Source organism: Streptomyces sp. BK340 (assembly GCF_007827595.1).
Classification (GTDB): Bacteria; Actinomycetota; Actinomycetes; order Streptomycetales; family Streptomycetaceae; genus Streptomyces.
The window spans coordinates 115,344-169,798 of record NZ_VISR01000007.1 but is presented as its reverse complement, the minus strand read 5'-3'; the positions used below and the strand labels follow the sequence as shown (position 1 = coordinate 169,798).

Genomic DNA, 54,455 nt, shown 5'->3' with positions numbered 1-54,455 from the left:
CACGGCCTGGACGACGTCGTAGGTCCGCCGTGCCGCGCCCTCGGGGGGCTCTCCGGTGGCCAGGGCGCCGGCCAGCGCGGCGGCGCCGGTCAGCAGGGTGGTTGCGGCGAGTACGGCGACGACCAGCGGTGTCCGGTCGGTGAGGGCGGCCATGGCGCGGGCCTGGGCGATGGCGCGGGTGCGGGACGGGTCCTCGGGCTCGCCGGGGTGCTCGTCGCTCACGCGGTCGCGTTCGGCGCGGGCGAGCCGTGCGGTGCGCAGGGCCAGGTGGGCGGCGACGGCCAGCAGCACCGCGAGGATCGGCGGGATCGCGGACGCCTGCCAGGTCAGCAGCACCGGGGGCCCGTCGAGCAGGACCCGGGTGCCGTCCAGCCAGTCGGCGACCCGCTGCGCGACGCCGCCCGACATCACACCGCCCAGCGCGCAGGCGAGCAGCACGACCGCCGGGCCGCCGAGGCCGCGCATCCCGGCGCGCGGGTCGGGGCGGCGGCGGTACAGGTCATGGGCGACGACCGCGAGGACGACGACGAGCAGGCCCTGGGCCGGCATGAGGGCGCCGAAGGCCGGGTCTCCGGGCAGCCGCCCGGCCGATCGCCAGCCGGGGCGGGACCAGCCGGTGTACAGCACGGTGAGCAGCAGCAGGCCGAGGGCGCCGAGCGGCAGGCGGCGTACGAGGTGACGGTCGAGCTGCTGGTCGAGGCGGTTCTCGCTGCGGCCCCGGCGGCAGACCACGCCCACCACGGCGGCCGCGCAGCCGAGCAGGGCCGCGGCGAGGATCCAGCCGAGGGCGTCCAGGGCCGCGGGGCCGCCGGAGTGGTGGTCGAAGCGGGCCGCGGGTGTGAGGAGGGCGGCGGCCACGGTGAGCAGGCCGGCCGCGGTGTGGGCCGCACGCAGCCGGGCCACCAGGCGCCGGGCGTACCAGAAGCCGGGCCGGGCCAGGGCGCTGCCGTCGGTCTCCGGCTCGGGGTCGCGGGACATCGGGCGGTGCGACTCGTAGGCGCTCCAGGTGCGGTGCGAGAGGTACCAGAGCAGGGCCGTGAGCGCGGCCGGGACCGATGCGGCCAGGGCGATCCGGCGGCCGGGCAGACTCCACCAGCCGTCGTCGGAGACGGCGGGCGAGAGGAGACCCAGCCAGGAGTGGCGCCGGGCGCAGGCGGCGACGCCCGCGCACTGCCAGGCCACCAGGTCGAGGGCGACCTCGCAGGCGGCGGCCACCAGCAGCACCGTGAGGGTGAGGGCGGCCAGGCGCACCAGGAGGCCGTAGAACCGTACGGTGCGTCCGCGGCCGGAGGCGGCGGGGCGCATCCAGTGGGCGAGGTTGACCACCATGAACGGCAGTAACAGGAGCCATAACGCGCGGCTGCCGTCGCCGGAGGTCAGATTGCACCAGACGTACGCCTCCTGCACCGGCTCACGGTCCGGCCCATGCCCGGCCGGGGCGTCCGCGGTGTGATCGGCGCGCCGGAAGACCGCGGCTGTGTCGTCGCCGGTGATCCGGACGGTGCGCGGGTCGCCGAGCATCTTCTCCGGGGTGGTGCCGCCGACTCCGTGCACCAGGAGTTCCAGCTCGGGCTCCGACTCCGTGACTCGCGCGGTGGGACGGTCCGTCTCCCGCGCGGCCATGCGTTCTTTCGCACGTTCCACTGTTCTCGCACTTCCCCCGTGACGCGCCTGACGGCATGTGTCCGTGCGCGCATCAGGATCTCCGTTTCGGGGGCGCCGTACACCTCTCGTCACGAAATCTCCCCGATCCGTGTGACCACGGGCGGGAGACGTGAGGCCCGGTTGGACCCGAATGGCATGAGCGCGTCGTAACAGGTAGTGGCGCAACCGGTGGCGTCCCGTGAAAAGATGGGACCGCCGCGCACCGAAGACGGATGGAACATCCAGGTGGGAGCAGGTGCGGCGGGCGTGTCGGACGGATTGCGGCGAAAGGACCGGAGCGTACGTGAGTGAGAATCAGAACCTCCTCGCGGAGCAGCGCCGCGCCCTGATCGTGGACGAGGTCCGGCGCCGGGGCGGTGTGCGGGTCAACGAACTGACCCGCAAGCTCGGCGTGTCGGACATGACCGTGCGCCGCGATCTCGACGCGCTGGCCCGCCAGGGCGTGTTGGAGAAGGTGCACGGCGGCGCGGTCCCGGTGGTCGAGGCGAGCACGCACGAGCCGGGCTTCGAGGCCAAGTCGGGCCTGGAGCTGTCGGCCAAGGAGGACATCGCGCAGGCCGCGGCCCGGATGGTCACTCCGGGTACGGCGATCGCCCTGTCCGGCGGTACGACGACCTACGCGCTGGCGCAGCACCTGCTGGAGGTGCCCGATCTGACCGTGGTCACGAACTCGGTTCGGGTCGCGGACGTCTTCCACGCGGCGCAGCGCACCTCGGGACAGCGGCAGGGCGCGGCCACGGTGGTACTGACCGGCGGGGTGCGCACCCCGTCCGACTCGCTGGTGGGCCCGGTGGCCGACCAGGCGATCGCCGCCCTCCACTTCGACCTGCTCTTCCTCGGGGTGCACGGGATATCGGTCGAGGCGGGCCTGTCCACGCCCAACCTCGCCGAGGCCGAGACCAACCGGCGGCTGGTGCAGTCGGCGCGCCGGGTCGTGGTGGTGGCCGACCACACCAAGTGGGGCACGGTGGGCCTGAGTTCGTTCGCCGCACTGGAGCAGGTGGACACGCTGGTCACGGACGCGGGCCTGCCCACCGACGCGCGGGCGGAGATCTCCGAGCACCTGAGGCGGCTGGTGGTGGCGGGCGAACCCGAAGAGGACGAGGACATCTGACAGGGCGTCAGCTAGGCTGACCGGTGCAACACCCCGCTTTCCCGAGGGACTTCACGAGGGGTTTCGTCACCATGGCTCACCGTCTGCGCCCGGTGGAGTTCGACTTCGTCGAGACCGCCCCGGTGCGGTTCGTGTTCACCCGGGACGTCGCGGCCGCTCCAGAAGCGGTATTCCAGGCGCTGGCCGAGGACGTGACCGGCTGGCCGGAGTGGTTCTCGGCGGTGTCCTCGGCCCGGCCGACCGAGGGCGGGCGCCGGGTGCGGCTCCGGGGCGGCATCCGTTTCGAGGAATCGGTGCTGGTGGCGAAGGCGCCCGAGGTCTACACCTACCGCGTCGACATGACCAACACCCCGGGGGCCCGCGCCTGGATCGAGGAGTGGCGGCTCGCCCCGGCCGGCACCGGGACCCGGGTCCGGATGACCTTCGCGCTGGACGGTACGGCCGCGTTCCGCCTCGTGTGCCGCCTCGCCCGCCCGGGGGTGGGCCACGCGTTCCGGGACGCCGTCACGGCACTGGACCGGCGGCTGGACCGACCGGGCGGGTGACCCGCATCCCCTGACCTCCCCCACCTCCCGTGATCGGCACGCAGGGTGAGCGGTTCGCCGCGCCCCGGTCCGGCAGTCCACGGATGCGACCGCCGCGTGCCGCACCCATGCTGGAAAGGGCCGAGCAATCCGGACAAACGTGAGGGATTCCGTCATGACTGCCCAGCCCGCCATCGGCGACGTCGTTCTGGAGCCCGCCTCCCGGGAACTGGCCGAAGCCACCTCCCAGCCGCCGTTCCTGTACGAGATCGGCGTGGAGAAGGCCCGTAAGGTCCTGGACGACATCCAGGCGCAACCCATCGAGAAGCTCCCCGTCGACGAGGAGTGGGTCACCGTGCCCTTCGACGTCGACGGTGTACGGGCGCGCATCGTACGGCCGCCGGGCGTGGCGGAGCCGCTGCCGGTGGTGCTGTACATGCACGGGGGCGGGTGGATCCTCGGCAACGCGGACACCCACGACCGGCTGGTGCGCGAACTCGCGGTCGGCGCCCGGGCGGCCGTCGTCTTCGTCGAGTACACGCGTTCGCCCGAGGCGCAGTACCCGGTGGCCCTGGAGCAGGGATACGCGACCGCCCAGTGGATCGTCCACCACGGCGCCCCGCGCGGGCTCGACGCCTCCCGGCTGGCGGTGGCGGGCGACTCGGTCGGCGGGAACCTGACCGCGGCTCTGGCCCTGCTGGCCAAGGAGCGCCGCGACTTCTCCTTCGTCCACCAGTCGCTTTACTACCCCGTCACCGACGCCGGGATGGACACGCCCTCCTACCGGCAGTTCGCCCAGGGCTACTTCCTCACCGCCAAGGCGATGGAGTGGTTCTGGGACGCCTACCTGCCGGAGCCGTCCCAGCGTTCGGCGATCACGGTCTCACCGCTGCGGGCGAGCCTGGAGCAGCTGGCCGGACTGCCGCCCGCGTACGTGGTCGTCGACGAGGCCGACGTACTGCGCGACGAGGGCGAGGCCTACGCGGCCAGGCTCCGGGCCGCGGGCGTGCCCGTCACAACGGTCCGCTACGCCGGGATCACGCACGACTTCATGATGCTGAACCCGCTCAGCGGCACGCACGCCACCCGCGCGGCCGTGGCCCAGGCGATCGCGGTGCTGCGCACTGCCCTCGGCACGAACGAGCCGTAGCGCGCCTGCCCCGAAGACCTGCTCAGTCCGGCCAGACACCCGTCGCCAGCAGGGACTCGATCGCCTCCGTGTACGGGGCGATGTCCAGGCCCTGCTCCTCGAGCCAGGTGTCCGAGTAGTACTTGTCGAGGTAGCGGTCCCCCGGATCGCACAGCAGGGTGACCACACTGCCCGTGCGGCCCTCGGCCACCATCTCGGAGACGATCTTCAGGGCGCTCCACAGGCCCGTGCCCGTCGAACCGCCCGCCTTGCGGCCGATGGCCCGTTCCAGGGCGCGGACGGCGGCCACGCTGGCCGCGTCCGGGACCTTCATCATCCGGTCGATGGCGCCGGGCACGAAGCTCGGCTCCATGCGCGGCCGGCCGATGCCCTCGATCCGGGAGCCGCAGTCGCAGGTGACGTCCGGGTCACCGGTGGTCCAGCCCTCGAAGAAGCAGGAGTTGTCCGGGTCTGCGACGCAGATACGGGTGTCGTACTGCATGTAGTGGACGTAGCGCGCGAGGGTCGCCGAGGTGCCGCCGGTGCCGGCCGTGGCCACGATCCAGGCCGGCTCCGGGAACCGCTCCAACTCCAGCTGGCGGAAGATGGATTCGGCGATGTTGTTGTTGCCGCGCCAGTCGGTGGCCCGCTCGGCGTAGGTGAACTGGTCCATGTAGTGGCCGCCGGTCTCCACCGCGAGGCGGGCGGACTCCTCGTACATCTTCCGGGAGTCGTCGACGAAGTGGCACTGTCCGCCGTGGAACTCGATCAGACGGCACTTCTCGGCACTCGTCGTGCGCGGCATGACCGCGATGAAGGGCACGCCGATCAGCTTGGCGAAGTAGGCCTCCGAGACGGCCGTCGAGCCGCTGGACGCCTCGATCACCGGGCGGCCCGGGCGGATCCAGCCATTGCACAGACCGTAGAGGAACAGCGAGCGGGCCAGCCGGTGCTTGAGGCTGCCGGTGGGGTGCGTCGACTCGTCCTTGAGGTACAGGTCGATGCCCCACTGTTCGGGGAGCGGGAACTTGAGGAGATGCGTGTCGGCCGAGCGCTGGTTGTCGGCCTGGACCTTGCGGACGGCTTCTTTGAGCCAGTCGCGGTAGGCGGCGTCGCTGCGGTCGACGTCGAGGGTGGCGCCGGTCCGGGTCTGTGGGGTGGTGCTCACGGCGGGGCTCCTTAGGCTGGGCACCGACAGCGCTGCGCGCGGCCGGCACCTCGATCATAGGCACCTTCCACACCGCTTCCCACCTGCATAAACGCATCTTTGAGCCACCCAAAGCCCGGCTGGGGCACACCTGTGCGCGCCACTCGGGGGCGCATTGGCGCGAGTGCTCCGACACCCGTCGCACACGCCACCTGCGTACTGGTGCTCCAGGCCGCATCGGGGCAGACTGCACCGGACGGGACGATCGTCCCGAACAGGGGCGGACACCGGATCGGCAGACCCGGTACGGCCCCGGGCGGTACGACCGGACACGGGCCGGATCCGGACCAACGGGCCGAGGTCCGGCGAGCGACGGGCAAGGGGGCGGCGGAGGATGGCGGAGCCGGAGTTCACGGCCACGGGCGTGCGGATAGGCAAGCGGATGCGTTCGCTCACCCGGGCCGGAAAGGTCCGGATCAGCGACGGCAGGGTGGAGTTGCTCAACAGCTACGGCAGCGAGATCGACAGCGCACCCGTGCAGGCGGTGCGCGCCTCCAAGCCGTGGTTCGCGCCGGAGGACCGGGCGCTGGCGGACCTCAACGGCAACCGGTACCTGCTGACGCTGGGCGAGCAGGACCCCGCACCGGGCGAACCGGGGCCACCGGCGGCCCGGCGGTTCATCGAGGCGGTGCGCCGGGCGGCCGGACGCGGCACCTGAGCCCGGTCGGATCTGCCTCTGACCTGCGCCCGGTCGCTGCGAGTTGCGGGAGAGCACTCGCTGCGTCACGCTGGTCTCACGTCACTCTGGGTTTACCGGCGATAACGCTGCGAACCAGCCCGCCGGCCACGACAGCAGGCGGACGTTTGGACGCAAGCACCCTGCTGGATCCGTTGTTCTCCGTGTTCCTCCGGTTCCTCCGGACCTCACATCGGGGAGTCGCAGCCGTGATCAGTCATCCGAGCAGGCACTGCACGGTGGAGCTCCAAGCCCTGCCGTCGCGGATCGGCCAGGTCCGCAGAATCGTATCTGCACAGTTGCGCTACTGGCATTTGGACCCGTTGATAGACCGAGCCGCGCTCGGTGTGACCGAGTTGCTCAGCAATGTCCACCGGCATGCCCGGCCCGACAAGTCGTGCATCGTCGAGCTGGAACTTCTGGTCGACCGGCTCACGGTCTCGGTGCGCGATCACGATCCGCGCCTCCCGGTGGTGGCCGACGCGACCGACGTCGCTCCCCTGGCCACCTGTGGGCGGGGCCTTGCGATGGTGGCCGCGATGAGCGAGAGCTGGGGGGCACGCCCGGACGGCGACGACGGCAAGGTCGTGTGGTTCACACTGCCCGCGCCGTCCACGGCCCGGCGGCAGCCGGCCCGCTCGCCCCGCCCCGTGGCCGAGCCGCAGCCGGTACCGCGGCTCACCGAGGTGCAGCCGGCACCGGCCCCGGTCGCCGCCGCTCCGACCCCCGTGGTGGCCCACGCCTCGGCCGCGGCACCCGCTCCCGCCCGGACGGCCGTTCCCGGCTGACCGGGCGGCGAGTCGGCCACCTGCCGCGGTGGCTTGCGCCGCACCTCCGCGGGGAGGCGCCGCACGGCGTCCCACTCGGTGGCGATCGCCCGCAGCACGTCCAGGCGGGCGGCTCGGCGGGCCGGACGCAGGCCCGCGAGAGCGCCTGCCGCCAGGCCGACCAGGACGACCACGGCGAGCCTGGCGGGTGGCAGGGCGAAGGCGAACGCGGTGTCGCTCGCGCCGTCGGAGACCTTGACCAGGACCCAGCCGAGGAAGCCGCCGAGGGCGAGTCCGCCGGCCGTGCCGAAGGCGGCGACCAGGACCGACTCCCAGCGGACCATGGCCCGCAGCTGGGCCCGGGTCTGGCCGACGGCCCTCAGCAGGCCCAGTTCCCGGGTGCGCTCGTGGAGCGCGAGGGTCAGTGTGTCGGCGATGCCCAGCAGCGCGATGACCACCGCGAGGGCGAGCAGGGCGTAGACGAGCGTGAGCATCATGCCGATGCCGCGGGCGGATGACTGCGCGTACTCGTCCCGGGTCTGCACCTCGGGGTTGCCGTACCGGGCGGCCACCCTCTCCGCCGGACCCGCACAGTGCGTCAGGGTACTTGCCGGAGCCCGAAGGGCCCATGATCGCGGTGAAGCGGCCGGCGGGGAAGTCGGCGTCCACGCCGTCCAGGGCGGGTACGGCGGTGTCGCCGCCGCCGTACACCTTCACCGCGCCCACCACGCGGGCCGCCGTACGCAGAGCGGTGGCGGTCATGCCGCATCGCCCTTGCCGATGCGGCCGAACTGCTCCTCCAGGACGGAGAGCCTGCGCCAGTACTCGTCCTCGTCGATCTCGCCGGAGGCGAAGCGGCGGCCGAGGACCGCGAGCGGTGAGTCGCCCGCCGGGCGTGCGCCGTCCATGGGCCGCCAGGGACCGCCGCGGCCGCGCCGGACGGTGCGGCGCAGCAGGGTGACGGCGCCGATCACGACGACCGCCCAGATCAGCGGGAAGAACAGGATCCATGGGCCGGGTCCGCCGTCCCAGTTCGCCAGGGTCTGCATGTCGGTTCGACTCCCTTGTCGGCAGGGTCTCGGGTGATGCCACGAGACTCCCTCCGGCAGGGGGTCCGGGTCGTCGTGCGGCCGGCGGCAGTGCGCATACCTCCGCGGGAGTACGGCGGTGGGACGTGACACCTCCGTGAGAACTCGCGAATTGTAACTACTAGTATGTACAGTGCTCCCATGAGCACCTCGGAACGACTGATCGAGTCCACCCGCGAGCTGCTGTGGGAGCGCGGCTACGTGGGCACGAGCCCCAAGGCGATCCTGGAGCGCGCCGGCGCCGGCCAGGGCAGCATGTACCACCACTTCAAGGGCAAGCCCGACCTGGCACTGGCGGCGATCCGGCGGACCGCCGAGGAACTGCGGGCCACCGCCGAGGGCGTACTCGACGGGCCGGGCACCCCCTACGAGCGCATCGAGGCGTACCTGCTGCGCGAGCGTGACGTGCTGCGCGGCTGTCCGATCGGCCGGCTGACCATGGATCCGGACGTGATCGCGAGCGACGAGCTGCGTGCACCGGTGGACGAGACGATCGCGTGGATCCGCGGGCGGATCGCCGGGATCGTCGAAGAGGGCAAGCGGCAGGGGCAGTTCGCGCCCTCCCTGGACGGTGAGGAGATCGGCGCGGCCGTCCTCGCGACCGTGCAGGGCGGCTATGTGCTCGCCCGCGCCTCCGGCTCCCCCGCCGCGTTCGACGCCGGTGTCCGCGGCCTGCTCTCCCTGCTCGCACCCCGAACCCCCTGACTGGAGACGCGATTTCCGTGCACATCACCAGACGCCGTCCGGAGAGCCTGCGGGGTCCGGCGGAGAACTTCACCGGCTCGGTGTGGCTGGACGAGGTGGCCGCCCCCGCCGCCCCCGCACGGCTGCGCATGTTCAACGTCCACTTCGCGCCCGGTGCGCACACCGCCTGGCACCGGCATCCGCACGGCCAGGTGCTGCACGTCCTGGAGGGCGAGGGACTGGTGCAGCGCAGGGGCGGTGCGGTGGAGGAGATCCGGGCGGGCGACACGGTGTGGATCGAGCCGGGCGAGTGGCACTGGCACGGTGCCGCGCCGCGCACCTTCATGAGCCACCTCGCGGTCGTGGAGGCCGCGGTGGACGGCACCACGACCGAGTGGCACGAGCACGTGAGCGAGTACCCCGCCTGAGAGAGGCGACCGACTACCCCGCCCGAGAAGGGAACCACGACATGCACGCCATGCAGTACGAGTTCACCCTGCCCGCGGACTACGACATGGGCATCGTCCGCTCCCGCGTGGCCCGTGTCGCGCATCGGCTGGACGACTGGGACGGCCTCGGCATCAAGACGTACCTGCTGCGCGAGCGCGGGGTGCACGGATCGCCGGTGAACCAGTACGGGCCTTTCTACCTCTGGAACACGATGGAGGGCATGAACCGCTTCCTCTGGGGCGGCGCGTTCCAGGGACCGGTCGACGACTTCGGGCGGCCGAAGACACGGCAGTGGACGGGCCTGGCCTTCGAGGAGGGCGCGGCCGCCGGCTCCCCCGCCGCGTTCGCCGTGCGGCGGCGCGGGCCGGTGCCGGACGGTGTGGAGCTGGCCGCGTTCATGGCGGACGCGGCCGGCGAGACCGGGCGGCTGGCCGCGGCGGACGGCGCGGTGCTGGCGGCTGCCGCCGTGGACACACGCGCATGGGAGGTGGTCCATTTCTCGCTCTGGGAGCATGACGCGCCCAAGGCCGAGGGCGAGGTGTTCGAGGTGCTGCACCTGTCGGCGCCCGGGCGGGGCGCCCTGCCGCGCGGGCGGCAGTGGTGAGTGTGACGAGTACGGTCCGTACGGTCCTCGGTGACATCCGCCCCGGGGAGCTGGGCGTGTGCGACGCGCACGACCATCTCTTCCTGCGCAGCCCGCAGTTGCCGGGCCAGGAGCTGGACGATCTCTCCTCCGCGCGGGCCGAGCTGACGGCGTTCCGGGCGGCGGGCGGAGACGCGGTCGTGCAGTGGACGCCGTACGGCATGGGCCGGCGGACCGCGGACCTGCCGGGGCTGTCCCGGGCCACGGGTGTGCATCTGGTCTGCGCGACGGGACTGCACCAGGCCGCGCACTACGCCCCGGAATCGCTCGACAGGCTGAACGGCTCACTGGCCGAGCTGTTCGTCACCGAGCTGACGGAGGGCATCGGCGGCTCGGGGGTCCGGGCCGGGCTGATCAAGGTGGCGGGCGGCTTCCACGGCCTCGACGCGCACGCCCGCCGGACGATGACCGCGGCGGCCGAGGCCCACCACGCCACCGGTGCGCCGATCGCCGTCCACCTGGAGCTGGGCACCGGCGCGCTGGACGTGCTCGACCTGCTGTGCGGCGAGTCGGGCGTGCCCGGGCACCGGGTGATCCTCGGGCACCTGAACCGCTCCCCCGACCCGGTGGTGCAACGGCAGGCCGCCGAGTCGGGCTGCTGGCTGGCCTTCGACGGGCCCTCCCGTGCCCATCACGCCACCGACTGGCGGATGCCCGAGGCGGTCCTTGCCCTCGCCGAGGCCGGGTACGGGGACCGGCTGCTGCTCGGCGGTGACACGGTGATCGCCGGGGCACGGTCGGTGGACGGCGGGCCCGGCATGTCGTACCTGCTGCGCCGGGTGCGGCCGCGGCTGGCGGAGGCACTGGGCGCGGAGCTGGTGCACCGCATCCTCGGCGAGCACCCGGGGCAGGCGTTCGCGGTCGACTGGACGTGACCGGGCGTGGCCCGATCATGTCGATTCCTGTCCCTCGGGAGGGTTCCGGCGCCGACGCCCGTCCGGAGGATGGGAGTCGGCACACCGCCGCCCCGCCGCCCGAGGAGACGAGACCGCCATGGCCCTGGAGATGCGCGACCGCTGCGAGCGCTGCGAGATGACCGAGCTGCCCGCGGACGGCCCTGCCCGCATCTGCTCCTACGAGTGCACGTTCTGCGTGGCGTGCGGCGAGGCGATGGGGCAGGTCTGTCCCAACTGCGACGGGGAACTGGTGGCGAGGCCCCGGCGGGTGGCCGTCGCCCCGCGGCTCTGAGCCACGCCTCTCACACCAGTTCGGGTTGCGGTTCCGGTCGAGGCGCCGCTGCGGCTTCCGGTTCCCACAGTCTCGTGGTGCGTACGTAGCCGTAGACCACGGAGAGCATCGCCAGAACGAGAAGCGGTCCGCACACCCACGGAAGGCCGGCCATTTCCGTCGGCAGACAGCGGTACGACACCAGGAGCGCGACGAAGACCGTCGCGCCGTGCGCGACCAGCCGGATTCCCGACCGCTCCCAGCCACGGTCGTGCGCGCGCAGAGCTGCCTCGATCGTGAGCGTGAACACCACGCCGGCGATGAGATCCGCGCCGTAGTGGTAGCCGAAGCCCAGCGTCGCACCGAGCGTGGCGATCAGCCAGAACGCTCCCGCGAAGCGCAGAATGCGCGGGCCCTTGCGGGAATGGATGAAGATCGCGGTGGCCCACGCCGTGTGCAGGCTGGGCATGCAGTTGCGGGGGGTGAGCTGGTCGAACGACATCGGGTGCGGCGCGTTGACCGGCGGCGTGTTGGGCCACAGGTCGGCCACCGCCCAGTGCAGGCCGCCCGTGCCGAAGGCGCCGGGACCGTAGGCGAAGACCGGCCCGACCACCGGGAAGATCATGTAGATGGCCGGCCCGACGAGGCCGATCGCCAGAAAGGTGCGCACCAGATGGTGGCGCGGGAAGCGGCGCTCGGCCGCCACATGACGCAGCTGGTACAGCGTGACGACGACCGCGGCCACCGCGAGCTGGATGTAGACGAAGTCGAGGACATGGGCGCCGATCGGGCCGGTGGCCCTGACGATCCGGCCCGCGATCCACGACGGGTCGCCCAGCGCGTGGTCGGCCGTCGCCACGTACTGGTCGAGCACCGTCGGGCGGGTCTTCGATGTGATGAGCAGCCAGGTGTCGCCGGTCTTGCGGCCGGCCACCAGCAGCAGGGCCAGCCCGACGCCCTTGAGCAGCAGGGCGCGCTCGTGGCCGGTGCGGCGCGTGACGGCGATGACCGCACAGCCCAGAATCACCCACAACGCGCCGTTGCCGAACGGGTGGCCGTCGGTCGCCCTGTCGCCGATCACCCACCGCACCAGAAAGAAGCCGACGTCGATGCCGATCGCGGCACCGGCAGCGATGACCCTCTCCCGCCGGGTGAGCACCACCATCATCAACGCCATGCTGGCGTACAGCAGCGGCCCCGACTTGGGGCGGAACACCACCTCTTGCACCTGGCTGGTGATCGGCCCGGGCAGGCCGTAGTGGCGGGCCGCGATCTCCAGGGTGATGAGGAATCCGAGCACTGCCACACCCGCCGCGGCCCACAGCATCGCCCGTGGTCGACGCCACGCGGCGGACTCAATTCTGGAGTTTTGTCTAGATATCAATTACTTGGCCGTTTTGTGAGATTTTGGTTAAGCAGGCGACAGGGGCGATCACCATAAGTTCGAACATGTTATCGGCGCGGGCGAGTTTCACCGGTCCCGGGTCACGGCACATCCCGTACGATGCGCTGTCGTGGCAATACAGAATCCCTGGGGAGCACCGTACGGCAGCCCGCAGCCGGCGCCGAACATCCCGGCAAAGGACTTGCGCCCGCGGCGCATCTGGTACCTGGTGGCTGCACTGCTCGGGGTGGTCCTGGCCGGTGTCGGCGTCGCCTTCATCGTGGTGACGGTGAAGAACACGGTGGACTCGGTCAACGCCGCCCGGAGCTTCTCCAGCGGAGACTCCCGGAGCTTCGACTTCGTCCACGGGAAGACCGAGGCGATCTACGTGTCCCAGTCCGGGCAGGGTCAGGTCGACTGCCGGATCCCGGGCATGGAGTCCGGGGCCATGACCCAGCCGGACAGCACCTTCCACGTCACCATCGGGTCCCGCACCTGGGAGCTCGCCTTCGAGGTGAATCCCACGAGCAGCGGCAAGTACACGGTCACGTGCACCTCGGACCAGCCGGCCGAGTTCGCGCTGGGAGACAAGCCCCGGGTGGGCGCCACCATCGGCGGCATCGCCGCGGGGGTCGTCTGCTTCCTCGCCGCGTTCGCCTCCTCCGTGACCATCGTCGTCGTCACCGCCGTCCGGCGCAGCCGCCACCGTCGACGACTCACCACGATGTGGGCCCCGCCGCCGCAGTGGGGCGCACCGCCCTACGGCCCCAACCCGGGGCCACCGCCCACTGTTTGAGCCGGCCGAGGGAGCGCTCGACGGCGTTGCACTGCTCGCCGGTGTCGCGGGTGACGACGAGGGCCGGCGCCGTCCCGGCCCTCGCGTCCAGAGCGTGTTCTCCACTGCCCGCCGGGCCCACCAGCATGCCGCCGGGGCCAAAAAAGGGGGCGCCGGACCGGGCCGAACCCGACGACCACGCGCTCGGACGCTCCCGCGGCGGCCTGAGCACGAAGGTCCACTCGGCCGGCGACAGTCACGCTCGCCCTCTGACGCTCCGCGTCACCGCAGGCCGGGCTGGCGACGCACCATCGTTCGAAGCAGTTGATGGCAGGCATCCGTGTTCCGCGAAACGGGATGGAAGGGCCCGGTGTGGCGCTGACCGGGCGGGAGGTCCATCAGCTGTCGTAGAAGAACAGCTCAAGATCCTCCATGGACCCTGGCCCGGTCAGGAAGCCCTCCGCCTGGGCGATCTCCTTCTCCGGTGGTCCCTGACGCTCTCGAAGAAACCGTGCCGCCCACTTCTCGCCCTGCTCGCCGATCGCGTAGATGCCGGACAGCAGTTCGGCCATACCCGCAGGGTGCTTCGGACTGCGTCCGACGACAGGCTGGAGCTCCCACCCCCCGGCTCGGGCGGCAAGCCGGAGTACCCCGGCCCAGTTGGCGATCCGCCCGATACGTACGTGCCACGAGTCCTCGGTGAACGGAGCCGGCCGGCCGCCGTGCAGGGGGTTGGTCGCGGCCACGATGTCCGCCACCACCTGCCGCTCCACGGGATCACGAACCCAGCGTCCCTCCTGTGCCTCCTCGATGGCGGCCGACCACCACTCCCATGCGCCGTCCAGCCGGGCCGTGAATGTATCCATCCCGACAGAATCCCACGCGTGCGGCCGTCAACCGCCAGGTGGAGGCCGATGCCCCAAGAACCGACGGATCGAAGAGGCACGCTCTAGGCGCCCCCGACCAGTGCCCCCAGCGGATCGTCCAGCACCGGCTGCCAGGCCAACTCCGCCGCGCCGACCAGGCTGTTGTGGTCCAGGGTGCAGGGCAGGATGGGGACGCCGCCGCTCTGGCCCCACAGGCTGCGGTCGGCGACGACCGCGCGCAGCCGTTCGGGGTCGGCGTCGAGCAGGGTGCGGTGCAGGCCGCCGAGGATGATGCGGTCGGGGTTGAGGATGTTGACCAGACCGGCCAGACCCAGGCCCAGGCGGTCGATCAGGGCCTCGGCCGCGACGCGGACGGTCGGGTCGGCGTACTGGGTGCGGAGCAGGTCGTTGGCCTGCTGGAGCAGGGAGACCTCGGGACCCGGATCGCGGCCCGCCTCCAGCAGGAAGGCCAGCGGGTCCGCCTCGACGTCCAGGCAGCCCCGGCCTCCGCAGTGGCAGGGGCGGCCCTCCGGGTTGACCGTGAGGTGACCGACCTCCAGGGCCAGGCCCGAACTGCCCGTGTGGAGGCGGCCGTCGAGGACCAGTGCACCGCCGACGCCCCGGTGCCCGGTGGCCACGCACAGCAGGTCCCGTGCGCCCCGGCCCGCGCCGTGCCGGTGTTCGGCGAGCGCGGCGAGGTTGACGTCGTTGCCCGCGAAGGCGGGGCCGGTGATGCCCGCGGCGCGGACGCACTCGTCGAAGATCCGGCGGACCGGTGCGCCCACCGGCCAGGCCAGGTGGAGGGGGTTGAGGGCCAGGCCGTCGGGTTCGGCGACAGCGGAGGGGACCGCGAGTCCGGCGCCGACGCAGCGGCGGCCCGTCGTACGGAGGAGTTCCGCGCCGGCCTCCACCACGGAGCCCAGCACCTTCGCCGGGTCGGCGTCGACGGTCTCGCAGCCCGGCGCGGTCGCCACGATCCGTCCGCCGATGCCGACCAGCGCGGCCCGGAACCCGTCGGCGTGGACCTGCGCGGCCAGTGCGACCGGGCCGTCCTCGGCGACCTCCAGCCGGTGCGAGGGGCGGCCCTGGCCACCGGCAGCCGCGCCCGGCCGGGCGTCGACCCGGATCAGCCCGAGCGCCTCCAGCTCCGCGGCCACGGCTCCGGCCGTCGCCCGGGTGACCCCGAGTTCGGCGGTGAGCACGGCCCGGGTCGGTGCCCGCCCTGTGTGCACGAGCTCCAGCGCGGGTCCGAGCGCTCCGCGCCCCCGGTCCAGCCGCACCCTCGAGGTGGTCCCTTCCCCCGCCGTCCGGGGGTCCGCCTTGCCGCTCATGAGGTGAGTCTCCCATGATCCGCAGCTGTCGGGGCCGGTGCGGCGATCTACAGCCCGCTCACCCGCAGGGTGATGTTCAGCCGCCCGGCGAGACCCAGTTCCGGCGGCGCCGAACCGGGATGCACGCGGGGCACGCCGTGGTGGGCGAGCCGGGCGGGCCCGCCGAAGACGAACAGGTCGCCGCTGCGCAGCTCCACGTCGGTGTACGGCTTCGTACGGGTCTGCGTGTTGCCGAAGCGGAAGACGCAGGTGTCGCCGAGGCTCAGCGACACCACCGGCGCACCGGACCTCTCGTCGGCGTCACGGTGCATGCCCATGCGGGCGGTGCCGTCGTAGAAGTTGATCAGCGCGATGTCGTACGGCTCGGCCGGGACCGCCTGCGGGCCGAGCGCGTCGGCCACCGCGTGGCGGCCCAGCTCGTCCAGCCAGGCCGGGAACGGCTTCACGGGGGCGCCGTCGCCGTCGACGACCGTGCGGGCGTAGGCGTACGGGTACCAGTGCCAGCCCAGGCAGACCTGCCGGGCGGTCATCGTGCCGCCCCCGGGCGTACGGACCGTGCGCAGCCCGGCCGGGGGGCGCGCCCAGTCACGGCAGGCGGTCAGCAGCGCGCGCTGCCGCTCGGCGTCGAGCCAGTGCGGGACGTGCACGGCGCCCGGTGCGACCTCGGCCCGCTCCCGCGGAAACAGTTCCACGTCCATGCGCTCCATCCTGCCTGAGCCCCGCCCGACCGGCCCTGAGCTGCGGCTCGGCTAGCCTGGGGAGCGATGAACGACCGTATGACGACTCCGTGGGGCGAGTTCGAGCTGTCCCGCTTCCCCGAGGACCCCCGCGACCGGCTGCGAGCCTGGGACGCCTCCGACGCGTACCTCCTGCGGCACCTGGCCGAGGAGGGAGTGCCGATCACGGGCACGGTCGTGGTGGTCGGCGACCGCTGGGGCGCACTCGTGACGGCGCTCGCGCGGCACCGGCCGACGCAGATCACTGACTCCTTCCTGAGCCAGGAGGCGACCCGGGCGAACCTGGCCCGGGCCGGGGTCGAGCCCGGTGCCGTGGGCCTGCTCACCACGCAGGACCCGCCGCCGGAGCGGGTGGACGTGCTGCTGGTGCGCGTGCCGAAGAGCCTGGCGCTGCTGGAGGACCAGCTGCTGCGGCTCGCTCCCGCGGTGCACGCGGGTACGGTGGTCGTCGGCACCGGGATGGTGAAGGAGATCCACACCTCCACGCTGCAGCTGTTCGAGCGGATCCTGGGGCCGACCCGGACCTCTCTCGCGCGGCAGAAGGCCCGGCTGATCTTCTGCACCCCGGACCCGGCCCTGGAGCGGCCCGCGAACCGGTGGCCGTACAGTTACGCGCTCCCGGAGGGTGTCGGCGCGGTCTCCGGGCGGACGGTCGTCAACCACGCGGGCGTCTTCTGTGCCGACCGGCTCGACATCGGCACGCGGTTCTTCCTGGAGCATCTGCCGGCCGGGACGCGCGGTGCGCGCGTGGTGGACCTCGGCTGTGGCAACGGTGTGGTCGGTACGGCGGTGGCGGTGGCCGATCCGCAGGCAGAAGTGCTGTTCGTGGACGAGTCGTTCCAGGCCGTTGCCTCGGCGGAGGCGACGTACAAGGCCAACGGGGTGCCCGGGCACGCCGAGTTCCGGGTCGGGGACGGGCTGGCCGGGGTGGCGCCCGGCAGTGTGGACCTCGTGCTGAACAACCCGCCGTTCCACTCGCACCAGGCGACGACCGACGCGACGGCGTGGCGGATGTTCGCCGGGGCGAAGCGGGCGCTGCGCCCCGGCGGTGAACTGTGGGTGATCGGCAACCGGCACCTGGGCTACCACGTCACGCTGAAGCGGCTGTTCGGGAACAGCCGGCTGGTGGCGAGCGACCCCAAGTTCGTGGTGCTGAAGGCCGTCAAGCGGGGCTAGGTCCTGTCGTCAAATTCCCGTCGTCGCCCGAAGGGCGGCCTCGCGGCGTCTGGTGCGTGCTCTCGGCGTGCCGGGCGGAAGTCCTCGTACTGGACGTACTTGGGCTTTCGCCCGGTGCGGCGAGAGTGCGTGCCAGGCGTCGTGGGGCAGACGGGAATTTGACGACAGGGCCTAGGGGGTTTCGTTCGGGTCAGGTCGGATCAGGCCGCGGCGTCCGGTGCGGTGCACGCAAGGCGGAGGACCACCCGCGTACTGGGCGTACCCGGGTGGTCCGACAACGCGGCGAGGTGCCGTGCCGGGCGTCGCGGACCCGGGCTGAACCGAACGAAACTCCCTAGCGCCGGGCCCGGCCGAGGACGCCGATGATGCGGGCGACCTCCCGGGCCATCGCCTCCCTGCCCACGCTGAGGTACTTGCGTGAGTCGACGGCCTCCGGGTGGGCGGCGAGGAAGGACCGGATGGCGCCGGTCATGGCCGCGTTGAGGGCGGTGCCGACGTTGACCTTGGCGATGCCGCCCGCGACGGCGGCGACCAGGCCCTCGTCGGGCACGCCCGAGGACCCGTGCAGGACCAGCGGGACGGTCAGCGCGGCGGAGAGCCGCTGCAGGAGGCCGTGGTCGAGGGCTGCGGTGCGGGTGGTCATGGCGTGCACACTGCCGACGGCCACGGCGAGGGCGTCGACCTCGGTGCCGTTGACGAAGTCGCCCGCCTGGTCGGGATCGGTACGGGCGCCGGGCGCGTGGGCGTCCAGCGGAGGGCGGCCGTCCTTGCCGCCGACCTGCCCCAGCTCGGCCTCGATCCACAGCCCTTGGGCGTGCGCCCAGTCGGCGGCGGCCCGGGTCGCGGCGAGGTTCCCGGCGTAGGGCAGGCGGGCGGCGTCGTACATCACCGAGCTGAACCCGGCGTCGGGCGCCTGGCGCAGCAGGTCGTCGCTCTGCACATGGTCGAGGTGCAACGCGACGGGAATGTCGGCGCGTTCGGCGGCGGCGACGGCGGCGCGGGCGAGCGGCAGGAGCCGTCCGTAACGGAACTTGACGGCGTTCTCGCTGACTTGGAGGACCACGGGTGCGCCGGCTGACTCGGCGCCCGCGATGACGGCCTCGACGTGTTCCAGAGTGATGATGTTGAAGGCGGCGACGGCGGAGCGGGCTTCGGCGGCACGGCCGACCAGCTCGCCGGTGGTCGCGAGGGGCACGGCTTGACTCCCTTCCGGGCGCGGGTCAGTCGGCGAGGATCACCGAGCGGGTGAGGTGGCGCGGCCGGTCGGGGTCGAGGCCGCGGTGGGCGGCGACGGCCACCGCGAGGCGCTGGACGCGGACGAGTTCGGCGAGCGGGTCGAGCACTGCCTCGACCCAGAGGGCTCCCGTGCCGCGCACCTGCGCGGCGAGTCCGGCGGGAGCTTCGTCGAGCATCCAGGTCGCGGTGCCCTCGGTGGTGACGCTGATCGGGCCGTGCCGGTACTCCATCGCCGGGTAGGCCTCGGTCCAGGACAGGGAGGCCTCCCGCATCTTCAGGCCTGCCTCGTTCGCGAGCCCGACGGTCCAGCCGCGGCCCAGGAAGGTGAACTGGGTGCAGTCCACGAGCCCTTCGGGCAGGGAAGAGGTGAGGGCGGTACGGGCGTCGGCGACGACGGCGTCGGTGTGCAGGCCGAGGTGGGCGCGCAGAAGGGTGAGGGCGGTGGTGGCGAACCGGGTCTGGACGACGGAGCGTTCGTCGGCGAAGTCCAGCACGACGAGGTCGTCCGCGGCCGTCGTCACGGGGGTGGCGGGGTCGGCGGTGAGGGCCGTCGTCCGCGTACGGCCCCTCAACCGCCCGAGCAGCTCGAGGACTTCGGTGGTGGTACCGGAGCGGGTGAGGGCGACGACCCGGTCGTACGACCGCCCGAGCGGGAACTCGGAGGCGGCGAACGCGTCCGTCTCCCCCTGCCCCGCGGCCTCGCGCAGGGCGGCCACCGCCTGCGCCATGAAGTACGACGTCCCGCACCCGACGACGGCGACCCGCTCCCCCGCGCTCGGCAGCGCTCCGGCGTGCCGCCCCGCCTCCTCGGCCGCCCGTATCCAGCACTCGGGCTGGCTGTTCAGCTCGTCCTCGACATGGCTCATGCCGCACCCTCCCCTTGCTGATTGTTCTTGCAAGATATAGCGAGCTTTCGAGCACAATCAAGCATTCGAGCGCAGGCGGGGGTGCGCTAGGGTCGCCGGAGAGACGGAGAACGGAGGCCGCGGATGTCCCGGGACGCCCGCTGGAAGGCGCTGTTGGAACTGCTCGTCGAGCGCGGCCGGCTGGAGGTCGAGGAGGCGGCTGCCGAACTGGAGGTGTCGGCGGCGACGATCCGCCGGGACTTCGACCAGCTCGCCGAGCAGCAGATGCTGGTGCGCACCCGGGGCGGAGCGGTGGTGCACGGGGTGTCGTACGAACTGCCCCTGCGCTACAAGACGGCCCGCCGCGCCTCCGAGAAGCAGCGGATCGCCAAGGCGGTGGCGGATCTCGTGGCGCCGGGCGAGGCGGTGGGGCTGACCGGCGGCACGACCACCACGGAGGTGGCCCGCGCGCTGGCCGTGCGCGGCGACCTCGGCACCGGCTCACCGGCGCTGACCATCGTCACGAACGCCCTCAACATCGCCAACGAGCTCGCGGTGCGACCGCAGTTCAAGATCGTGGTGACCGGTGGGGTCGCGCGCCCGCAGTCGTACGAACTCATCGGCCCGCTCGCGGACGGCGTGCTCGGTCAGATCACGCTCGACGTCGCCGTCCTCGGTGTGGTCGCGTTCGACGTCACGCACGGCGCGGCGGCACACGACGAGGCGGAGGCGGCGATCAACCGGCTGCTGTGCGAGCGCGCCGAGCGGGTGATCGTGGCCGCGGACTCCAGCAAGCTCGGCCAGCGGGCGTTCGCTCGTATCTGCGCGGCGGAACTGGTGGACACGCTCGTCACCGACACGGCGGTGGGGCAGGACACCGTGCGCCGCTTCGAGGAGGCGGGCATCCGCGTCCTCGCGGTGTGAGTCAGAAGCCGCTGCGGTCGGCGCTCACGAACCCCGCGCCGCGCTGGTCGTTGCAGCCGGCCGCCGCCCGGTCGACCGGGTCGGGCCAGGCCTCCTGGGCCTGGAGCGCCATGCTCACGAGGGTCAGCAGCAGGTCGACGTCGCTCGCGGCGTCGAGCCTGAGGGTCACCCACTGCGAGCCCGGCACGATCCTGATGGCGCCCGTGTGTTTCAGGTCCCGGGCGAACCGCCGGATGGCCCGGGCGGTCAGCCGTAGATCGACATCACGGTCGGAGTGGAAGTGGGCGATCTCGCCCTGGGCCGAACACACGGCCTGTCCCAGACCGCAGCTCGGGACGGCCGGTCTCAGGTCCGGCCAGGTCGCCAGTTGCGCGAGCGCGCGCGAGGCCAACGTCATGGGCCCATCATGGCCTGCTCACCCGCCCGCAACCAGCTCGTGAGCAGGCATTAACCGACCTGTTTCCATGACCGATTCGGACACGCCCGGACGTGCCCGCATCGCGAACAGCGCCTGCCGGACACCTGGTTGACCCCGTCGGACCGCACGCGGAGCTGGAAATCATCCCTGGTCAGAGGTGCTTCCGGGGCAGACTGCACCTATCGAATTCGGTATGACAAACAACCTCACGTGTGACGAACCCGTGCGCCTGTTCTCATTCTTCGGAATCTCGGCGGGTGATGGCCCGCCACTCCGGCGCCTGCTCGGGGGCGCCGTAGTTGTCGTGCCAGTTCCACCATTCGTACGGCGGGGTCTGGGGGTAGCCCTCGGGCGAGTCCTCCCAGGTCTCCTGCCGGCCGAGCGCGGTCATGTCGAGATAGCTCCAGGTGCTCCCCATCGCCTCGTCACCACGGGAGTTGATGAAGTAGGTGCGGAACACGTCGTCGCCGGCGTGGATGAACGCGTTCGTGCCGTGCCACTCGTCCACACCGAAGTCGGCGTCGAAGCCGTCGGTCAGCGAGTACCAGGGAATCGTCCAGCCCATCCGCTCCTTGACCCTCGCGATGTCCGGCTGGGGTGCGCGCGAGACGAAGACAAGAGTGGTGTCGCGGGCGTTCAGATGAGCCAGGTTGCCCACGTGGTCGGCCACCATGGAGCAGCCACGGCAGGCGTGCTCCGGCCAGCCGAACACGCCGGGCTCGAAGAAGGCACGGTAGACGATCAGCTGACGGCGGCCGGCGAACAGGCCGAGCAGACCCGCCGAGCCGTCGGGTCCGTCGAACTCGTACTTCTTCTCCACGGCCGTCCACGGCATCCGCCGGCGCCTGGCGGCCAGTGCGTCACGGGCACGGGTCAGCTGCTTCTCCTCCACCAGCAGCTGCCGGCGCGCGGCCTCCCACTCTTCCGGCGAGACGATCGGAGGTGTCTTCATGGTGGCGTTCACCTTCCAGGGGTGACCGGGCGCCACTGCACGCCCCGTCTCTCCAGGGTCGAACGCCACCGACGCGTTCGCATCTCCGGCACGGTGAAGGCGGCGAGGTGAGGACTCTGCGTCTCGCGGCCGGGCCTGTCCATCCGCGGCGGGAGGAAGGCGAGGAGGAACACCCACTCCTTGCCACTCTCAACGTATAGCGCACCGGGGGGCTTGCGGCAAGGCCCCGGCCTCGGCGCAGAATCGCTGGCCGAGGCCACAACCTGCAGAAACGGGAGATTCACAGAGTATGTGTGCTTTTGCCGAGACCGGAGCTGGTGCCGAGGTCGGAGCTGGTGCCATGAACCCCCTGACCACCAGCGCTTTCGACCTTCCCGACCGGCTCGCCCCCAAGGCCGACCCGACGCTGATCGCCGGCGACGAGCAGCACTTCACGGCCATCTCGGAGAGTCTCGGACAGGCCATCGCCGAACTGTCCGACCAGCTCGACGACTTGCGCAGGGCGCCCGGCGGCAAGGGCCGGCAGGCGCTGGACCGGGACCTGGAGATCCACCGGCTGACCGCGCGCCTGCGCACCCTGCGCCGCTTCGGGATGGACCTGTGCCTCGGACGCATCGTCAGCGCGGACACCCCCGAACCCGTGTACATCGGACGACTCGGGCTCACCGACAGTGCGGGCCGCCGGCTGCTGCTCGACTGGCGCTCCCCCGCGGCCGAGCCGTTCTTCGCGGCGACCCACGCCGACCCGATGGGGCTGGCGAGCCGCCGCAGGTATCGCTGGACCGGCGGCCGGGTCGGCGACTACTGGGACGAGGTGTTCACCGCCGACGGGCTCGAAGGGCATGCCGCGCTCGACGACCAGTCGGCCTTCATCGCGAGCCTGGGCAGCACCCGGTCCGCCCGGATGCGGGACGTGCTCGCCACCATCCAGGCCGACCAGGACGCGATCATCAGGGCGGGCTCCCGCGGCACCCTGGTCGTCGACGGCGGTCCGGGTACGGGGAAGACCGTGGTCGCTCTGCACCGCACTGCACACCTCCTCTACTCCGACCCTCGCCTCGGTCACCGTCGCGGCGGTGTGCTCTTCGTCGGTCCGCACCAGCCGTATCTGAACTACGTCGCCGACGTCCTGCCCAGCCTCGGTGAGGAGGGGGTGCAGACCTGCACCGTGCGGGACCTGGTCACCGAGGGAGCCGGAGCGGCGGTCGAGACCGACCCGGACGTGGCACGGCTGAAGTCGTCCGCGGACATGGTGAAGGCCGTCGAGAAGGCCGTCAGGTTCTACGAGGAACCACCCGGGGAGGGGATGACGGTCACCACCGACTGGGCCGACGTCCGGCTGAGCGCGGAGGACTGGGCCGAGGCGTTCGAAGCAGGCGGAGCGGGTACCGCCCACAACGAGGCGCGTGAGCGGATCTTCGACGAGCTGGTCTCGATCCTGCTGGACAGGCTCGGCCGCGAGGACGTCACGCCCGACCAGCTCCGCACGGTGCTGCGGCGCGACAGGGAACTGGTCACCACCCTCCACCGGGCCTGGCCGCTGCTCGAAGCGGCCGACCTGGTCGGGGACTTGTGGTCGGTGCCCGCCTACCTGCGCATGTGCGCGCCCTGGCTCGGCCCCGACGACGTACGCAAGCTGCAGCGCAAGGACGCACCCCGGGCCTGGACGGTGTCCGACCTGCCGCTCCTGGACGCCGCACGGCAGCGGCTCGGGGACCCGGAGGCGGCGCGGCGCAAGCGTCGGCACGAAGCCGCCCTCGCCGCCCAGCGCGAACGCATGGCCCAGGTCGTCGACAACCTGATCGCGGCCGATGACGACGGCGAAGGCCTCATGACCCAGCTGCGCCGGGAGGACTTCCGGCGCAATCTGGTCGACGAGTCCGAGCTGCCCGACCACGACCCGGACCTGCTCGCGGGACCGTTCGCGCACATCGTCGTCGACGAGGCCCAGGAACTGACCGACGCGGAGTGGCAGATGCTGCTGCTGCGCTGCCCGTCCCGGAGCTTCACCGTCGTCGGGGACCGCGCGCAGGCCAGGCACGGGTTCACGGAGTCGTGGCGGGAACGGCTCGAACGCATCGGACTCGACCGGATCGACGTGGCGTCCCTGGGCATCAACTACCGCACTCCGGAGGAGGTCATGGCCGAGGCCGAGCCGGTCGTCCGGGCCGCGCTCCCGGACGCGAACGTGCCGGTCTCCGTCCGCAGCACCGGCGTTCCCGTCACCCATGGATCCGTCGCGGACCTGGACCCGGTCCTCGGTGCCTGGCTCGCCGAGCACGCCGACGGGATCGCCTGCGTCATCGGCGATCCCACGTTCCGGGAGACGTCCCGGGTCCGGTCGCTCACCCCGGAGCTGTCGAAGGGCCTCGAGTTCGACCTGGTCGTCCTCGTTGATCCCGGGAAGTTCGGCGAGGGCATCGAAGGAGCGGTGGACCGCTACGTCGCGATGACCCGGGCGACCCAGCGACTCGTCGTCCTCACCAGCTCCTGACGTCGGCCGCGGAGGCGGGCATGCGGTGCGACGTGAAGACAGCCTCCGAGGTCGGCCGTGCCGCCCTGGCCCGGCCGCTGTGCCTCGAGGGGTGCCGGGCCCTCCTCCGACCATGGACCGGCACCCCACCCACCTGCGTTTATGTCGCGAACGAACAAAACCCGGACGCCCAGCGCGAACACACCGCGGAGCGCGCTTAGTATCCGGTCATGGCAGACATCTCGGACGAATTGATCAGGCTGGAATGTTTCGCCGAAGAGGAGCGGGCCAGACTGGCCGGCCTGACCGGCGACGAGTACGACGAGCAGTGGCGCCGCTGGCGCACGGCATCGGAGGCCGTGCAGGCGGCAATCACCGCGCACGCCGAAGCGACCGGGGCGAGCCGGTACGAGGTGGAACAGGCGGTGAAGTGTGCGGTGCGGCAGGCACAGGAGGATCCGGCCGTCGAGTAGTGCGCGCCATGCGCCCCCTGGTACCACCGTGCGCGGCCAGCGCTGTGAGGCGACTGTTTCGGTCGGCGGCGCCGGACTCGATAAGGGCGTGACGCCATGCGTGGGTCACGGACGGGGGAGGAACTGTGGCGCGCAGAAGGGCACTCGAAGGCGTACCCCATCGAGCAGTGGTCACGGAAGTCGCCAGGGACGTGATCGAGGAGATAGCCCGGGACGAGGTGCCGCTGTTCTCGGTGCTCAGCCAGGCGTACTTCGCCGATCCTCGACGGGCGGTGTCCGGGAAGGGGTCGCGGAAGTCGCCTCTCGGGTTCGGATCCGAGGCGGTCGAACTCATCCTGACGCCCGTCGTCCTGGCCGCCACGGCCAAGGCCGTCGAGTGCCTGGCCGAGATCCTGCTCAAGCGCACCACGGGGGAAGGCACCACCGCGGCCCTGCGGCGGATGTTCCGTGTCGGACCGCGCTCCCCGGACGGGCCCGGACCGGATGACTCCGCCGAGGGCACTTCCTCCGAATCCTCCGAAGCCGACGTCGAGGCCGAAACCGCCGTCGAAGCCGAGGCCGTCGCCGTCGCCGTCGCCGTCGAACTGCGGCAGGAGGACATCGAACGGCTTGCTCAGCGGCTGACATCTCGCGGCCGGACATCCTGCCGCCGTGGTTCAGCCGACCAGCACAGGCACGCTCGCCGGACAGCCGACCCGCATCCGCGTCAGATCGCCTCTCCCGTGCTCCCCCTGACCACCAGGCGCGGCGCCAGCACGACCTCGCGCGGCTCGTCGCGCCCCTCGTCGAGCCGCTCCACCGCCGCCCGGACCGCGTGCCGTGCCTGGTCCTCCGCGCTCTGGCTGACCGTCGTGAGGTCCACGAGACTCAGGCGGGAGAGCGCGTCGTCGTCGTAGCCGGCGACCGAGACCCGACCGGGGACGGCCACACCCGCGCGGGACAGGGCGGCGAGGACGCCGATGGCGCACTGGTCGTTGTAGGCCACGACGGCGGTGGGGAGTTCGCCCTCGTCGAGCAGCTGCCGGGCCGCGCGCTCACCGGACCGCTCGGTGCGGTCGCCGGACAGGATCCGGATGTGCTCGGCCAGGCCGTGCCGGCGCATGGCGTCCCGGTAGCCGCGCCGGCGGTCGGTGGCGATGACGCCCTTGCCGCCGTCGACGTGGGCGATGGAGCGGTGCCCGAGGGCGACCAGATGGCCGACGACCTGGCCGACTCCGTCGTCGTCCGCGGTGCGTACGACGTCGAGCTGTGCGCCGGGGATACGACGGCCCACGGCGATCACGGGCACCTTGCGGTGCAGGGCGGCGAGGGTGGCGGCGGGGTCGACCGGCCCGAGCAGGATGAGCGCCTCGCTGCGGAAGGCGAGCAGGGTCCCGACGGCGGTCCGCTCGTCGCGGGTACGGGTCTGGGTGCTCAGCACCAGGTCGTAGCCGAACTCCTCCGCCGCGGTGTGCAGATGCTCGACGAGTTCGGCGTGGAAGGGGCTGTGGACGTCGATCATGACGCCGAGCAGCCGGCTGCGTCTGCTGGCCAGCAGGCTGGCCGTGCGGTCGGCCTGGTAGCCGAGGTCGGCGGCGGCCGCCAGGACCCGCTGCCGGGTGCGCTCGCTCGGGCCGGGCACACCGCGCAGGACCAGGGACACCGAGGCGGTGGACAGACCTACCCGCGCCGCCACGTCCTCCAGCCGGGGGCGGGAACCTGCGTCGGCCACTGATCCTCCTGCTGCGACCCTTGGCATGTCGGCGAGACCGGTTCGACAGTACCAGCGCTTAAAACGCTTTAAGATACCGTCGGCACCTTCGAGCATGCTCCATCCGGCACACTCCCCCCATGGAGACTGCCGAATTCCTCGAGACCCTGGACCGGGAGGGCCGGCTGCTGGCTGCCGCGGCCGAGCTTGCGGGTACGGAGGCCAAGGTGCCGACCTGCCCGGAGTGGCAGGTCAAGGACCTGCTGCTGCACACGGGCGCCGTGCACCGCTGGGCCACGGCGTTCGTCGCCGACGCACACACCGCGCCTCGTCCCCTCACCGTCGGCCCGGACCTGGACGGCGCGGAGCTGGTGGCCTGGTACCGGGACAGCCACCGCCGGCTGGTGGAGACCCTGGCCGCCGCACCGGCCGACCTGGAGTGCTGGACCTTCCACCCGGCACCCTCCCCCTCACCGCTGGCGTTCTGGACCCGGCGGCAGGCGCACGAGACGGCCGTCCACCGTTACGACGCCGAGGCCGCACGGGGCGGTACGGCGTCGCCGATCGCCACTCGGTTCGCGACCGACGGCATCGACGAGCTGCTGCGCGGCTTCCACGCCCGCCCTCGCAGCCGGGTCCGTACGGAGCAGCCGCGCGTACTGCGGGTGCGGGCGGTGGACGCGGGTGCGGACGCGGTGTGGACCGTACGGCTGTCGGCGGAGCCGCCCGTGACCTCGCGGGACGGATCCGGCGAGGCGGAGGCCGAACTGGTGGGACCTGCCGACCAGTTGTACCTGGCTCTGTGGAACCGGAGGCCCGTACCGGGCGTGACGGGTGATCCCGCACTCGTCGCGCTGTGGCGGGAGAGGTCCGGGATCTGAGGTCCCGTCAGTCGACGTCCGCGAGCATCCGGGCCAGCACCGCGCGCTGCATCGGCCGCACCTCGCCGTGCAGCGCGCGCCCCTCGGCCGTGAGCGCCACGCGCACCCCGCGCCGGTCCTCGGGACACATGGCCCGCTCGACGAGGCCGTCCTTCTCCAGGCGGCCGATCAGCCGGGACAGCGCGCTCTGGCTCAGATGGACCCGTTCCGAGATCTCCTGGACGCGGTAGACGCAGCTGCCGTCCGCCGCCCCGCACTCGGCGAGCAGGTCGAGCACCTCGAAGTCGCTGGCGCACAGGCCGTGTCCGTGCAGGGTCCGGTCCAGCTCGCACTGGGTGCGGGCATGCAGCGCGAGGATGCCGCGCCACTGCTCCACGAGCTCCCGCTCAGCCCTGTTCGCCGCCATGGACGCACCGTAGCAGAGAAACAAGATTGTTGCATCGGAATTAAATGCATTTGCATTCGATGCATGCGCATGTAGTGTCGTCGGCATGACCTCTCCGCTCACCACCCCTGCGGCTCCGTCCCCGACGGTTCGCTGGACTCCCCGGCTGTGGGGCACCCTGCTGGTGCTGTGCGCCGCGATGTTCCTGGACGCGCTGGACGTGTCCATGGTCGGCGTCGCACTGCCGTCCATCGGCTCCGATCTCCATCTGTCCACGTCGACGCTGCAATGGATCGTCAGCGGCTACATCCTGGGCTACGGCGGCCTGCTCCTCCTCGGCGGCCGCACCGCCGACCTGCTCGGCCGGCGCCAGGTGTTCCTGGTCGCCCTCGGCATCTTCGCGCTCGCCTCACTGCTCGGCGGGCTCGTGGACTCGGGCCCGCTGCTGATCGCCAGCCGCTTCATCAAGGGCCTGAGCGCCGCCTTCACGGCGCCGGCGGGCCTGTCGATCATCACCACGACGTTCCCGGAGGGCCCGCTGCGCAACCGCGCGCTCTCCATCTACACCACGTGCGCCGCCACCGGCTTCTCGATGGGCCTGGTCCTCTCCGGTCTGCTCACCGAGGCGAGCTGGCGCTTCACCATGCTGCTGCCCGCGCCCATCGCGCTGATCGCGCTCGCCGCCGGCCTCAAGCTGCTGCCGCGCAGCGCACGCGAGAAGACCCATGCCGGCTACGACATCCCGGGCGCCGTCATCGGCACCGCGTCGATGCTGCTGCTGGTCTTCACGGTCGTCCAGGCGCCCGAGGCGGGCTGGGCCTCCGCCCGGACGCTGCTGTCCTTCCTGGCCGTCGCCGTCCTGCTGACCGCGTTCGTCCTGGTCGAGCGACGCTCGCCGAGCCCGCTCGTCCGGCTCGGGGTGCTGCGTTCGGGCAGCCAGGTCCGGGCCCAGCTCGGCGCGGTTGCCTTCTTCGGTTCGTACGTCGGGTTCCAGTTCCTGACGACCCTGTACATGCAGTCCCTGCTCGGCTGGTCCGCACTGCACACGGCGCTCGCCTTCCTGCCGGCGGGTGCGCTGGTGGCGGTGTCCTCGACGAAGGTCGGTGCGATCGTCGACCGGTTCGGCACCCCGCGGCTGATCGCGACCGGCTTCGCGCTGATGGTGGCCGGGTACGCGCTGTTCCTGCGCGTCGACCTGGACCCGGTGTACGCGGCCGTCATCCTGCCGTCGATGCTGCTGATCGGCGCGGCCTGCGCGCTGGTCTTCCCCTCGCTCAACATCCAGGCCACCAACGGGGTGGAGGACCACGAGCAGGGCATGGTCTCCGGGCTGCTCAACACCTCGGTGCAGGTGGGCGGGGCGATCTTCCTGGCCGTCGTGACGGCCGTGATGACCGCGGCCGCGCCGGCCGAGGCCACCCCGCAGGCCGTCCTCGACAGCTACCGCCCGGGCTTCATGGTCGTCACGGGCATCGCCGTGGCGGGCCTGCTGATCACGCTCACCGGGCTGCGCGGCCGTCCCGCCCGGCCGTCGATCGTGGTCGCCGGATCCACCGTGCGGGAGGCGGAAGCGGAGCGCGTGGCGGTCCGCGACTAGGGGGAACGCCTCCCAGCGTGCGCCCGGCGGGAGTTGGTTGTCCCGCCGGGCGCACGTCTGTGAGACTGGCCGGATGGACACGTACGGGGGACGGCGCAACAAGGCCGAGCAGGACGCGGCCATGGTGGAGATCGGATACGCACTGGTCAGTGCCACCTTCGCGGCGGCCGTGGTGTTCGGGGCCGTCGCCGGGCCGGCCCTGCTCTTCGATCTTCCGCAGCTGCTCGGTACCACCCTGCTGTGGATCGGCCTGACGGTCGCTCCGGTGGTCTTCCTGGCCCGGGTGGTGAGTGTACTGGTCCGCTTCCGGCGGGATCGTCAGCCCAACCAGCCGGGTCGCACCAGCCCCGACTCGTAGGCGAGGACGACGAGTTGGGCGCGGTCCCGGGCGCCCAGCTTGACCATCGTGCGGCTCACATGGGTCTTGGCCGTGAGCGGGCTGACCACCAGGCGGCGGGCGATCTCCTCGTTGGACAGGCCGATGCCCACCAGTGCCATCACCTCTCGCTCCCGCTCGGTGAGCTGGGCGAGGGTGTCGGCCGCGGCGGGCTCCTTGGAGCGGGCCGCGAACTCGGCGATGAGCCGTCGCGTGACACCAGGGGACAGCAGCGCGTCACCCTCGACCACCGCCCTCACCGCGCGCACGAGTTCGTCCGGCTCGGTGTCCTTCACCAGGAACCCGGAGGCGCCCGAACGGATCGCCTCGAAGACGTACTCGTCGAGTTCGAAGGTGGTGAGCATGACCACCTTCACGTCCGTCAGCTCCGCGTCCCCGGTGATGCGGCGGGTCGCGGCCAGGCCGTCCAACCGCGGCATGCGGATGTCCATCAGCACGACGTCTGGGCGCAGTTCACGCACCCGGCGCACCACCTCCTCGCCGTCGGCCGCCTCCCCGGCCACTTCGATGTCCGGCTGCGCGTCGAGCAGCGCCTTGAAACCGGCCCGCACGAGCGACTGGTCGTCGGCGAGCAGTACCCGGATCACTGGTCCTCCCTGGTGCGCAAGGGCAGTACGGCGAGCACCCGGAAGCCGCCGTCGGGGCGCGGGCCCGCCTCGATGGTGCCACCCAGCGCGGCCGCCCGCTCCCGCATGCCGGCCAGCCCGTTCCCGCTGCCGCCGGCGTCGGCTCCGGTCGCGGGCCCGTCGTCGTCGACGCGCAGCCGGAGTTCGCCGCCGGCCTGCTCGAAGCACACGCGCGCGTGTCTCGATCCGGAGTGCCGTACGACGTTGGTCAGGGCCTCCTGCACGATGCGGAAGGCGGCGAGGCCGGCGCCGGGCGGCAGGTGCGGAGCCTCGCCCCGGACGTCGACCGTCAGTCCGGCGGCCGCCGCCTGTTCGACCAGCTCCGGCAGCCGGTCCAGGCCCGGCGCGGGGGTGCGCGGCGCGGCGCCCGGTGCGCGCAGCGTGTCGAGCACTTGGCGCACCTCACCGAGGGCCTCCTTGCTGGCCGCCTTGATGGTGGTGAGCGCGGCGCGCGCCTGCTCGGGGTCGCTGTCCAGCAGCGCGAGGCCCATGCCCGCCTGGACGTTGATGACGGAGATGCTGTGCGCGAGCACGTCGTGCAGCTCGCGGGCGATCCGCAGCCGCTCCTCGTCGGCGCGCCGCCTGGCGGCCTGGGCGCGGTCCGCGCGTTCACGCGCCCACTGCTCGCGGCGCAGCCGGGCGAGTTCACAGACCGCGACGACGGCCAGCACCCAGGTGGCGACGACGATCTCCTGCCCCACGCTCGCCGCCGGGTCGCCCTTGGGCGGCAGCCACCGGTAGAGCCAGAGCGCGACCAGGGCGTGCCCGGCCCACAGCAGGCCGACGGCGGCCCAGGCGGCCCGCCGGTGCCCGGCGACCACGGCACTGAAGCAACCGACCGCGACGGTCAGGAAGACCGGGCCGTAGGGGTAGCCCGCACCCAGGTAGACCAGCGCCGCAGCCGCCGTACCGAAGACGACGGCCACCGGGTGACGGTGCCGCCACAGCAGCAGGACCGAGGCCACGAGCAGCAGCACGCGCGCGTAACCGTCGAGCGGCTCCCGGTGCGGCTGGGAGTGTGCGGCGAAGTTCGACCCGACGAGGACGAACGCGGTGATCAGCACCGTGGAACGCCAGGGCAACCCGGCGGCGGGCGAATCCGGTTCGTCGGGCCGGCTCCCCCACGGTGGCCCGTACCGCCACCAGTGCCGGGGTCCTCCTCGGCGCTGCTCTTCCATGCGCGCCACGCTAGACGCCGACGGGCCGCCCGGACGTCGGCCGGACGAGGTGATCACGGATACTCCCCGGGGAGTACGACCGCCCGCGTGCTCAGCGCCCGCCGGTCAGCCCCCCCCACCTCGGCGGTGAACGGCTTTCCGGACCCGGCTGCGCGCCGACCTCACCCAGGTGTTCCACGCCCTGCAGCGCGGCGAGGTCACCGCACGGATCGCCGCCCGGTTGCCGCTCACGGAGGTGGCGCAGGCCATGCCGCCGACGGAGCCCGGCACGGTGGCCGGGAAGGCCGTCCTGGTTCCGGAGGCGCAGGTGAGGGGGGAACCGGGCTCGGACTCCGGACGTCAGGGGCGGAGTCCGACGCCGTGGGCGAGCCGGGCTGCCGCGTGCCGGAAGAAGGTCTCCCGGTCCTCGACCACCCGATGGAACTGCCCGAACAGCTCGAACCCGACCAGCCCGAACAGCTCGGCCCAGGCCGCCACCAGCGCCACGGCCGGCTCGGGGGGCAGGTCGGGCACCAGATCCGCCGCCATGCGCTCGGCCTCGGGGCGCAGCTCGGCCGGCAGGGGCAGGTCGGCGAGGCCGGGACCCCGGTGGGCGTCACGGACGACACCGATGAGGAGCAGGCCGACGCGGGAGGCGGCCGGGACGGTGGTCTCGGGGGCGGCGTAGCCGGGGACCGGCGATCCGTAGATCAGGGCGTACTCGTGCGGATGGGCGAGGGCCCAGACGCGCACCGCCTCGCACACGGCCGTCCAGCGCCGCACGTGGTCCGACTCGGCGACCTTCCGGTGGGCCGCCTCCGCCGCCTCGCCGAGGGAGTCGTAGGCGTCGATGATCAGCGCGGTCAGCAGCTCGTCGCGGCTCGGGAAGTAGCGGTAGAGCGCCGAGGAGACCATGCCCAGCGCGCGGGCCACGGCCCGCAGCGACAGCCTGGCCGCGCCCTCCGCCGCGAGCTGTCTGCGCGCCTCGTCCTTGATGGCGGCGGTGACTTCGGCCCTGGCCCGCGCGCGGGCGCCCTGTGCGGTGCTCATACCAGCAGTGTGCCACGACGGCAGAGCAGTGCACACAAATGAGAGCGGGGAGCAAAAACGAGAGCACTGCTCTTGCGCCGGCACGCCCGCCTCCCCCACACTGGAGTCAAGCGAGAGCACCGCTCTCCCAACAGTGGGGGTCAGTCACCATGTCGTCGTCTTCGCCGTTCTACGTGAAGAGCAGCCCGATGGCCGTGCGCATGAACGGGATCGTCGCCTGGCTCGCCCGGCACGGGCTCAGCATCGCGGGCTCCGCCGAGCTGTCCGTGCGGGGGCGCAAGAGCGGCGCGATGCAGCGGGTCCCGGTCAACCCCCACACCCACGAGGGCGAGCAGTACCTGGTGTCGGCGCGCGGCCACTCCCAGTGGGTGCGCAACATGCGGGCCGCGAACGGCGGAGAGCTCCGGGTGGGCCGGAAGGTGCACGCCTTCACCGTGGTGGAGCTGCCCGACGAGGAGAAGCTCCCGATCCTGCGCACGTACCTGGAGAAGTGGGGCTGGGAGGTCAAGGACTACTTCGCGGGCGTCACGGCCAGGTCCTCCGACGCCGAGATCCTCGGGATCGCCCCCGACCACCCGGTCTTCCGGATCACCGTCACGAAGTAGCGGGGTCCTCCGCCGCGGTCGCCGGCCCCCGGTCCAGCGCGGTCAGGGCGCGCTGGGCGAGCGGGTGCGCCCGGACCAGCTCACCCAGGGACGTCGAGCCCTGCGTGATGTCCTTGAACGCCCGCCAGGCGGGACGGAAGCCGGTGAGGACCGCGTGGAAGATGCCGGGACGGCGCTCGAACGCGGCCAGCATGCGCTTGCCCACGCTCATCTCCACGCCCAGCCCCGCCTTGATCGCGAACGCGTAGTTCAGGGCCTGACGGCGGGTGTCGACGGCGTCGTGCGCCTCGGCGATCCGGACCGCCCACTCCCCCGCCAGCCGGCCCGAGCGCAGTGCGAAGGAGATGCCCTCGCGGGTCCACGGCTCCAGCAGTCCCGCCGCGTCACCGCAGACCAGCACCCGGCCGCGGGACAGCGGCGAGTCGTCGGCACGGCAGCGCGTCAGATGCCCGGAGGAGATGCTCGGCTCGAAGCCGGCCAGCCCGAGCCGGGCGATGAAGTCCTCCAAGTACCGCTTGGTGGCGCCACCTTCGCCGCGCGCCGAGATCACGCCGACCGTCAGGGTGTCGCCCTTCGGGAAGACCCAGCCGTAACTGCCCGGCATGGGGCCCCAGTCGATGAGCACCCGGCCCTTCCAGTCCTCGGCGACCGTCTCCGGGACCGGAATCTCCGCCTCCAGGCCGAGGTCGACCTGGTCCAGCTTCACCCCGACGTGCGCACCTATGCGACTGGCGCTGCCGTCCGCACCGACGACCGCGCGGGCCAGGACGGTCTCCCCGCCCTGGAGCACCACGGCGACCGTGCGCCGGTCCGGCACCGCGGAGCCGTGCTGCTCGACCCGCTGCACAGCGGCACCCGTCCGCAGTTCGGCGCCCGCCTTCTGGGCGTGCTCGACCAGCTGCTGGTCGAACTCGGGCCGGTTGATCAGCCCGAACAGCATCTGCCTGGAGCGGCGGGTGCGGGTGAAGCGCCCGTTGTTCGAGAACGTCACCGCGTGCACACGGTCCTGGAAGGGCAGCTCGAAGCCGGGCGGCAGCGCGTCGCGGGAGGGACCGATGATGCCGCCGCCGCACGTCTTGTAGCGCGGCAGCTCGGCTTTCTCCAGCAACAGCACGCGTCGCCCCGCGACCGCTGCCGCATAGGCGGCCGAGGCCCCCGCGGGTCCCGCGCCCACCACGACGACGTCCCACACCCGCTGCACGTCGTCCGCCGAAGAGTTCTCGCCGCTCACGATGGTCTACTACTCCGATCAAGCCGCTGCCGCACCTGTCCCCCGCATCCTACGGCGACCGTCGTCGCAGGCCACTGTGGGAGGATCGGTCTACCCAGCCGTACAACGTCGCACCCACGAGGAGCGTGCCCATGTCGTCGAATCCGGTCGCCGAGACCGTCGCCTCGCTGCTGCCCCGGGCCAAGGCGGAGCTGACCGAACTGGTCGCCTTCAAGTCGGTGGCGGACTTCGCGCAGTTCCCGAAGAGCGAGAGCGAGGGTGCCGCGAACTGGATCGCCGACGCGCTGCGCGCCGAGGACTTCGTGGACGTGGCCGTCCTGGACACCCCCGACGGCACCCAGTCGGTGTACGGCTACCTGCCGGGCCCCGAGGGCGCCAAAACGGTTCTGCTCTACGCGCACTACGACGTGCAGCCGCCGCTGGACGAGGACGGCTGGGTCACCCCGCCGTTCGAGCTGACCGAGCGGGACGGCCGCTGGTACGGCCGCGGGACCGCCGACTGCAAGGGCGGTGCGATCATGCACCTGCTCGCGCTGCGCGCCCTGAAGGCGAACGGCGGCGTCCCCGTGCACGTGAAGGTGATCGTCGAGGGCTCCGAGGAGCAGGGCACCGGCGGCCTGGAGCGGTACGCCGAGCGGCACCCCGAGCTGCTGAAGGCGGACACGATCGTCATCGGCGACGCGGGCAACTTCCGCGTCGGCCTGCCGACGGTGACCACCACCCTGCGCGGCATGACGATGCTCCGGGTCCAGGTCGACACCCTCGCCGGCAACCTGCACTCGGGCCAGTTCGGCGGAGCCGCCCCGGACGCGCTGGGCTCGCTGATCCGTGTCCTGGACTCGCTGCGCGCCGAGGACGGCTCGACCACCGTCGACGGCCTCGACGCCACGGCGCGGTGGGACGGCCTCGAGTACACCGAGGAGCAGTTCCGCAAGGACGCCAAGGTGCTGGACGGGGTCGGTCTGATCGGTGACGGCTCGGTGGCCGACCGCATCTGGGCCCGCCCTGCCGTCACCGTCCTCGGCATCGACTGCCCGCCGGTGGTGGGCGCCACCCCGTCGGTCCAGTCGAGCGCCCGCGCCCTGATCAGCCTGCGGGTGCCGCCGGGCATCGACTCGGCCGAGGCCACCCAGCTGCTCCAGGCCCACATCGAGGCCCACACGCCGTGGGGCGCGCGGGTGAGCACCGAGCAGATCGGCCAGGGCCAGCCGTTCCGCGCCGACACCTCCAGCCCGGCCTACCGGGCGATGGCCGACGCGATGGCGGTCGCCTACCCGGGCGAGACCATGCAGTACGCCGGCCAGGGCGGCACCATCCCGCTGTGCAACACCCTCGCCGGCCTCTACCCCGAGGCGGAGATCCTGCTGATCGGCCTGAGCGAGCCGGAGGCGCAGATCCACGCGGTCAACGAGAGCGTGTCCCCCGAGGAGCTGGAGCGGCTGTCGGTCGCCGAGGCGCTGTTCCTGCGCAACTACGCGGCGGGGTGAAGTCTTCTGCCGACGGCAGAGCGCCCTCGCCCGAAGGCGGGGGCGCTGCCTAACGTCGGCGCATGGACGTCATCGAACTGCTCCCCCGCCTCCACCTCCTGCGCTTCCCGGTCGGCCAGGCCTACCTCTGGCACGACGGCGCGGAGTCCACACTGATCGACGCGGGGGCGATCGGCGCGGGCCGCACGATCGCCGACGCGCTCGTCGCGCTGGGCCGCGCCCCCGGGGACGTACGACGGATCGTGCTGACCCATTTCCATGAGGACCACGCGGGCGGGGCGGGCGAGTTCGCCGCGCTCAGCGGTGCCGAGGTACTGGCCCACGCACTGGACGCGCCGTTCGTCAGGGGTGAACTCACCGGCCCGCCGCCGCGGTTCGAGGACTGGGAGCTGCCGATCCACGCGGAGGTGTCCCGGCACCTTCCCCGGGGCGCGTCGGTGCGCCCGCGGAGCGTCACTCCCGTGTCCGACGGTGACGTGCTCGATTTCGGCGGCGGCGCGCGGGTCGTCCATGTACCGGGGCACACGGAGGGCAGCATCGCGCTGTTCCTTCCCGGCGAGGGCGTGCTGTTCACGGGTGACACGGTGGCGGCCTCACCGGTCGACGGTGCGGTGATGCCGGGCGTGTTCAACCTCGACCGGCCCCGGCTCGTTAACTCTTTTCGCCGGCTGGCCGCCCTGGACGCGGACGTGGCCTGCTTCGGGCACGGTGACCCGGTGGTGGGCAGCGCCTCGGCCGCGCTCCGGAAAGCGGCGGACAGCCACCCGGCCACCGGCTGATCATGGGGACATGACCTTCCCCGGACGCCTCGCCGCCCACACCCGTACCGCCCGTTCCCTCGCCGCGCTGGGCGACCGGGAGCTGGCCGAGCTGGTCGCCGCGGGCGAGCCGCTCGGCACGGGCATCGGCGGCAGAGCCGTACGCCTCCTGGTCGACGGGCACCCGGTGTTCGTGAAGCGGGTGCCGCTGACGGACCTGGAACGGCTGCCCGGGAACCGACGGTCGACGGCGAACCTGTTCGCTCTGCCGTCGTACTGCCACTACGGCATCGGCAGCCCGGGATTCACCGCCTGGCGGGAGCTGGCCGCGCACACGCTGACCACGGAGGGCGTGTCGGCCGGCGGGTTCCCGGGCTTTCCGCTGCTGCACCACTGGCGGGTCCTGCCCGACGAGCCCCGGCCCCTTCCCGGCGAACTCGCCGATGTGGAGCGGGCCGTGGCCTACTGGGGCGCGGGCGTGCGGGAACGCCTCGAAGCCCTGCGGACGGCCTCCGCGAGCCTGACCCTGTTCCTGGAGCACGTCCCGCACACCCTGCACGACTGACTGGAAGCCGAACTGCGCACGGACCGCGCAGACGCGGCGTGCACCTGGGTGGCGGAGAGCCTGACGGAGCTGACCGATGCGCTTGAGTCCTACCGGCTCCTGCACTTCGACGCCCACTTCCGCAACATCCTGACCGACGGACACAGGCTGTACCTCACCGACTTCGGCCTCTCGCTCGCCTCCGCCTTCCGACTGGACGGCGAAGAGCGGGAGTTCTTCGCCCGGCACCGGAACTACGACCGCGTCCACACCGCCTGCCACCTGGTGATCCGGCTCGTCACCGCGCTGTACGGATACGGCCGGGAGGAACGCGAGGAGTACGTCCGGACGCTGGCCGCCGGTGCCCGGCCCGAGGGCATCCCCCGGGCCGCCGCCGAGCTGCTGACCCGGTACGCACCCGTCGCCGCCGCCATGGCCGACTTCAGCCGGCCGCTGGTGCGGGACAGCCGGCTGACCCCGTACCCGGACGCCGAGCTGAGCCGTGCCTACAACAGCTCGGTGCCCTCGGCGTAGGGGCCGGCCGCCGGGTTCACCCGGGCGGATCACGGAGGCCGGCTCCGTCGAGGACATCTGCGCAGGCGCAAGGACGAGATTTCCCGCCGGCAGCACGGACGCGGCGGGGATCCGAGGGTTCGCCGGAGTTCGTCAGGCGGCCTGACCGGCGACCGGAACGCCGGCCTCCAGATAGAGCGCGGCACCGCGCTCACGGGCCCGCAGCGCCCAGCGCAGCCGCTCGTAACGGACCGGCGGCAGCATGTCGGCGGCCTCCTGTTCGGTCGCGAAGCGCCAGGCGCGCAGTTCCGGCCCCGGCAGCAGCACCCGGGCCGCCTCGGCGGTGTCCAGCCGGCCGCCGTCGAAGAGCAGGCGCAGCCCGCCGAACCCGGGGGGCACGGGCCGCTCCCAGTCCACGACGAGCAGCCGGGGCACCTCCCGCAGCCGCAGCCCGGTCTCCTCGGCGACCTCGCGCATACCGGCGCGGGCGGGGGCCTCACCGCGCTCGACGACCCCGCCGGGAAACTCCCAGCCGGGCTTGTAGGTGGGGTCGACGAGCAGTACCCGGTCCTGCTCGTCGAAGAGGAGCACTCCGGCGGCGAGGGTCTCGGCGGTGGGTTCGGGGGTCTGCACGATGTCACAGGGGGGTACGGTGCCGCCGCCTACGGCGTCGGCGATGCGGACGGCCGTCTCGTACGGGGTGAGCGTGCTGGTGTCCACGAGGTGGGCGTCGGCGGTGAGCCAGGCGGCGAGGGCGGCCCGGTAGGGCTCGATGTGGTCGTACGCCCACTGGCGCTGGCGTATCTCGCCGTCGGGCAGGTCCGGCGGGATCTCCCGCCCGGCTATCCGCTCGCGCAGGATCGTTTCCGCCGGGGCGAGGAGCAGATGGCGTACGGGGATCCGGCGGGCGGCGAGGCCGCCGAAGATCTCGTCGCGGTACTCCTGGCGCAGCAGGGTCATGGGGACCACCAGGGTCCCGCCCAGCTCGGCGAGCATCGCGGCCACCGTGTCGATCACGAGCCGGCGCCAGATCGGCAGGTCCTGGAAGTCGCCGACCTCGGCGAGGCGCTTGGGCGGCAGCAGGTGCGAGAGCGCTCCGCCGATGACCTCGGGGTCGAAGAGCACGCTGTTCGGGATCAGGTCGATCAGTTCCCGTGCGGTGGCGGTCTTCCCCGCACCGAACGCGCCGTTGATCCAGACGACGGTCACGGACTCCCCCTCTTCTGTTGGCCCCCTGTGGCTTGCCCGCTCCACCCTGCCACGGAAACCACATCCAGTTGAGGGTGCACGCACGCGCGTGCCGGTGCCCCGCACGTCGGGGACACCGGCACGGGGTCCGGGTGGCGGGCCGGGCTACTTCTGTCCCAGCGCGTGCTCGTCCACATCGAAGCTGTCCTGGCTGACGATGTGGTCGACGTGGTCGAGGGTGCCGGAGACGTTGAGGTCGCCGAGCGGACCCTTGTCCACGGCGGGCGAGGGGGTGACGGCGGCCACGACGAAGCCGGTGGCGAGGGTGGCGAGGGCGAGCATGCTGCGCTTCTTCATGCCCTGGATCAACTGCGGAACCGCCGGCGGGTCACGCGGTTCTCGGCGATTGCCCGGCCGGGCCATGCGGACGGCACCCCGGGCCGGGCGTCCGGGAACGACGGCCCCACGGAAACTCCGTGGCCGCTGTGATCACGGCGTCGGTATCGTCCAGGTCCCGGCCCGCCGGCAGCAGACGGACCACGACCAGGAGAACGACAGCCATGACCAGCCCCCGCCCGACGACCACCCTCTGGCGCCCCACCGGCCCGAGGGAGCTGGACCTGGTCCGGGAGCTGGACTGGAGGGCCTGGCCGCCACGGCTGCCCGAGCAGCCGATCTTCTACCCGGTTCTCGACGAGGACTACGCGATCCGGATCGCCCGGGACTGGAACGTCAAGCACGACGGCGCCGGGTTCGTCACCCGGTTCGAGGTCGACGCGGAGTTCGCGGGCCGCTATCCCGTCCGGCAGGCCGGCGGCAGGACGATCCTGGAGCTGTGGGTGCCCGCCGAGGAGCTGGACGAGTTCAACGCTCACATCGTGGGCCGGATCGAGGTCGTGCACGAGTTCCGGTGAGGCCGCGAGAGGCCCGGCGATCCAACAGAAACGAACGCACGGCCTCTCCACCATCGCGCAAAGCTCCCTGCCGTCAAGGGGGGTGACGGAGTATCGAACAACTGTGACGCACCTCTTCCAACACAGTCCGACACGTCCTACCGTAAGCGCGCACCGGTGACACGTACATGCCGTCATCCCACCCTGCGCGAGTCGGAGGAACGTCAACGATGCGTCACCCTCACACCCGCACCACCCGCCGAAGAGCGGCCGGAGCGCTCACCGCGGTGCTGCTGTGCACGGCGGGCCTGGCCGCCCCCGCCGTCGCGGCGCCCGCCCGGCACCCCGCCGCCGTGCCCTCGCCGGCCGACGGCCTCGCCCTCACCCCGCCCATGGGCTTCAACAACTGGAACTCCACGCACTGCCGTGCCGACTTCAACGAGACCATGGTCAAGGGGATCGCGGACCTCTTCGTGGCCAAGGGCCTGAAGGACGCCGGCTACCAGTACGTGAACCTCGACGACTGCTGGGCTCTGCCGAACCGCGACGCCGACGGCAAACTGGTGCCGGACCCGGCCCGCTTCCCGAACGGGATCAAGGCCGTCGCCGACTACGTCCACAGCAAGGGTCTCAAGCTCGGCATCTACACCAGCGCCGGCTTCAAGACCTGCAACAGCGCGGGCTTCCCGGGGGCGCTCGGCCACGAGTACAGCGACGCGCAGCAGTTCGCCGACTGGGGCGTCGACTACCTCAAGTACGACAACTGCAACAACCTGGGCGTCGACGCCAAGCTGCGCTACCGGACCATGCGTGACGCTCTCGAGGCGACCGGCCGGCCGATCGTCTACAGCATCTGCGAATGGGGCGAGAACAGGCCCTGGGAGTGGGCGTCGGACGTCGGTCAGCTGTGGCGGACCACCGGTGACATCAACGACAGCTGGGGTTCGATGCTGTCGATCCTCAAGCAGAACCTGCCGCTCGCCCCGTACGCCGGGCCCGGCCACTGGAACGACCCCGACATGCTGGAGGTCGGCAACGGCGGGATGACGGACACCGAGTACCGCTCGCACTTCTCCCTCTGGTCCGTCATGGCGGCGCCCCTGCTCATCGGCACCGACCTGCGCAAGGCCTCCCCGGCGACCTTCGACATCCTGGACAACAAGGAGGTCATCGCCGTCGACCAGGACCCGCTGGGCAAGCAGGGCACGGTCGTCTCCTCCGCGGGCGGACGCTGGGTTGTCGCCAAGGAGATGAAGGACGGCAGCCGGGCGGTCGCCCTGTTCAACGAGTCCGGCTCCGCCCAGCGGATCGCCACCACCGCGGCAGCCGTCGGCCTGCCCGACGCCCCCGCCTACACCCTGCGCGACCTGTGGCAGCACCGCGGCTACAACACCGCGGGCACCCTCGCGGCCACCGTCCCGGCCCACGGCACGGTCCTGCTGCGGGTCGCGGCCGACCCGGACTGGGCCGCCAGCCCGCCCGCCGCGGAACTCGGCCTGGACGGAAGCCCGATCGTGGAGGCGGGGACCCCGGCCACGCTGACCACCGCCGTCACCGACCTCGGCCGGACATCCGCGCGCCGGGTGTCCGTGTCGCTCACCGGCCCGGACGGCTGGACCGTACGCGCCACCTCGGCGACCACGGCCGCCGCCCTCGCCACCGGCAAGTCACTGCGCACGGGCTGGCGGGTCACCGCCCCCGCGGGGACATCGACCGGCTCCTACGGCCTCACTCTCAGGGCGAGTTACCGCTCACCCGCCGGAGAGAACGTCACCAGCGCCCTCCCGCTGACCGCGACCGTCGCGCTGCCGCCGCCCACCGGGACGTCGTACCTCAGCGATCTGCCCTGGCTGTCCCCGACCAGCGGCTGGGGGCCGGTCGAGCGCGACACGAGCAACGGGGAGAGCGCCGCGGGCGACGGTCACCCCATCACGCTGGGCGGCGTCGGGTACGCCAAGGGGCTCGGTGTCCACGCGGACAGTGAGGTCTCCTTCTACACCGGCAAGGCCTGCGAGAAGGTCACCGCGGACGTGGGCGTGGACGACGAGAAGGGCACGAAGGGCACCGTCGCCTTCGAGATCTGGGCGGACGGCACCAAGGCCGCCTCGACCGGCGTACTGACCAACACGCAGCCGGCGCAGCCGCTCACCGCCGACGTCACCGGCGCCCAGGTGGTCCGCCTCGTCGTCACCGACGGCGGGGACGGCATCGACTCGGACCACGCGGACTGGGCGAACGCCCGGCTGAGCTGCTGATCACGGACGTCCGGCCACGCCGCTGATCGCCGTCCGAACGCATGCGTCGGCTCACCTGCTGACGGTGGCTTCGGACACCGGCGTCGGGCTCGGCCCCGGACCGTCGCTCGGCACACGCACGCAGAGCCCGGGCGCCGGAGCGCCCTCGCCCCCTGCCGTGGTCGCGTCCGGCCCACCGGCCGCCGCGGCCGCGGCGGTACCGAACCACCCTCGAACGCCCGCCGCCATCGCATCCGGCCCGGGGTCCCACGCTGCCGCCGCGGCGCCGGCCGAACCCCGGTCCACACCCATCCGCGCAGGCGTCACCGCCGGCCGCCCGACCGCCCTCACACCCCCGCCACCATCACATCCGGCCCGGGATCCCACACTGCCGCCGCGGCGCCGGCCGAACCCCGGTCCACACCCATCCGCGCAGGCGTCACCGCCGGCCGCCCGACCGCCCTCACACCCCCGCCGCAGTCGTGTCCGGCCGGAGGGCCAACGCGGCCGCGGCAGCGCCGACCAGACCCGCATCCGTACCCATCTGCGCAGGCGTCACCACGAGCCGCTGGACGAAGGAGAGGGTCGCGTAGTCGGCGAGGGCCTTGCGCAGGGGCGTGAGGAGGATGTCGCCGGCCTTGCCGACACCGCCGCCGATCACCGCGATGTCGATCTCCACCAGAGTTGCGGTGGCCGCGATGCCGGCGGCCAGGGCCTGGGCGGCCCGCTCGAAGGAGGCCACGGCGACCGGGTCGCCCTCCCGGGCGGCGGCGGCCACCGCCGCGGCGGAGGTGTCACCGTCCGGGCCGGGCCGCCAGCCCTCTTCCAGGGCGCGGCGGGCGATGTTGGGGCCGCTGGCGATGCGCTCGACGCAGCCGCGCGAGCCGCACGGGCACGGGTCGCCGTCGAGGTCGACGCTGATGTGCCCGATGTGCCCGGCGTTGCCGGTCGGGCCGGGATGCAGCTGTCCGCCGAGGACCAGGCCGCCGCCGACGCCGGTGGAGACCACCATGCACAGCGCGTTGTCGTGGCCGCGGGCGGCGCCCTGCCAGTGTTCGGCCGCGGTGATGGCCACCCCGTCGCCGATCAGCTCGACCGGCAGCCCGCCGGTGGCTGAGCGCACCCGCTCGACCAGCGGGAAGTCCCGCCAGCCCGGCACGTTCACCGGACTGACGGTGCCCGCCGAGGCGTCCACCGGGCCCGCACTGCCGATGCCTATCGAGCCGGCGCGTCCCCACAGAGGCGACTCGGCGAGGTCGCCGAGCACCCCCTCGACGGCCTGCATGACCGTTTCGCCGTCCTTTTGCGCGGGCGTCGCACGCTGCGCGCGTGCCTGGATCCGTCCGTGACCGTCCACCAGAGCGCCGGCGATCTTGGTGCCGCCGATGTCCAGGGCCGCCACGAGGTCGGTGTACATCAGTGTCAGTTCTCCCCGTTGAACCTTGAATAACCAGAAAGAGGCAGGCCGGTCGAGCGGTGGGGGCGCAGGCCGGAGACAGCGGTGGACAGTCTCTCGCGCATCTGACAACGTTGTCCAGGCTCTATGCTCGACGCCACATCCTCATACAAACCACGGATCTCCGCAGCACCCCCGTGGGACAGCCCGGACGACAGGACAAGGACGCCGCATCGTGCCCGAGAGCAGCCGCCGTGCAGACCGCCCCGCAGACCGTCACTCCGGGTCGCGTTACGGCAACCGTCCCACGATGAAGGACGTGGCCGCGCGCGCCGGGGTCGGCCTGAAGACGGTGTCCCGTGTGGTCAACAGCGAGCCGGGTGTCACCCCGGACACCGAGCGCCGCGTCCAGGAGGCGATCGAGGCGCTCGGCTTCCGCCGCAACGACAGCGCACGCGTCCTGCGCAAGGGCCGCACGGCCAGCATCGGCCTGGTCCTGGAGGATCTCGCCGACCCGTTCTACGGCCCGCTGAGCCGCGCGGTCGAGGAGGTGGCCCGGGCCCACGGCGCCCTGCTGATCAACGGCTCCAGTGCCGAGGACCCGGACCGGGAGCAGGAGCTGGCGCTCGCGCTGTGCGCCCGGCGGGTGGACGGTCTCGTGGTGATCCCGGCCGGGGACGACCACCGCTACCTGGAGCCGGAGATCAGGGCGGGCGTGGCCACCGTGTTCGTGGACCGCCCCGCCGGGAAGATCGACGCCGACGTCGTGCTGTCGGACAACTTCGGCGGCGCCCGCGACGGCGTCGCCCACCTGATCGCGCACGGCCACCGCCGGATCGGCTTCATCGGCGACATGCCCCGCATCCACACCGCGGCCGAGCGGCTTCGCGGCTACCGGGCAGCCATGGGGGACGCCGGGATACCGGTCGAGGAGCGGTGGATGTCGCTCGGGGCGACGGATCCGGTGCGAGTGCGCCGGGCGGCCGAGGAGATGCTCTCGGCCCCCTCCCCCGTCACCGCGATCTTCGCGGGCAACAACCGGGTGACGGTCACCGTGATCCGGGTCCTGGCCGAGCAGTCCCGCCCGGTCGCTCTCGTCGGCTTCGACGACATCGAGCTGGCCGATCTGCTCCAGCCGGGCGTCACGGTCGTCGCCCAGGACGCGGCCGCCCTCGGCCGGACCGCCGCCGAGCGTCTCTTCCGCCAGCTGGACGGCACTCTCGTCGCACCCGAGCGGATCGAGCTGCCGACCCGGCTCATCACCCGCGGCTCGGGCGAGCTGTCGCCCGCGGAGTGAGCCGCCCGTGACCGGTGACGTCGGACGCACCCTGGCGGAACTCGGCCTCGCCGAGGCACCCCGCGACCGTCCCCTGACCTATCCGGGCGCCTGGCCCGCCGACTCCGGGCTGCTGCACGGCGAACGGCTGCTGCCGCTGGACCGGTTGGTGCACGAGGACCGGACGCCGGTGCTCGCCGTCGGCTCCAACGCCTGCCCGGGGCAGCTGCGCCGCAAAATGGACGAGTCCGGGATCGACGCGGCCATCCCGATGGTGCGGGCCCGGGTGACCGGCATCGACGTGGGCGTCTCCGCCCATGTGAGCCTGCTGGGCTATGTCTCCGCCTCTCCCGTCAAGTCACCCCGGTGCTCACGGGAGTTGTTCGTCATCTGGCTGGATCCGCGGCAACTGGCGGTGATCGACGCCAGCGAGCCGAACTTCTGGCGGGCCTGGCTGCCCGTACCCGACGTGCGGATCGAGCTGCCGGACGGCTCGGCGCTGACCGGCGCGTACGCCTACGTCAACCGGCACGGGGTGCTGCACGACGGCACGGGCACACCCCGCCGGCATCCCGGACAGCGCCCGCTGCTCACCGAACTCCTCGTGGCGTCGGCCCTGCTGCGCGAGCTGTTCGGGATCACACCGGAGGAGTTCTGCGCGCGGGCCCGCGCCGACGCCGCGCTGTGCGCGCGGGGCACCCGCCTGTTCGCGGAGCACGCCTGGGTGACGGAGTCGGGGCTGGAGCCGTACGCGCACGGCCGGCCGTAGCCCGCGCCCGGTCGCCGGCTCCCTGGTCCGTGGCATGACGGGCGGCTCCCGCGGCCGGCCGTGGGGCCCGAGGCCGTCGGCCTTGTTCGCACGGCCGACGGCTGCTCGGGGTGCTGCCCGCCGGTGTCAGGGACGACACGGCGGGCGCGGGCTCACGGGGCCCGGTTGAAGAGCGCGACAACGCTGTGGTTCTTGTCCATGGTGATCTGGTAGTTGACCGTGGTGTCGCTCTGCTTCACGCCGTCGACCTCCCAGCCCGCGAACACGTTGCCGGCCGCCGGGTGGGCGGTGAGCGTCACCTGCGTGCCGGGGTCGTAGGGGCCGAACTCGCTGACCGTGACGCTGCCGCCGCCTGCCGGGGAGACGGACATCGTGAGGTCGTGCCGGTTGGTCACCTTCGAGGCGCGGTAGGCGGACACCAGCGGGGTGGCGAGCTGGGCGATGCCCGCGTTGTTGTTCTTCGCGTCGCCGAGGGCCTTGCCCTCGGCGGTGTGGTTGACGGTGTTGGAGTACTGGTTGATGACCTTGCAGGTGGGCCGGCAGGGCGTGTTGTACGCCATGAGCGTGTGGTACTTGTTGTCGGACGTGATCCAGCCGAAGTTGGTGTCGTTCGGCCCGGGCGGCGTCTCCCCGTTGTTCGCCACCGTCTTCCGGTCGTGCCGCATGCCCAGGTTGTGGCCGATCTCGTGGCCCAGGTTGTCCCACTCCTTCACCGAGAAGACGCTCGTGACGGAGTAGGCACTCTCGCTGGTCCCCGACGTCACGGGAATCGGCAGATCGGCCGAGCCGGAGCTGTCCTCGGCGGGGATGGAGGCGAGCAGGGCCACCAGGTCGGCGCCGTAGAGATCCCGGTTCGAGTGGGCCAGGGCACCGAGCGTGAGGTCGCTGCGCCTGTTCAGCTTGTCGAGCAGGGCGCTGGCGGACCCGTCGGCCCCGCCGGACGGCGTGGTCTGGTACGAGTGGACGGTGTGCACGCTGGCCGGCACATGGCTGGTGGCGAGAGCCTTGTTGATCTGGCTCACTCCGTAGCGGATCCGGGCCTCCACCTCCGGCACCCCGCCGAGCTCGGTGACGGCCGCGGGGGTGTAGGCGACGAGGAGGTCGAGCGCGACCGGGTTGTTGTTGTCGGCCTTGGGCCTCTTCTCCGTGTGCCCGGGACGCTCGGCTCGCTTGGGCAGGGTCACGGTGTCGCCGGGCTCTCCGCTCGGCGGCAGCTTCAGCGTGTCGATCTCCTGCAGGCGGTACTTGCCCGGATGCTTGGGCAGGGGGGTGAACACGTAGTCCTTGGTGCCGACCTCGATGACGCCGTCGAGGGTGACGTGGCCGCCGCCGCGCGTGCAGGCTCCGATGATGGACAGCGACACCGTGTTCTCGGGCTTCTTCGGGTCGTGCCCGTCCCAGTAGACGGTGCCGTTCGCGTCCTTGTGGTAGAAGTCCCGCATCGCGGTGATGACCCGGCCGCCGGGGAAGAGCCGGAACGTGCGGAACTCCGGCACACCGTCCTTCTGCTTGAGGCACAGGGGTGCGAACTCCTTGGCGTCGGCGCGCAGCACGGCGGTGCGCACCACCCAGGGCTCGTCATGGTCGGATCCGCCGTTCGCGTGCGGCGTGGCCATGGCCAGGGGAAGGGGAGCGAGAAGAGCGGTCGCCGCGGTACAGGCGACCAGCAGGGAACGACGCATGGGGGACGTCTGCCTCTCTGTGGGGGAATGTGCCCCATGATCAGCGTCTGTTCGCGTCCCGCCGTCGAGCGCAGGGTCGCGGGAGCGATGTCGCCCGGAGGTTCATCCGGTCAGCCGTCTGCGGATCCGGCCGGATCGTGCGCCGGCGGGTACCGCCCGGACGCGCAGCCGCCCCCGGCGCCCTTGTCGGCGGGCACCGGGGGCGGCTCGTCCTGTTACGGGACGCCGCTACTTCGCCGAGGCCGTCAGGTCACCGCGCCGGGGCGCCGCGAAGCCCTCCAGGTCGGCCCGGGTCAGGCCGGTGAGGCGGGCGACCTCGGCGATGTCGAGCGCGCCGCAGTCCAGGCCGCGCAGCAGGTAGCCGCTGAGGGCCTTGGCGGTGGCGGGCTCGTCCATGACGTCGCCGCCGGCACGGTTGGCATAGCGGGTGAGCCGGGCGGCCGCCTGCTCGAAGCCCTCGCGGTAGAAGGCGAAGACGGCGGCGTAGCGGGTCGGGAGGTGGCCGGGGTGCATGTCCCAGCCCTGGTAGTAGGCGCGGGCCAGGGCGCGCCGTGTCAGGCCGTAGTGCAGGCGCCAGGCGTCGTGGACCTTCGCGGTCGGGCCGACCGGCAGGACGTTGGTGGAGCCGTCCGAGACGCGTACGCCGGTGCCCGCGGCGGCGACCTGCATGATCGCCTTGGCGTGGTCGGCGGCGGGGTGGTCGCTGGCCTGGTACGCGGCGGAGACACCGAGGCAGGCGCTGTAGTCGAAGGTGCCGTAGTGCAGGCCGGTGGCGCGGCCCTCGGCGGCCTGGATCATGCGGGCGACGGTCGCGGTGCCGTCGGTGGCCAGGATGGACTGGCTGGTCTCGATCTGGATCTCGAAGCCGAGCCGCCCGGCCTCCAGGCCGTGCACCTTCTCGAAGGCCTCCAGGAGGCGCACGAACGCGCTGACCTGCTCGGCGTACGTCACCTTGGGCAGGGTCAGCACCAGCCCCTCGGGCAGGCCGCCGCTCTCGATCAGAGCGGTGAGGAAGACGTCGAGGGTGCGGATGCCCCGGTCGCGTACCGCGGCCTCCATGCACTTCGTGCGGATGCCCATGTACGGGGCCGCCGTGCCGTTCTTGCAGGCCTCGGCGATCAGCCGGGCGACGCGGGCGGCCGTCTCGTCCTCCTCGGCGTCCGGGCGGGGGCCGTAGCCGTCCTCGAAGTCGACGCGCAGGTCCTCGATCGGCTCGCGCTCCAGCTTGGCGCGGACACGGGAGTGGACGGGCTCGGCGAGGTCGTCGGACAGGCCGAGGACGGCCGCGAACGAGGCCGCGTCCGGAGCGTGCTCGTCGAGGGCGGCGAGGGCCTGGTCGCCCCAGGAACGGATGGTGTCGGCGGCGAAGACGTCACCGGGGACGTACACGGTGTGGACGGGCTGCCGGGTGCCGGGGTCTCCGGGGTAGCGGCGCTCCAGTTCCGCGTCGACCGGCGCGAGGGAGGCAATGATCTCCTCGCTGACGGCGCCCGCGAGGCTCGTCGCCACCTTCTCCTGCTGACCCATCCCACACCCTCCATGTTTCCGCTCTACGGAATCAACAATCCGTAGAATGAAGTTATCCGGGGACCTTCGAGATGGTCAACACCATGTCCGTCGGACGCCACTGCGACACCTCGCCCTGTTCACGTCCCTCTCGGGGCGCGGTGTCACACTTTCCCTCGCACGACTCGCCCGGCCGTTCCACCGAAGGAGCCTCCGTGCCGAACCGCAGCCGAGTCACGCGCCGCCTGGGCTTCAAGGCCGCACTGCTCGCAGCCGTCACCACTCCCCTGTCCAGTACAGCACTGCCCGCCCCGTCCGCCTCGGCGCAGGAGCACCGGGCCCGCCCGCTGGGGATCATGTCCCTCAACCTGCGCTTCGCGAGCACCGCTGAGCCCAACAGCTGGACCGTCCGCAGACCGGTGATGAGCACCTTGCTGCGCCGCGAGCAGCCCCATGTCATCGGCACCCAGGAAGGGCTCTACCAGCAGCTGCGCGACATCGACGCCGACCTCGGACCGCACTACGACTGGATCGGCACCGGCCGCGAGGGCGGCAGCCGCGACGAGTTCGCGGCGGTCTTCTACGACATCCGGCGCCTGTCCCCGGTCGAGCACTACACCTTCTGGCTCTCCGACACCCCGGAAGTGATCGGCTCCAACACCTGGAGAGCCGCGTTCCCGCGCATCGTCACCTGGGTCCGTTTCCACGACCTGCACGACGACGGACGGGAGTTCTACGTGCTGAACACCCACTTCGACCACGCGAGGCGGTCGGCGCGCGAACGCAGCGCCGCCCTCATGGCCCAGCGGATCGCCGGCCTAGACCGCGCCCTGCCGGTCGTGGTGACCGGCGACTTCAACGTCGCCGCGCACCGGAACCCGGTCTACGACACGATGCTCGGCGCCGGCCTCGTCGACACCTGGGAGACCGCCGCCGAGCGCAGCGCGCCGTACGGCACGTTCCACGGCTACAAGCCGCTCGTCCCGAACGGCGACCGCATCGACTGGATCCTGTCCACACCAGGGGTCACGACCCGGCGGGCGTCGATCAACACCTTCTCCAGGAGCGGCCGGTTCCCGAGCGATCACCTGCCGGTGCAGGCCTGGGTCGCCCTGGGATGAGCGGAGGCCCCCGTGACCGGCGCGCGGTCACGGGGGCCTCGTACAGCCTGGCGGCGATCAGCCCTTGCGGGTCTTGATCTCCTCGGTGAGCTGCGGGACGACGTCGAAGAGGTCGCCGACGACGCCGTAGTCGACCAGGTCGAAGATCGGGGCCTCGGCGTCCTTGTTGACCGCCACGATCGTCTTCGAGGTCTGCATACCGGCACGGTGCTGGATCGCGCCGGAGATGCCGTTGGCGATGTACAGCTGCGGCGAGACCGACTTACCGGTCTGGCCGACCTGGTTGGTGTGCGGGTACCAGCCGGCGTCCACCGCGGCACGCGAGGCGCCGACGGCCGCACCGAGCTGGTCGGCGAGCGCCTCGATGATCGAGAAGTTCTCGGCACCGTTGACGCCACGGCCACCGGAGACCACGATCGCGGCTTCGGTCAGTTCCGGACGACCCGTCGACTCACGGGCGGTGCGGCCGGTGACCTTGGTGCCGGTGGCCTTGTCGGAGAAGGACACGGCCAGGGCCTCGACGGCGCCGGCGGCCGGGGCGGCCTCGACGGCGGCCGAGTTCGGCTTGACCGTGATGACCGGGGTTCCCTTGATGACGCGGGACTTGGTGGTGAAGGACGCGGCGAACACCGACTGGGTGGCCACCGGGCCCTCGTCGCCGGCCTCCAGGTCGACGGCGTCCGTGATGATGCCGGAGCCGATGCGCAGCGCCAGACGGGCGGCGATCTCCTTGCCCTCCGCGGAGGACGGGACCAGCACGGCGGCCGGGGAGACGGCCTCGTAGGCGGCCTGCAGGGCGTCCACCTTCGGGACGACCAGGTAGTCGGCGTACTCGGACGCCTCGTGCGTCAGGACGCGGGTCGCACCGTGCTCGGCGAGCGCGGCGGCGGTGTCCGCGGCGCCGTTGCCCAGCGCGACGGCGACGGGCTCGCCGATGCGGCGGGCCAGGGTCAGCAGCTCCAGGGTGGGCTTGCGGACGGCACCGTCCACGTGGTCGACGTAGACGAGAACTTCAGCCATGGGAACGGATCTCCTTGCGGATTACGAAAGTCTGAGGGGCGGTCAGGCTGTCGAGCCCTAGATGAACTTCTGGCTCGCGAGGAACTCAGCGAGCTGCTTGCCGCCCTCGCCCTCGTCCTTGACGATCGTGCCGGCCGTGCGGGCCGGACGCTCGGCCGCGGTCTCGACCTTGGTCCAGGCGCCGTCGAGGCCGACCTCCTCGGCGTCGATGTCCAGGTCGGACAGGTCCCAGGACTCCACCGGCTTCTTCTTGGCGGCCATGATGCCCTTGAAGGACGGGTAACGCGCCTCGCCCGACTGGTCCGTGACGGAGACGACGGCCGGCAGGGAGGCCTCCAGCTGCTCGCTCGCGGCGTCGCCGTCGCGGCGGCCCTTGACCGTGCCGCCCTCGACCGAGACCTCGGAGAGCAGGGTGACCTGCGGGACGCCCAGACGCTCGGCCACCAGGGCCGGGACGATACCGGCGGTGCCGTCGGTGGACGCCATGCCGGAGATCACCAGGTCGTAGCCGGCCTTCTCGATCGCCTTGGCCAGCACCAGCGAGGTGCCGATGGCGTCGGTGCCGTGCAGGTCGTCGTCCTCGACGTGGACGGCCTTGTCGGCACCCATGGACAGCGCCTTGCGCAGCGCGTCCTTGGCGTCCTCCGGGCCCACCGTCAGGACGGTGACCTCGACGTCGTCGTCCGAGTTCTCGGAGATCTGCAGCGCCTGCTCGACCGCGTACTCGTCGAGCTCGGAGAGCAGACCGTCCACGTCGTCGCGGTCGACGGTCAGGTCATCGGCGAAGTGCCGGTCGCCAGTGGCGTCGGGCACGTACTTCACAGTGACAACGATCCTCAAGCTCACGCCGGCTCTCCTACTGCATCGTCATTTCCGGGCTGCCTCTTGCAGGCAGCATAGGCGCCTCAAGCGGCCGATCCCGATCGGGGCGTCCGCGCGCTCCGACCGAAATATTACTCGTCAGTACACCCAGTTCATGCCCGCTAAGCAAGCGCTTTGAACTGTGACCTTCGCAACGCAGCGTAACCGGAACTCGACGGCTCCGCAGGGCGGCAGAGGCGTGATCAATCCCGCAGGCCGTTGAAGCGGCCCTGGTGGTAGAGGAGGGGACGCCCGGCGCCCGCGGAGTCACCGAGGACCACCTCGGCGAGCACGATGCGGTGATCACCGGCCGGTACGCGGCCGACGATCCGGCAGACCAGCCACGCCAGCACGTCGTCCAGGACGGGTACGCCGTTCGGGCCCTCCCGCCACGCCGTGGGCGCGCCGAAGCGGTCGGCGCCGCTGCGGGCGAAGGTCGCGGCCAGGTCACTCTGGTGCTCACCGAGTATGTGGATGCCGACATGCTCGGTCTCGGCGACGGCGGGCCAGCTGGAGGCGCCCGTGCCGATGCCGAAGGAGACGAGCGGAGGCTCCGCGGACACGGAGGTGAGGGAGGTGGCGGTGAAGCCGACCGGGCCCGAGGCACCACGCGCGGTGATCACCGCGACACCGGCGGCGTGCCGGCGGAAGGTGGAGCGCAACAGGTCGGGCGAGGCGAGCTGAAAGGTGCCGAGGTCGGACGAGGCCGTCATGGAGTTGTCCTTCTGCGAGGGGCGGCGAGCGGGGTCGGTGCTGTTCAACAGCGCGGACAGCGCGCGCTCGACGTGTGGACCAGGGCGCCCTCATGAAGGTGTCCCCGCCCGAAGAGAAGGAGTTCGGTCGGCATAGGGTCAGGCTGACGATAGGTGGCACGCGCAGTCAAGTTCGTTCCGGGATCTGGGAGATGCCTCACCGTGCGCCCGAGGGACCTCACACCGCCTCCCCCAGGGCCGCGATCACGTCGGCCTTGCGGGGCTGTCCGGTGGCGCGTCGCACCACCCGGCCATCCGCGTCGAGGACCAGCACGGTGGGCGTCTTCAGGATCTCCAACTCGCGTACGAGGTCCAGATGGGCCTCGGCGTCGATCTCGACGTGGATGACGCCGGGGACCATACCGGCGACCTCGCCGAGGATCCGCCGGGTGGCCCGGCAGGGTGCGCAGAAGGAACTGGAGAACTGCACGAGCGTGGCCCGCTTCCCCAGTTCACCGCCCAGCTCGGCCGCTCCCAGCCGCCTGCCGCCGTCTCGCCCGCGCACCCGCACTCTCCCACTCCGCCGTTTGTGCAGCACTCCGTAGACACTCGCCACGGCGAGCACCGCCACGCACACCACCAGTCCGGTCATCATCCGCACCAGCATTCATGAGACTGCAAAGATTCCCGCCTCCCGATGGAGTTTCCGTTGCGGAATGCTTGATTCATGGAAATCGATGCGAGGGGGCCCCGCTTCGCGGCGGCCGTGACGACCGTCGTACTGGCGGCGGCGCTCATCACGCAGAGCGCCTGGATGCTGGGCTGGCAGACCCTGGCGTTCACGCTCGGCGCGGCGGGCGGGGTGGGCCGGTCGCCGTACGGCCGGCTGTTCCGGACGGTGGTGCGGCCGCGGCTCGGGCCGCCGACGGAGTTCGAGGCGCCGGAGCCGCCGCGATTCGCGCAGGCGGTCGGGCTGCTGTTCGCCGGGTTCGGGCTCGTCGGGTTCACGCTCGGTCCGGCCTGGCTGGGGCTCGCGGCGACCGGGGCCGCGCTCTCCGCCGCCTTTCTCAATGCCACGTTCGGATACTGCCTGGGGTGCGAGTTGTTCCTCCTCCTGAAGAGAGTCACAGTACGCGCGGAGTAAAGCGGATCTAAGGACCAAGGTGGGACAACTAGGCCGACGTGACGAGGATCTCGCCGCCGCGAGGCACCAGGACTGGCTACCTGTCCGTTCTTCGGGCACGATCTGCGAGACGCCGTAAACCTACGGCTGCGTAACTTTCCCGCCGGGATCCCCCTTTCCCGAGCAGAGCAGAAAGGGCCCACCCCGCCCATGGCAGAGCTGGTCTACCGTCCCGTCGTCGGTCTCGCCAAGACGCTGTTCAAGGCCTGGGACCTGAAGATCGACTGCCAGGGGTCGGAGAACATCCCGCACTCGGGCGGCGCGGTCCTGGTGAGCAATCACATCAGCTACCTGGACTTCATCTTCAACGGGCTGGCGGCCCTGCCGCAGAAGCGTCTGGTGCGCTTCATGGCGAAGGAGTCCGTCTTCCGGCACAAGGTGTCCGGGCCGCTGATGCGCGGGATGAAGCACATCCCCGTGGACCGCAAGCAGGGCGAGGCCGCCTTCGCGCACGCGCTGGACTCGCTGCGCTCCGGCGAGGTCATCGGGGTGTTCCCGGAGGCCACGATCTCGCAGTCCTTCACCTTGAAGAGCTTCAAGTCGGGCGCGGCCCGCCTCGCCCAGGAGGCGGGCGTCCCGCTCGTCCCGATGGCGGTGTGGGGCACGCAGCGGCTGTGGACCAAGGGGCACCCGCGCAACTTCAAGCGCAGCCACACCCCGATCACCATCCGGGTCGGCGAGCCGGTCGAGGCCCCGCGCGACCAGTACGCGGGCGCCATCACCCGCCGCCTGCGCGAGGGCGTCCAGGAGCTGCTGGACGCCGCCCAGCGCGCCTACCCCGCACGCCCGAAGGGCGCGGACGACTCCTGGTGGCTCCCGGCCCACCTCGGGGGTACGGCACCCACGGCCGAGCAGCTGCGGGCGGCCGAGGCGCGCTGACGCGCCTGATTGCCCGTCACTGACGGCCGGGGAATCGACGAGTGCGACGAGGTGCCGGTCAGGCGGGAGCGCCGGCCGACGCCGGAGCATGCACCTCGATGCGGGCGCCCGGGCTGAACTTCTCCAGCAG

Annotated in this window: 57 protein-coding genes and 3 pseudogenes (2 of these 60 cut by a window edge); 32 read left to right on the top strand and 28 right to left on the bottom strand. The window is 72.0% G+C overall.

What is annotated here, in order from left to right; genetic code table 11:
- On the bottom strand, positions 1–1,644 hold the 5' portion of the coding sequence (locus tag FB157_RS16300; protein WP_398946778.1) for a hypothetical protein. Its footprint begins 690 nt before the window's first position; only the first 1,644 of its 2,334 coding nucleotides appear in the window; the start codon lies at positions 1,642–1,644; the stop codon falls past the left edge of the window.
- Between the two features lie 304 nt (positions 1,645–1,948).
- Here FB157_RS16300 and FB157_RS16295 point away from each other — a divergent pair, with 304 nt between their 5' ends.
- The 3 genes from FB157_RS16295 (at position 1,949) to FB157_RS16285 (ending at position 4,453) form a co-directional block, all read left to right on the top strand.
- Positions 1,949–2,779, top strand: coding sequence for a DeoR/GlpR family DNA-binding transcription regulator (locus FB157_RS16295; protein ID WP_145880258.1), 831 nt, complete (start codon positions 1,949–1,951; stop codon positions 2,777–2,779).
- 71 nt (positions 2,780–2,850) lie between these two features.
- On the top strand, positions 2,851–3,324 hold the full coding sequence (locus tag FB157_RS16290) for an SRPBCC family protein (protein WP_145880256.1): 474 nt from the start codon (positions 2,851–2,853) through the stop codon (positions 3,322–3,324).
- 154 nt (positions 3,325–3,478) lie between these two features.
- Positions 3,479–4,453 (top strand): alpha/beta hydrolase, encoded by a 975-nt coding sequence (locus FB157_RS16285; RefSeq protein WP_261386334.1) that lies wholly within the window; start codon positions 3,479–3,481, stop codon positions 4,451–4,453.
- 22 nt (positions 4,454–4,475) lie between these two features.
- On the opposite strand, the gene FB157_RS16280 is transcribed toward FB157_RS16285, so the two are convergent.
- A complete protein-coding gene (locus tag FB157_RS16280) occupies positions 4,476–5,600 on the bottom strand; it encodes a PLP-dependent cysteine synthase family protein (protein ID WP_145880254.1) in 1,125 nt (374 codons plus the stop codon).
- A 373-nt stretch (positions 5,601–5,973) separates the two neighbouring features.
- On the opposite strand from FB157_RS16280, the gene FB157_RS16275 reads away from it, so the two are divergent.
- Together FB157_RS16275 and FB157_RS16270 are read left to right on the top strand one after the other, a co-directional pair.
- Positions 5,974–6,297: a hypothetical protein gene (locus FB157_RS16275; protein ID WP_145880253.1), complete on the top strand. Its 324-nt coding sequence runs from the start codon at positions 5,974–5,976 to the stop codon at positions 6,295–6,297.
- Between the two features lie 227 nt (positions 6,298–6,524).
- Positions 6,525–7,103, top strand: coding sequence for an ATP-binding protein (locus FB157_RS16270; RefSeq protein WP_145880437.1), 579 nt, complete (start codon positions 6,525–6,527; stop codon positions 7,101–7,103).
- Between the two features lie 74 nt (positions 7,104–7,177).
- Here the strand turns inward: FB157_RS16270 and FB157_RS16265 are convergent.
- A pseudogene (locus FB157_RS16265) lies at positions 7,178–7,660 on the bottom strand (ABC transporter permease); the annotation flags it as partial.
- Between the two features lie 180 nt (positions 7,661–7,840).
- Positions 7,841–8,131, bottom strand: coding sequence for an SHOCT domain-containing protein (locus FB157_RS16260; RefSeq protein ID WP_145880251.1), 291 nt, complete (start codon positions 8,129–8,131; stop codon positions 7,841–7,843).
- Between the two features lie 180 nt (positions 8,132–8,311).
- Here FB157_RS16260 and FB157_RS16255 point away from each other — a divergent pair, with 180 nt between their 5' ends.
- The 5 genes from FB157_RS16255 (at position 8,312) to FB157_RS16235 (ending at position 11,135) form a co-directional block, all read left to right on the top strand.
- Positions 8,312–8,875: a TetR/AcrR family transcriptional regulator gene (locus tag FB157_RS16255; RefSeq protein ID WP_261386333.1), complete on the top strand. Its 564-nt coding sequence runs from the start codon at positions 8,312–8,314 to the stop codon at positions 8,873–8,875.
- 17 nt (positions 8,876–8,892) lie between these two features.
- Positions 8,893–9,282, top strand: coding sequence for a cupin domain-containing protein (locus FB157_RS16250; RefSeq protein ID WP_145880247.1), 390 nt, complete (start codon positions 8,893–8,895; stop codon positions 9,280–9,282).
- Positions 9,283–9,323: 41 nt separating this feature from the next.
- Positions 9,324–9,908 (top strand): DUF4865 family protein, encoded by a 585-nt coding sequence (locus FB157_RS16245; protein ID WP_145880245.1) that lies wholly within the window; start codon positions 9,324–9,326, stop codon positions 9,906–9,908.
- Between the two features lie 2 nt (positions 9,909–9,910).
- The gene (locus FB157_RS16240; RefSeq protein WP_145880243.1) at positions 9,911–10,822 is read left to right on the top strand and encodes a phosphotriesterase; all 912 of its coding nucleotides are present in this window, start codon (positions 9,911–9,913) and stop codon (positions 10,820–10,822) included.
- Between the two features lie 118 nt (positions 10,823–10,940).
- Positions 10,941–11,135: a DUF1272 domain-containing protein gene (locus tag FB157_RS16235; RefSeq protein WP_145880241.1), complete on the top strand. Its 195-nt coding sequence runs from the start codon at positions 10,941–10,943 to the stop codon at positions 11,133–11,135.
- Positions 11,136–11,145: 10 nt separating this feature from the next.
- On the opposite strand, the gene FB157_RS16230 is transcribed toward FB157_RS16235, so the two are convergent.
- Entirely contained in the window at positions 11,146–12,441 is a 1,296-nt protein-coding gene (locus FB157_RS16230) for a phosphatase PAP2 family protein (RefSeq protein WP_145880239.1), read from the bottom strand.
- A 187-nt stretch (positions 12,442–12,628) separates the two neighbouring features.
- On the opposite strand from FB157_RS16230, the gene FB157_RS16225 reads away from it, so the two are divergent.
- A complete protein-coding gene (locus FB157_RS16225; protein WP_145880237.1) occupies positions 12,629–13,294 on the top strand; it encodes a serine/arginine repetitive matrix protein 2 in 666 nt (221 codons plus the stop codon).
- Positions 13,295–13,388: 94 nt separating this feature from the next.
- Positions 13,389–13,599 (top strand): annotated as a pseudogene (locus FB157_RS16220) (IS5/IS1182 family transposase); the annotation flags it as partial.
- 72 nt (positions 13,600–13,671) lie between these two features.
- Here the strand turns inward: FB157_RS16220 and FB157_RS16215 are convergent.
- From FB157_RS16215 to FB157_RS16205, 3 genes are all read right to left on the bottom strand, one after another.
- Positions 13,672–14,139 (bottom strand): hypothetical protein, encoded by a 468-nt coding sequence (locus FB157_RS16215; protein WP_145880235.1) that lies wholly within the window; start codon positions 14,137–14,139, stop codon positions 13,672–13,674.
- 83 nt (positions 14,140–14,222) lie between these two features.
- Positions 14,223–15,470 carry an ROK family protein gene (locus FB157_RS16210; protein WP_145880233.1) on the bottom strand — a complete coding sequence of 416 codons (1,248 nt, stop codon included), beginning with the start codon at positions 15,468–15,470 and terminating at the stop codon, positions 14,223–14,225.
- 47 nt (positions 15,471–15,517) lie between these two features.
- Positions 15,518–16,168, bottom strand: coding sequence for an alpha-ketoglutarate-dependent dioxygenase AlkB (locus tag FB157_RS16205; RefSeq protein WP_145880232.1), 651 nt, complete (start codon positions 16,166–16,168; stop codon positions 15,518–15,520).
- 78 nt (positions 16,169–16,246) lie between these two features.
- Here FB157_RS16205 and FB157_RS16200 point away from each other — a divergent pair, with 78 nt between their 5' ends.
- Positions 16,247–17,383 (top strand): methyltransferase, encoded by a 1,137-nt coding sequence (locus FB157_RS16200; RefSeq protein ID WP_145880435.1) that lies wholly within the window; start codon positions 16,247–16,249, stop codon positions 17,381–17,383.
- A 334-nt stretch (positions 17,384–17,717) separates the two neighbouring features.
- On the opposite strand, the gene FB157_RS16190 is transcribed toward FB157_RS16200, so the two are convergent.
- Together FB157_RS16190 and FB157_RS16185 are read right to left on the bottom strand one after the other, a co-directional pair.
- Positions 17,718–18,578 (bottom strand): class II fructose-bisphosphate aldolase, encoded by an 861-nt coding sequence (locus FB157_RS16190; protein WP_145880229.1) that lies wholly within the window; start codon positions 18,576–18,578, stop codon positions 17,718–17,720.
- Positions 18,579–18,603: 25 nt separating this feature from the next.
- Positions 18,604–19,485 carry an SIS domain-containing protein gene (locus FB157_RS16185; RefSeq protein WP_145880227.1) on the bottom strand — a complete coding sequence of 294 codons (882 nt, stop codon included), beginning with the start codon at positions 19,483–19,485 and terminating at the stop codon, positions 18,604–18,606.
- 123 nt (positions 19,486–19,608) lie between these two features.
- On the opposite strand from FB157_RS16185, the gene FB157_RS16180 reads away from it, so the two are divergent.
- On the top strand, positions 19,609–20,388 hold the full coding sequence (locus tag FB157_RS16180; RefSeq protein WP_145880225.1) for a DeoR/GlpR family DNA-binding transcription regulator: 780 nt from the start codon (positions 19,609–19,611) through the stop codon (positions 20,386–20,388).
- Between the two features lies 1 nt (position 20,389).
- Here FB157_RS16180 and FB157_RS16175 read toward each other — a convergent pair whose 3' ends face one another.
- Together FB157_RS16175 and FB157_RS16170 are read right to left on the bottom strand one after the other, a co-directional pair.
- A complete protein-coding gene (locus FB157_RS16175; RefSeq protein ID WP_186581535.1) occupies positions 20,390–20,785 on the bottom strand; it encodes a luciferase family protein in 396 nt (131 codons plus the stop codon).
- 256 nt (positions 20,786–21,041) lie between these two features.
- Positions 21,042–21,758 carry a DUF899 domain-containing protein gene (locus FB157_RS16170; protein WP_186581534.1) on the bottom strand — a complete coding sequence of 239 codons (717 nt, stop codon included), beginning with the start codon at positions 21,756–21,758 and terminating at the stop codon, positions 21,042–21,044.
- Between the two features lie 340 nt (positions 21,759–22,098).
- On the opposite strand from FB157_RS16170, the gene helR reads away from it, so the two are divergent.
- Entirely contained in the window at positions 22,099–24,252 is a 2,154-nt protein-coding gene (gene helR / locus FB157_RS16165; protein ID WP_145880222.1) for an RNA polymerase recycling motor ATPase HelR, read from the top strand.
- 209 nt (positions 24,253–24,461) lie between these two features.
- Positions 24,462–24,704, top strand: coding sequence for a hypothetical protein (locus FB157_RS16160; protein ID WP_186581533.1), 243 nt, complete (start codon positions 24,462–24,464; stop codon positions 24,702–24,704).
- Positions 24,705–25,410: 706 nt separating this feature from the next.
- Here FB157_RS16160 and FB157_RS16155 read toward each other — a convergent pair.
- Positions 25,411–26,415: a LacI family DNA-binding transcriptional regulator gene (locus FB157_RS16155; RefSeq protein ID WP_261386332.1), complete on the bottom strand. Its 1,005-nt coding sequence runs from the start codon at positions 26,413–26,415 to the stop codon at positions 25,411–25,413.
- A gap of 119 nt (positions 26,416–26,534) precedes the next feature.
- Here FB157_RS16155 and FB157_RS16150 point away from each other — a divergent pair, with 119 nt between their 5' ends.
- The gene (locus tag FB157_RS16150; RefSeq protein ID WP_145880218.1) at positions 26,535–27,275 is read left to right on the top strand and encodes a maleylpyruvate isomerase family mycothiol-dependent enzyme; all 741 of its coding nucleotides are present in this window, start codon (positions 26,535–26,537) and stop codon (positions 27,273–27,275) included.
- Positions 27,276–27,282: 7 nt separating this feature from the next.
- Here the strand turns inward: FB157_RS16150 and FB157_RS16145 are convergent, their stop codons facing one another.
- Complete coding sequence (locus FB157_RS16145; protein WP_145880216.1) at positions 27,283–27,681, bottom strand: MarR family winged helix-turn-helix transcriptional regulator; 399 nt, start codon at positions 27,679–27,681, stop codon at positions 27,283–27,285.
- 85 nt (positions 27,682–27,766) lie between these two features.
- Here FB157_RS16145 and FB157_RS16140 point away from each other — a divergent pair, with 85 nt between their 5' ends.
- Both FB157_RS16140 and FB157_RS16135 read left to right on the top strand, forming a co-directional pair.
- Positions 27,767–29,257 (top strand): MFS transporter, encoded by a 1,491-nt coding sequence (locus tag FB157_RS16140; RefSeq protein WP_145880214.1) that lies wholly within the window; start codon positions 27,767–27,769, stop codon positions 29,255–29,257.
- A gap of 73 nt (positions 29,258–29,330) precedes the next feature.
- Entirely contained in the window at positions 29,331–29,615 is a 285-nt protein-coding gene (locus FB157_RS16135) for a DUF6332 family protein (RefSeq protein WP_145880212.1), read from the top strand.
- On the opposite strand, the gene FB157_RS16130 is transcribed toward FB157_RS16135, so the two are convergent.
- Positions 29,576–30,241: a response regulator transcription factor gene (locus tag FB157_RS16130; protein ID WP_145880210.1), complete on the bottom strand. Its 666-nt coding sequence runs from the start codon at positions 30,239–30,241 to the stop codon at positions 29,576–29,578. The two genes, FB157_RS16135 and FB157_RS16130, sit on opposite strands and share 40 nt — an antisense overlap.
- Entirely contained in the window at positions 30,238–31,458 is a 1,221-nt protein-coding gene (locus FB157_RS16125; protein WP_145880209.1) for a sensor histidine kinase, read from the bottom strand. The genes FB157_RS16130 and FB157_RS16125 overlap by 4 nt, the downstream gene beginning before the upstream one ends.
- A gap of 136 nt (positions 31,459–31,594) precedes the next feature.
- Between FB157_RS16125 and FB157_RS48420 the strand changes: the two are divergent.
- A pseudogene (locus FB157_RS48420) lies at positions 31,595–31,756 on the top strand (zinc-binding dehydrogenase); the annotation flags it as partial.
- 41 nt (positions 31,757–31,797) lie between these two features.
- Here FB157_RS48420 and FB157_RS16115 read toward each other — a convergent pair.
- Positions 31,798–32,487 carry a TetR/AcrR family transcriptional regulator gene (locus FB157_RS16115; protein ID WP_145880207.1) on the bottom strand — a complete coding sequence of 230 codons (690 nt, stop codon included), beginning with the start codon at positions 32,485–32,487 and terminating at the stop codon, positions 31,798–31,800.
- 149 nt (positions 32,488–32,636) lie between these two features.
- On the opposite strand from FB157_RS16115, the gene FB157_RS16110 reads away from it, so the two are divergent.
- Positions 32,637–33,092, top strand: coding sequence for a nitroreductase family deazaflavin-dependent oxidoreductase (locus FB157_RS16110; protein ID WP_145880205.1), 456 nt, complete (start codon positions 32,637–32,639; stop codon positions 33,090–33,092).
- Here the strand turns inward: FB157_RS16110 and FB157_RS16105 are convergent.
- Positions 33,082–34,323, bottom strand: coding sequence for a geranylgeranyl reductase family protein (locus FB157_RS16105; RefSeq protein ID WP_145880203.1), 1,242 nt, complete (start codon positions 34,321–34,323; stop codon positions 33,082–33,084). The two genes, FB157_RS16110 and FB157_RS16105, sit on opposite strands and share 11 nt — an antisense overlap.
- Positions 34,324–34,454: 131 nt before the next feature.
- Here FB157_RS16105 and FB157_RS16100 point away from each other — a divergent pair, with 131 nt between their 5' ends.
- The 4 genes from FB157_RS16100 to FB157_RS49410 all read left to right on the top strand — a co-directional run bounded on the left by FB157_RS16100 (position 34,455) and on the right by FB157_RS49410 (position 37,646).
- Positions 34,455–35,810, top strand: a complete 1,356-nt coding sequence (locus FB157_RS16100) for a dipeptidase (RefSeq protein ID WP_145880201.1) — start codon at positions 34,455–34,457, stop codon at positions 35,808–35,810.
- 62 nt (positions 35,811–35,872) lie between these two features.
- On the top strand, positions 35,873–36,589 hold the full coding sequence (locus tag FB157_RS16095; protein WP_145880200.1) for an MBL fold metallo-hydrolase: 717 nt from the start codon (positions 35,873–35,875) through the stop codon (positions 36,587–36,589).
- A 10-nt stretch (positions 36,590–36,599) separates the two neighbouring features.
- Complete coding sequence (locus FB157_RS49415; RefSeq protein WP_315903817.1) at positions 36,600–37,133, top strand: hypothetical protein; 534 nt, start codon at positions 36,600–36,602, stop codon at positions 37,131–37,133.
- 48 nt (positions 37,134–37,181) lie between these two features.
- A complete protein-coding gene (locus FB157_RS49410) occupies positions 37,182–37,646 on the top strand; it encodes a hypothetical protein (RefSeq protein WP_315903816.1) in 465 nt (154 codons plus the stop codon).
- Between the two features lie 132 nt (positions 37,647–37,778).
- On the opposite strand, the gene FB157_RS16085 is transcribed toward FB157_RS49410, so the two are convergent.
- Positions 37,779–38,834 carry an NUDIX hydrolase gene (locus tag FB157_RS16085; RefSeq protein ID WP_145880198.1) on the bottom strand — a complete coding sequence of 352 codons (1,056 nt, stop codon included), beginning with the start codon at positions 38,832–38,834 and terminating at the stop codon, positions 37,779–37,781.
- A 144-nt stretch (positions 38,835–38,978) separates the two neighbouring features.
- Positions 38,979–39,170, bottom strand: coding sequence for a hypothetical protein (locus tag FB157_RS16080; protein ID WP_145880196.1), 192 nt, complete (start codon positions 39,168–39,170; stop codon positions 38,979–38,981).
- Between the two features lie 203 nt (positions 39,171–39,373).
- Between FB157_RS16080 and FB157_RS16075 the strand changes: the two genes are divergently transcribed.
- Both FB157_RS16075 and FB157_RS16070 read left to right on the top strand, forming a co-directional pair.
- Positions 39,374–39,727: a hypothetical protein gene (locus tag FB157_RS16075; protein ID WP_145880194.1), complete on the top strand. Its 354-nt coding sequence runs from the start codon at positions 39,374–39,376 to the stop codon at positions 39,725–39,727.
- 209 nt (positions 39,728–39,936) lie between these two features.
- Positions 39,937–41,961: an NPCBM/NEW2 domain-containing protein gene (locus FB157_RS16070; RefSeq protein WP_145880192.1), complete on the top strand. Its 2,025-nt coding sequence runs from the start codon at positions 39,937–39,939 to the stop codon at positions 41,959–41,961.
- A 442-nt stretch (positions 41,962–42,403) separates the two neighbouring features.
- Here FB157_RS16070 and FB157_RS16065 read toward each other — a convergent pair whose 3' ends face one another.
- Positions 42,404–43,357 carry an ROK family protein gene (locus FB157_RS16065; RefSeq protein WP_145880190.1) on the bottom strand — a complete coding sequence of 318 codons (954 nt, stop codon included), beginning with the start codon at positions 43,355–43,357 and terminating at the stop codon, positions 42,404–42,406.
- A gap of 289 nt (positions 43,358–43,646) precedes the next feature.
- Here FB157_RS16065 and FB157_RS16060 point away from each other — a divergent pair, with 289 nt between their 5' ends.
- Positions 43,647–44,633 carry a LacI family DNA-binding transcriptional regulator gene (locus tag FB157_RS16060; RefSeq protein ID WP_385176228.1) on the top strand — a complete coding sequence of 329 codons (987 nt, stop codon included), beginning with the start codon at positions 43,647–43,649 and terminating at the stop codon, positions 44,631–44,633.
- A gap of 7 nt (positions 44,634–44,640) precedes the next feature.
- Complete coding sequence (locus FB157_RS16055; protein WP_145880186.1) at positions 44,641–45,381, top strand: hypothetical protein; 741 nt, start codon at positions 44,641–44,643, stop codon at positions 45,379–45,381.
- A gap of 152 nt (positions 45,382–45,533) precedes the next feature.
- Here FB157_RS16055 and FB157_RS16050 read toward each other — a convergent pair whose 3' ends face one another.
- Positions 45,534–47,063, bottom strand: a complete 1,530-nt coding sequence (locus tag FB157_RS16050) for an InlB B-repeat-containing protein (RefSeq protein ID WP_145880184.1) — start codon at positions 47,061–47,063, stop codon at positions 45,534–45,536.
- Positions 47,064–47,291: 228 nt separating this feature from the next.
- Entirely contained in the window at positions 47,292–48,590 is a 1,299-nt protein-coding gene (locus FB157_RS16045) for a DUF6986 family protein (RefSeq protein ID WP_145880181.1), read from the bottom strand.
- A gap of 194 nt (positions 48,591–48,784) precedes the next feature.
- Between FB157_RS16045 and FB157_RS16040 the strand changes: the two genes are divergently transcribed.
- Positions 48,785–49,690, top strand: coding sequence for an endonuclease/exonuclease/phosphatase family protein (locus FB157_RS16040; RefSeq protein WP_145880180.1), 906 nt, complete (start codon positions 48,785–48,787; stop codon positions 49,688–49,690).
- 57 nt (positions 49,691–49,747) lie between these two features.
- Here FB157_RS16040 and FB157_RS16035 read toward each other — a convergent pair whose 3' ends face one another.
- The 4 genes from FB157_RS16035 to FB157_RS16020 form a co-directional block, all read right to left on the bottom strand.
- Positions 49,748–50,710: an electron transfer flavoprotein subunit alpha/FixB family protein gene (locus tag FB157_RS16035; protein ID WP_145880178.1), complete on the bottom strand. Its 963-nt coding sequence runs from the start codon at positions 50,708–50,710 to the stop codon at positions 49,748–49,750.
- A gap of 57 nt (positions 50,711–50,767) precedes the next feature.
- Complete coding sequence (locus FB157_RS16030) at positions 50,768–51,556, bottom strand: electron transfer flavoprotein subunit beta/FixA family protein (protein ID WP_145880175.1); 789 nt, start codon at positions 51,554–51,556, stop codon at positions 50,768–50,770.
- Positions 51,557–51,774: 218 nt separating this feature from the next.
- A complete protein-coding gene (locus tag FB157_RS16025; protein ID WP_145880173.1) occupies positions 51,775–52,284 on the bottom strand; it encodes a flavin reductase family protein in 510 nt (169 codons plus the stop codon).
- Between the two features lie 217 nt (positions 52,285–52,501).
- Positions 52,502–52,915 (bottom strand): thioredoxin family protein, encoded by a 414-nt coding sequence (locus tag FB157_RS16020; RefSeq protein ID WP_145880429.1) that lies wholly within the window; start codon positions 52,913–52,915, stop codon positions 52,502–52,504.
- Between the two features lie 75 nt (positions 52,916–52,990).
- On the opposite strand from FB157_RS16020, the gene FB157_RS16015 reads away from it, so the two are divergent.
- Together FB157_RS16015 and FB157_RS16010 are read left to right on the top strand one after the other, a co-directional pair.
- Positions 52,991–53,407, top strand: a complete 417-nt coding sequence (locus tag FB157_RS16015) for a DUF4395 domain-containing protein (protein ID WP_145880171.1) — start codon at positions 52,991–52,993, stop codon at positions 53,405–53,407.
- A gap of 189 nt (positions 53,408–53,596) precedes the next feature.
- On the top strand, positions 53,597–54,325 hold the full coding sequence (locus FB157_RS16010) for a 1-acyl-sn-glycerol-3-phosphate acyltransferase (RefSeq protein ID WP_145880169.1): 729 nt from the start codon (positions 53,597–53,599) through the stop codon (positions 54,323–54,325).
- Positions 54,326–54,383: 58 nt separating this feature from the next.
- Here FB157_RS16010 and FB157_RS16005 read toward each other — a convergent pair whose 3' ends face one another.
- Positions 54,384–54,455, bottom strand: the final stretch of a protein-coding gene (locus tag FB157_RS16005; RefSeq protein ID WP_145880167.1) for a B3/4 domain-containing protein. The gene runs 639 nt beyond the window's last position; the window shows 72 of its 711 coding nt (coding positions 640–711); the start codon falls outside the window, past its right edge; it ends in the stop codon at positions 54,384–54,386.

Bases quoted from the DNA above. Each gene is read 5' to 3' on its own strand.
- FB157_RS16230 (WP_145880239.1), bottom strand. From the start codon at position 12,441: ATGCTGTGGGCCGCGGCGGGTGTGGCAGTGCTCGGATTCCTCATCACC.
- FB157_RS16290 (WP_145880256.1), top strand. From the start codon at position 2,851: ATGGCTCACCGTCTGCGCCCGGTGGAGTTCGACTTCGTCGAGACCGCC.
- FB157_RS16010 (WP_145880169.1), top strand. From the start codon at position 53,597: ATGGCAGAGCTGGTCTACCGTCCCGTCGTCGGTCTCGCCAAGACGCTG.
- FB157_RS16070 (WP_145880192.1), top strand. From the start codon at position 39,937: ATGCGTCACCCTCACACCCGCACCACCCGCCGAAGAGCGGCCGGAGCG.
- FB157_RS16035 (WP_145880178.1), bottom strand. From the start codon at position 50,710: ATGGCTGAAGTTCTCGTCTACGTCGACCACGTGGACGGTGCCGTCCGC.
- FB157_RS16100 (WP_145880201.1), top strand. From the start codon at position 34,455: ATGTCGTCGAATCCGGTCGCCGAGACCGTCGCCTCGCTGCTGCCCCGG.
- FB157_RS16150 (WP_145880218.1), top strand. From the start codon at position 26,535: ATGGAGACTGCCGAATTCCTCGAGACCCTGGACCGGGAGGGCCGGCTG.
- FB157_RS16210 (WP_145880233.1), bottom strand. From the start codon at position 15,470: ATGAGCGGCAAGGCGGACCCCCGGACGGCGGGGGAAGGGACCACCTCG.
- FB157_RS16170 (WP_186581534.1), bottom strand. From the start codon at position 21,758: ATGAAGACACCTCCGATCGTCTCGCCGGAAGAGTGGGAGGCCGCGCGC.
- FB157_RS16025 (WP_145880173.1), bottom strand. From the start codon at position 52,284: ATGACGGCCTCGTCCGACCTCGGCACCTTTCAGCTCGCCTCGCCCGAC.
- FB157_RS49415 (WP_315903817.1), top strand. From the start codon at position 36,600: ATGACCTTCCCCGGACGCCTCGCCGCCCACACCCGTACCGCCCGTTCC.
- FB157_RS16015 (WP_145880171.1), top strand. From the start codon at position 52,991: ATGGAAATCGATGCGAGGGGGCCCCGCTTCGCGGCGGCCGTGACGACC.
- FB157_RS16285 (WP_261386334.1), top strand. From the start codon at position 3,479: ATGACTGCCCAGCCCGCCATCGGCGACGTCGTTCTGGAGCCCGCCTCC.
- FB157_RS16145 (WP_145880216.1), bottom strand. From the start codon at position 27,681: ATGGCGGCGAACAGGGCTGAGCGGGAGCTCGTGGAGCAGTGGCGCGGC.
- FB157_RS16185 (WP_145880227.1), bottom strand. From the start codon at position 19,485: ATGAGCCATGTCGAGGACGAGCTGAACAGCCAGCCCGAGTGCTGGATA.
- FB157_RS16260 (WP_145880251.1), bottom strand. From the start codon at position 8,131: ATGCAGACCCTGGCGAACTGGGACGGCGGACCCGGCCCATGGATCCTG.
- FB157_RS16075 (WP_145880194.1), top strand. From the start codon at position 39,374: ATGACCAGCCCCCGCCCGACGACCACCCTCTGGCGCCCCACCGGCCCG.
- FB157_RS16080 (WP_145880196.1), bottom strand. From the start codon at position 39,170: ATGAAGAAGCGCAGCATGCTCGCCCTCGCCACCCTCGCCACCGGCTTC.
- FB157_RS16180 (WP_145880225.1), top strand. From the start codon at position 19,609: ATGTCCCGGGACGCCCGCTGGAAGGCGCTGTTGGAACTGCTCGTCGAG.
- FB157_RS16215 (WP_145880235.1), bottom strand. From the start codon at position 14,139: ATGGATACATTCACGGCCCGGCTGGACGGCGCATGGGAGTGGTGGTCG.
- FB157_RS16255 (WP_261386333.1), top strand. From the start codon at position 8,312: ATGAGCACCTCGGAACGACTGATCGAGTCCACCCGCGAGCTGCTGTGG.
- FB157_RS16200 (WP_145880435.1), top strand. From the start codon at position 16,247: ATGACGACTCCGTGGGGCGAGTTCGAGCTGTCCCGCTTCCCCGAGGAC.
- FB157_RS16050 (WP_145880184.1), bottom strand. From the start codon at position 47,063: ATGCGTCGTTCCCTGCTGGTCGCCTGTACCGCGGCGACCGCTCTTCTC.
- FB157_RS16045 (WP_145880181.1), bottom strand. From the start codon at position 48,590: ATGGGTCAGCAGGAGAAGGTGGCGACGAGCCTCGCGGGCGCCGTCAGC.
- FB157_RS16205 (WP_145880232.1), bottom strand. From the start codon at position 16,168: ATGGACGTGGAACTGTTTCCGCGGGAGCGGGCCGAGGTCGCACCGGGC.
- FB157_RS16020 (WP_145880429.1), bottom strand. From the start codon at position 52,915: ATGACCGGACTGGTGGTGTGCGTGGCGGTGCTCGCCGTGGCGAGTGTC.
- FB157_RS16115 (WP_145880207.1), bottom strand. From the start codon at position 32,487: ATGAGCACCGCACAGGGCGCCCGCGCGCGGGCCAGGGCCGAAGTCACC.
- FB157_RS16095 (WP_145880200.1), top strand. From the start codon at position 35,873: ATGGACGTCATCGAACTGCTCCCCCGCCTCCACCTCCTGCGCTTCCCG.
- FB157_RS16175 (WP_186581535.1), bottom strand. From the start codon at position 20,785: ATGACGTTGGCCTCGCGCGCGCTCGCGCAACTGGCGACCTGGCCGGAC.
- FB157_RS16135 (WP_145880212.1), top strand. From the start codon at position 29,331: ATGGACACGTACGGGGGACGGCGCAACAAGGCCGAGCAGGACGCGGCC.
- FB157_RS16235 (WP_145880241.1), top strand. From the start codon at position 10,941: ATGGCCCTGGAGATGCGCGACCGCTGCGAGCGCTGCGAGATGACCGAG.
- FB157_RS16275 (WP_145880253.1), top strand. From the start codon at position 5,974: ATGGCGGAGCCGGAGTTCACGGCCACGGGCGTGCGGATAGGCAAGCGG.
- FB157_RS16140 (WP_145880214.1), top strand. From the start codon at position 27,767: ATGACCTCTCCGCTCACCACCCCTGCGGCTCCGTCCCCGACGGTTCGC.
- FB157_RS16060 (WP_385176228.1), top strand. From the start codon at position 43,647: ATGAAGGACGTGGCCGCGCGCGCCGGGGTCGGCCTGAAGACGGTGTCC.
- FB157_RS16125 (WP_145880209.1), bottom strand. From the start codon at position 31,458: ATGGAAGAGCAGCGCCGAGGAGGACCCCGGCACTGGTGGCGGTACGGG.
- FB157_RS16245 (WP_145880245.1), top strand. From the start codon at position 9,324: ATGCACGCCATGCAGTACGAGTTCACCCTGCCCGCGGACTACGACATG.
- FB157_RS16065 (WP_145880190.1), bottom strand. From the start codon at position 43,357: ATGTACACCGACCTCGTGGCGGCCCTGGACATCGGCGGCACCAAGATC.
- FB157_RS16160 (WP_186581533.1), top strand. From the start codon at position 24,462: ATGGCAGACATCTCGGACGAATTGATCAGGCTGGAATGTTTCGCCGAA.
- helR (WP_145880222.1), top strand. From the start codon at position 22,099: ATGAACCCCCTGACCACCAGCGCTTTCGACCTTCCCGACCGGCTCGCC.
- FB157_RS16110 (WP_145880205.1), top strand. From the start codon at position 32,637: ATGTCGTCGTCTTCGCCGTTCTACGTGAAGAGCAGCCCGATGGCCGTG.